The organism is Pseudomonas veronii (assembly GCF_001439695.1).
Classification (GTDB): Bacteria; Pseudomonadota; Gammaproteobacteria; order Pseudomonadales; family Pseudomonadaceae; genus Aquipseudomonas; species Aquipseudomonas veronii.
In genome coordinates this window covers 1-56064 of sequence record NZ_JYLL01000016.1, presented here as the reverse complement: position 1 = coordinate 56064, position 56064 = coordinate 1, and the positions used below count along the sequence as shown (strand labels likewise).

The following is a 56064-nucleotide window of genomic DNA, read 5'->3' as shown; positions in this document are numbered from 1 at the left end:
CGCCGCTGATCGCGATCAACCACCACACACACAGCAACGCAAACACCGCGCCGCGCACGGAGCGGGAGACCTTGGGCATCAGCAAGGGCAGCGCCAGCAATGGCAGGGTGAAGGTCTGGAATTGACCGTAGAAGCGCTTGTTGGAAAACCCGGACAGCAACGCGTCCGGATCAAGAACCCGCGCGCCACTGGCGAAGGCGAGCGCGCCGGCATACAGGTATTGGATCGACTTGATCAGGCACAGCAGCACCACCATCAGGATCAGCACGCGGTCCAACGGCTCACCTGCATGACGGCGCAGCAGGGCAACCGCGACGGCGATCGCCCCACAGCTGATGAACAGCGCGACCTCGGTGAAGGCCCAGAGCGGCTGATGGGCCAGTGCCGATGACACCAGGCCCAGCCCAACGATCAGCACCAGGCCCAGGGCCGTCGGCCGGTCCACCAGACGCTCGACGGGAACGACCGTCAACCCATACACCACCGCGCCCAGGCCCATGGCCACCTGCATTGCGCGTTGCCAGTCATGCCCGCTGAACGGTGCGCAGATACCCAGCGCGAGCAAGCACGCTGCAATCACCAGGAACGTCTTGTCGCGCTGCTGCGGGGATAACGACATCGGCCACCTTTACGTCCGTGCGCAGGGTTTGGCAGTCATGCCCCGTCGGCGCCACACCCTTTGGCGGCGTACTTGGCCTCTGCCGTCGTGGCGCATTTCCAGCCGGCGGTGGCGCTGCGCGTCAGGGTAATGGTCTTGCCCAGTACCGGTGCCGGGGCGTCGAGGATTTCGCAACTGATGGAACCGGCGCCGGTGGCGACATCCCCTGCCACATCGATCTTGCAATTGGCGGTCGGGCTGGTGCCACCGATCAATGCCACGGTTGGTACTGTGCCTTGGTTGAATACATCCTCGTAGCCGGCTTTCAACGCGGTGATTTCAGCCAGCCCGGCCGTGAACTTGGCCTTGGCCTGATGCGTGGTGTACATGGGCAAGCCAATGGTGGCCAAAATGCCGATGATTGCCACGACGATCAATAACTCGATCAAAGTAAAACCTTTCTGACGCATCACATTCCTCTCCAGAACAGAACCCATGACAAGGCGCGTCCTGCGCCCCGTATCGTGCAGCCGCGCCAGTGTACTCACCCGCGAGCGGCCAATCGCGTCCAAGACGCACAATCTGACATTTTATCGTTGAACGCCGAGCAATCCGAATCCGTCACCTGGCTACGCTATAAAGATTCGACGACCTGTGTGCGGAACAGAGACATGACCAACGCTGCCACGACATACGCCTGGGAAGGCATCAACCGCCAGGGACGCAGGGTGTCCGGGCAAACCGTCGGCCACGACCTCGCGCGGGTCAAGGCACAACTGCGCCAGCAAGGGATTTGCCCTGGCCGCGTGCGCAAACAATCCGCCGGCCTGCCAAGCCTCGCTGCGCCGATCAAACCGGCGGACATTGCCCTGTTCACCCGCCAACTGGCGACACTGCTGAAGGCCGGCATTGCGTTGCTGCAAGCCTTCGACGTGATCAGCGAAGGCTTCGACAACCGTCACATGTACAGGCTGGTAAAAGGCCTGAAACAGGAGATCGGCGCCGGGAATACCCTGGCGTCGGCCCTGCGCAAACAGCCGCGCTACTTCGATGACCTGTACTGCAACCTGGTGGCGGCGGGTGAGCAGGCCGGCGCCCTGGAAACCCTTCTGGAGCGGGTGGCGGATCACCTGGAAAAGAGCGAACGGCTCAAGGCCCGGATCAAGAAGGCCATGACCTACCCCATCGCGGTCATCGTGGTCGCCAGCCTTGTCAGCAGTCTCTTGCTGATCCATGTGGTGCCGCAATTCCAGAACCTGTTCGCCAGCGTGGACAGCGAGTTGCCCGGTTTTACTCTGTACGTGATTGCCTTGTCCGAGTTCCTGCAACAAGCCTGGTGGATGCTGGCGCTCAGCCTGGGCGCGGGAGGTCTGGGGTTGCGCCGGGCCTATCGCGTATCGCCCGGTTTTCGTCATTGGCTGGATGCCAGTTTGTTGAAAGCGCCCCTGGCAGGCACACTGCTGAAAAAGTCGGCGGTCGCCCGCTACGCGCGCACGCTTTCGACTACGTTCGCGGCCGGAGTGCCTTTGGTGCAGGCCCTGGATTCAGTGGCCGCCGCTGCCGGCAACCAGCTATTCAAACAGGCTATCGAACATATGCGTCACGATGTATCCACAGGCATGCCGCTGAATCGGGCCATGGCCGCCAGCGGCCTGTTCCCTGGCATGGCGATCCAGATGACGGCGATTGGTGAAGAATCCGGCACCCTGGAGCACATGCTGGAAAAAGTCGCGAGCCACTATGCGTCGGACGTCGACACGCTGGTCGACCAGCTCACCAGCCTGATGGAACCGCTGATCATGGTGGTGCTCGGCGGGATTGTCGGCGCTTTGGTAATCGCCCTGTACCTGCCGGTCTTCCAACTCGGTACGGCATTTTGAGCCTGCTGTTGAGCCAGCAGCCGTGGGCCTTTGTCGCCATGGCAATGGTGCTGGGCTTGATCGTGGGCAGTTTCCTCAACGTGCTGGTGTGGCGCCTGCCGAAAATGCTTGAACGGGAATGGCGCGCACAGGCCCATGAAGTGCTCGGTTTGCCCGGCGACCCCTTCGGGCCGAGATACAACCTGATGCAGCCCAATTCCTGCTGCCCACACTGCAATCAGCCGATTCGGCCGTGGGAAAACATCCCGCTGCTCAGCTACCTGATGCTCCGGGGCCGCTGTGCCCATTGCCGCGAAGCGATCAGTACGCGTTATCCCTTGACCGAACTGGCGTGCGGGTTGATCTCGGCCGTGGTGGCCTGGCATTTCGGCTTTGGCTGGCAAGCGGGCGCAGTGATGCTGTTGAGCTGGGGCTTGTTGGCGATGAGCCTGATCGACGTCGACCACCAACTGCTGCCCGATGTGCTGGTCCTGCCGCTATTGTGGCTGGGGCTGATGCTTAACAGCGTCGAGCTGCTGGTGCCCCTGCCCGATGCACTGTGGGGTGCAGTGATCGGCTACATGAGCCTGTGGACGGTGTTCTGGCTGTTCAAGCTGGCCACCGGCAAGGACGGCATGGGCTACGGCGACTTCAAGTTGTTGGCGCTGCTCGGCGCCTGGGGTGGCTGGCAAATCCTGCCGATGACGCTGCTGATGTCATCGCTGGTGGGCGTGTGCGGCGGGCTGATCCTGCTGCGTCGGAGCAAGATCCAGGCGGCCACGCCGATGCCGTTTGGTCCCTATCTGGCAATTGCCGGCTGGATTGCCGTGCTCTGGGGTGGTCAAATAACCGACTTCTATTTGCAGTCTGTCGGTTTCAAATGACCACTCCTGTTGCAACACCCTGGATTCTTGGCCTTACGGGCGGCATCGGCAGCGGCAAGAGCGCCGCGGCCCAGCACTTCAGCGACCTCGGCGTAGACCTGGTAGACGCCGATCACGCCGCGCGCTGGGTGGTCGAACCCGGCCGGCCGGCGCTCGCCAGCATTGTCGAACACTTCGGTGCCGGCGTGCTGCAGCCCGACGGCCAGCTGGACCGCGCCGCATTGCGCAAGTTGATCTTTGAAGTGCCGCAAGAACGCCGCTGGCTGGAAGCCTTGCTGCACCCGTTGATTGGCGAAGAGATTCGCAACCACCTGGCGCGTGCGCGCTCGCCTTACGCGATCCTGGTGTCGCCGCTGCTGATCGAATCCGGCCAGCACAGCATGACCCAACGCATCCTGGTGATCGACGTGCCGCAATCCCTGCAGATTCAGCGTACCCTGCAGCGCGACGGCATCAGCGAACAACAGGTGCAGGCGATACTCAAGGCCCAGTCCAGCCGCGAAGACCGCCTGAGCCATGCCGATGACGTGCTGGTCAATGACCGCGACCTCGCCTGGTTGCACAGCGAGGTCGAACGACTGCACCACTTTTACCTTACTTTGCGTGGAGGCCGATCATGAGCCAACCCTTGACCGTCGAATGCCCAACCTGCGGCGCACCCGTGGAATGGAAAGCGACCAACCTCAACCGGCCGTTCTGCTCGGACCGTTGCAAGCTCATCGACCTGGGTGCCTGGGCCGCTGAGGAACATAAGATCCCCGTGGCGCCGGACGCCGAAGACGAGCTGTTTTCCGAAGACCTGCCACCGCGCCATTAAGGCCGCATAAAGGCATATTCCTGCTGGTCGTCGAGGTTCTCTGCCAGGTATTGCAACTCGTCGGCCAGGTCTTCGAAACTGCGCACGCCCTTGCTCTGCTGCACCACCGCGCTGAGCATCGCGCGCAAGGTCAAGCCTGGATCAAAGCCGATTTCTTGTGCCGCGTCCTGGCTTCTGCGCAACTCCTGACGTGCCCATTCATACACACTCATGATCCGTGCTCCCATCTTGCTCAGGAAAAGTTTCGCAAAGCATGGGCCCGCCACGCTGGGCGCGATTTGATCTGAGTCAAGTCTGCGAATTGTCGTCTTTCCAGGGCGCCGAGAGGTAGCGCGTGCGGTTGAATGTCTCCAGCCATTCCGGGCAAAACACCACCAGGGCGCTGATGACCATGCCGTTGATGAAGGCCTCGGGGAAGATGATCAACCACAGGTAACCGACAAAATCCTCCAGCCATTCCGGCATCGCGAAACGCCCGTCGAACCACAACACCCCCAGCCCGGCCAACAGGCAGAGCAACGCCGACAAAGCGGCGGCAAAAAAGCCGGAACAGAAGATGTAGACGAACGGGTTACGCGGTTGTGCCCGCTCGACAAGCACCGCGCAGGTTTCAGTGACCAGCACCGGCAGCACGACCAGCAGCAGGCCGTTGAGGCCCACGGCCGCCAGGTCCTGGCGACCCAGCAACAGCAAGCCCAACTGCGCGGCGAAACCGCCGACGATTGCCAGCGGCCAGTCGAGCAGCAGGGTCACGGCCGTCATGCCGATAAAGTGGTAGGAGACCCCGGTATCGAAGTCCCGCCTCACCAACCACAACATGAATAACGCGAACACGGTACCGAACAGCAAATGCTGGCGCCGCCGGTCAGCGAACAGCTCGACCCACGGCGAACGCATGATCGCCCACAACAGCACCGGCGCGTACAACAGCCAGCCGATGCCGAGGGTTCCCGGCGCCAGCACCGCGGCACTGATCACGGTTTCACCTGCTCCAGGGCCTCGCGCAGTTCAGCCGCAGAGCCGTACTCGTGGCGCGCTGTCAGCTTGCCGTTATTCAGTTGCAGCCACAGCACCTTATCCACAGGCGCGGGATAACGCGGAGCGATGCGTGCGTCCCGGTCCAGCATGACCCGGTAGTTGTAGGACTGCATGGCCGGCACCGCGAACAGCTTGGCGACCAGCCGAGGCATGCGCTGGATATCCGCGACAAACACCCCATGCCGTGCTTCGAGATAGCCTTTGGGCTGGCCTTGCAGGGCGGCGTCCACCAGCTTGGCGGCATCCATGCTGCGGGCCACCAACAGGACCTGTGCCTGGTCATCCAGGGTGTAGGCCTGATCGAACTGATCCAGCAGCGTCCAGGGCGCCACGCGCTCACCCACTTCAACCGCCTGGGCCCACACGGGCAACAGGCTCAACAACAGCACGGCGAAAAACTTCACTGCACACCTCATGCTTGGGAAAAAACCGAGTCGACAGTCTACACCGGGCTTTAGCGCACAGACTTTCTACGGCCTAAATGGATGTGGGAAAACGGTAGCAGTCACTACATGTTCAATGATGACGGCCCGAACCTCTGCACTCCCAGTGATATCTGGCATGGAAAACTCGATCAGCGCATTCCGATACAACGACAACGCAGGCGGCAAGAGGACACACTCGCCGCCTTTAGTCGCGCTTCCTACGCATCGCCAACTAAGCACTGAACCGCTTGATCCAATCCAGGCTCTCAACCGTGAGGCCGGTAGGCCGGTATTCACAGCCGATCCATCCCTGATAACCGCATTGCTCTAGTGCTGCGAACAAGGCGCAGACGTCCATGTTCCCCGTCCCCGGCTGGTGACGACCCGGACAGTCGGCGATTTGCACATGAACGGTTCGCTCGTAAAAACGAGCCAGGACATCAGCCGCGTCTCCTGTCAGGAGCTGGGCGTGGTACAGATCAAGAATCAGCCCGACACTCGGGAAAGTCTCCAGAACTTGCTGCGCCTTGCTGAAGTCGGACATGTAATAGCCCGGCATTTCCTGCACGCAGATGACTTCGATCAGTGGACGCAAACCCTGGTCTTCAAGGTATTTCACCGCGTATTCCAGGTTTCCGCCGTACACGAGCGCGGCGTCATCCTGAGTGGTAACGCCCGACATGATGTGGACGTCCGAACACGCCAGCGCCTTTGCATAGCTGGCGGCCTGGAGCAAGCCGCTGCGAAAATCATCTTCCTTGCCATGCAACGCCGCGATGCCCTTGGTCACGCCGGTCGGCGCAGCAAATTGAATCAACGACAGGTTGTGTTGCGCCAAATGATCTGCAAGCAGGCTCGCGTCGAACTCATAAGGCGACGGGAATTCAACCGCGCAAAAACCAGCGGCGGCGGCGGCTTCGATGCGTTGCAGGAATGGCAATTCATTGAATTGAAAGCCAAGGTGAGCGTTGAATTTAAGCATAGGGCAGGTATCCGTCCTGGAAAGGAGCTTCAAAAAGGTTGTTCAACAAGTGCCTGCGCCTTTGGCGCAGACACTCGGCGCTGCTTGGTATGGTATTTTCCCACCCCAGTTCGATTGGGGGGCCGGCCCCGATAGGAACAGACTGACGCCGACCATTCGAGAGAGAGCCTGTGATCAAGAAAGACCTTGCCTTGCAGTTGGCGCCGCAGGTCATCGACATGGTTCGCGCCCGGTCGATGCGGGCCGGTGAGCCCTTGCGCGAGCAGACGTTCGCGCAAGCGCTGGGTGTTTCGCGCTCGCCTATCCGACGAGTGTTTGCCTTGCTTGCCGAGTGGAATCTTGCGACCCAAGAGCCCAATCGCGGCTACTTTCTGAAACAAGACGCCGGGGAGATCCAGGCATCCGCATTCCCTCTCGCCAGCGACCCTTTCGAAGACTTTTATCTTCGCGTAGTCGACGAAATTTTGGCTGGCGAAATACCTAGCCACTTTTTCGAAGCTCAGCTGTTGCGGCGTTACGAAGTGCCCCGAGGGCAATTGCTCAAGGTGTTGAACAGACTGGCTGGCGAAGCCATGGTGGAACGCAAACCGGGGCAAGGATGGGAGCTCAAAGACTTCGTGCATAACACGAAGGCTCACATCCAGAGCTACCGCTTCCGCATGGCTATCGAGCCGGCCGCCCTGCTCGAACCCGGCTATCAGGTAAACCAAGCCGCGTTTGCCAGTGCCAGGCAGCAGCAACAGGCCCTGATTGATGGGGGGATCAACACGCTGTCCCGCGTCCAACTGTTCCAGATCGGCGCTCAGTTTCACGAACTGATCGTGCAGTGCTCGGGGAATGTCTTTTTCATTGATGCCCTGCGCCAGCAGAACCAGCTCCGGCGTTTCATGGGCTACAAAGCGAATATCGATCGCAGTCGCCTTGTGACGCAATGCCAGGAGCACATCCATTTGCTCAACCTCATCGAGTCCGGTCGCCGCGAAGAAGCCGCGCAGTTTCTCTGGAGGCACCTGGACGAAGTGGGCCGGCTCAAAACTCATCAGGGCATCCTGCCAAAAAATGATGGGATCTAGAGAGCACCGCTGGCATCGATGAACCGCGCGCGCTCTGAAATTCGCACATCAGCTTAGCATGATTGTTCCCTGCGATAACAAAATACAAAATGGCGAACGACAGACTTTATTTTTTCGCGACGGAGTATGTTTTTAAGATCACATTTGGGCGCTAAGCTGCACGCATGGATGACTCAGATTATTTGCGCCTGCTCACCGTGGCAGCCGAACAAGCCAATGCGTTCCTTTCCAATGCCCGTAAATGGGAGCGTGAGCGTTGGGTCTGCCAGCGCCTGCTGCAAGGCTTGAACGTGCCGTACCGCGCCGAAGAGTTTCATGCCGCCGGGCAAGAACCGCCGGACGTGCTGTTTCGTGACGCCAGTTTCGAAGTGTTTTTCGTGCTGGACGAAGGACGCCGTCTGAACGATGAATGGCGCGACGAATTGCTGCGTCGACGCAGTGCGTTTTCCCTCAGCCAACTGGTCAGGCGCGAAGCCAAGCCGCGGCGGATTCCGGCCCATGAATTCCTGCTGCGCCTGGCGCCGACCCTGCGTAAAAAAGCGCACAACTACAAAGAACGCGGGATGGACCTGGGCGAGCTGGATATCGTCGCCTTCGCCAGCCTCAAGCGCGAGGTGCTGGACCTCAACAGTCATTTCCCACCGCCCACCGAATACTTGCGCCAGGGCTGGCGCTCGCTGTCGCTGGTGGGGCCGACGTTTGCCCGGGTACTGTTCGCCCACCCGGACGCGCCGGATTTCTTGCGCAACAATCTGGGGCGCAGCATCGTGTTCGACGTGGGCATCAGCCTGTGACGCGAGCACAGGCTACGCTTATGGCGATACCGCCAACCCCCTGACTGTAACGTGGCGCCCTTTTGCAACGTCTACCTGACGAGGCCTTATATGACCAGCCGCCTGAACCCCGACGACCAACAGCATGTCGAAGAGTACCTGCAACTCTCCCAGAACCGAGTCGAGCGCAAGCCTTTCCGGCCGTGGCTGCTCCTTGGTGTGGTGCTGGTGGTGGTGATCGGGCTCGGCCTGCTGAGCCGCCTTTTGAGTTACCTGACGCTATGAGCTGCCTGGCGCTCGCGGGGGTAACCGCTCCGATTTCTTTTAGCCTTGCGAGATATCCCCATGACCCATCGTATTATTATCGTCGGCGGCGGCGCCGGCGGCCTGGAGTTGGCTACCCGCCTGGGTAAGACTCTGGGCAAGCGCGGCACCGCCAGCATCACGCTGGTGGACACCAACCTGACCCATATCTGGAAACCGCTGCTGCACGAAGTGGCCGCCGGCTCGCTGAACTCTTCGGAAGACGAACTCAATTATGTCGCCCAGGCCAAATGGAACCACTTCGAGTTCCAACTGGGGCGCATGAGCGGGCTCGACCGTGAACAGAAGAAAATCCAACTGGCCGCGACCCTCGACGAAGAAGGCCGCGAACTGGTGCCTGCGCGCGTACTGGGCTACGACAGCCTGGTGATTGCGGTCGGCAGTACCACCAACGACTTCGGCACCGAAGGCGCGGCGCAACACTGCCTGTTCCTCGACACGCGCAAACAGGCGGAGCGCTTCCATCAGCAGTTGCTCAACCACTACCTGCGCGCCCATGCCGGGCAAACCGACGTGGTGGAAAAGATCAGCGTGGCCATCGTCGGCGCTGGCGCCACCGGGGTTGAACTGGCGGCCGAACTGCATAACGCCGCCCATGAACTGGCAGCCTACGGGCTGGACCGGATCAAACCGGAAAACATGCACATCACCCTGATCGAAGCCGGCCCACGGGTCCTGCCTGCCCTACCGGAGCGGATCGGCGGGCCGGTGCATAAAACCCTGGAGAAGCTCGGCGTGACGGTGCTGACCAACTCGGCGGTCAGCGAAGTGACGGCCGACGCGCTGATCACCAGCAGCGGCCAAGTGATTCCGGCCAGCCTGAAAGTGTGGGCCGCCGGCATCCGTGCGCCCGCCTTCCTCAAGGACATCGACGGCCTGGAAACCAACCGCATCAATCAACTGCAGGTGCTGCCGACACTGCAAACCACCCGCGACGAAAACATCTTCGCCTTCGGTGACTGCGCCGCCTGCCCGCAACCCGGCACCGACCGCAACGTACCGCCACGCGCCCAGGCCGCGCACCAGCAGGCTTCATTGTTGGCCAAATCGTTGAAGCTGCGGATCGAAGGCAAGGACCTGCCATCGTACAAGTACACCGACTATGGCTCGCTGATCTCGCTGTCGCGCTTCTCGGCGGTGGGTAACCTGATGGGCAACCTCACAGGCAGTGTGATGTTGGAAGGCTGGTTGGCGCGGATGTTCTATGTGTCGCTGTACCGCATGCACCAGATGGCGCTGTATGGGGTCTTCCGCACGGCGATGCTGATGCTGGGCAGCCGGATTGGGCGCGGAACTGAGCCACGTCTCAAACTTCACTAAACACGCGATCAATGTGGGAGGGGGCTTGCTCCCTCCCACATTGGTGTTGTGTTGGATTTGGGATAATTTCAGGCAAAAAAAATCCCCGTATCTTTCGATACGAGGATTTTTAATATGGTCGGGGTAAGGGGATTCGAACTCCTGACATCCTGCTCCCAAAGCAGGCGCGCTACCGGACTGCGCTATACCCCGGTAAAACAAAGGCGACCTCTCAGCCGCCTTCTTCGATCAGAGCTTTTGGCCGCTGATCTTAAGATCTGATTCCAGCGCTAACTGGTCTCAAAAATGGTGGGTCGTGTGGGATTCGAACCTACGACCAATTGGTTAAAAGACAATTGGTTTTAGTGCTTCATAGCCCAGGATCGTGTTCGCTACACATAGCTGTTTCCGTGGCCTCGCAGCCTCTAATGAACCCACATTAGAGGCTCCAAACCATGAAAATCTCTGCGGTCGTTTCGACCAAAGGCGGCGTAGGCAAAACTACCATCGAGGCCAACCTCGGCGCTTTTTGTGCGGATGCAGGCCTGCGCGTGCTCATGATCGACCTAGATCCTGCACAGCCTTCGCTCTCCTCGTATTACCAATTGGTCGATGAAGCTCAAGGAGGCATCTACGACCTGCTGGCATTCAATATCACCGAATCAGCCAAGATCATATCCAGCACCACGATACCAAACCTGTCGCTTGTCATTTCCAACGACATCAACAACCAACTGAACAGCCTGATCCTGCAAGCACCTGACGGACGGTTGCGACTCGCCAACCTGATGCCGGGCTTCAAAGATCATTTCGACCTGGTACTGATTGACACCCAAGGCGCCAGGTCGGCAATGCTCGAAATGGTGGTCCTAGCCTCTGATTTGGTCATATCCCCACTTCCGCCCAATATGCTCGCTGCACGGGAGTTCAGCCGGGGATCCATGCAGATGCTGGACGGCCTGCGCGCCTATGGGCGCCTGGGCATGAAAATCCCTCCTGTGCGGATCGTCGTCAACAATCTCGACCAAACCACCGACGCGCAAATGATCGAGCAGTCGGTACGGGAAATTTTCCAGGACAATGACGAAATCAACGTTCTGGAATGCGTCGTCCCCTCCGCAGTGGTGTTTCGTAACAGTTCATCCCTGGGCGTCCCAGTACACCGCTTGGAATACAGACAGCCTTCCAACCGCATATCCCCTGCAGCCCTTGTCGTGATCCGCCAATTGGCCATTGAGCTTTTTCCAGAATGGCGTGACCGCTTCGAGGCCATGACCGAGGAAAAGGTAGCTAACTTGGTGAGGGAGGGTCGTTGAAATGGCGAAGCCCTCCATTACCGACGCCCGCAGTATTACTGCAAACCTCATCCTAGAGGTTGGCAAGTACTACAGCGCTCAGCAATTGCGCAGCTTGCAAGCCAAGCTCAGTGGAACCGCACGAGAAATCCGAGCCCTGACAAGCGGTTACCAATTACCCGGTCGGATTGGCGCTCAGTTGAGCGTTGACCAGCTTCAGCTTTTGCAGGACGCCGCGAAGCTTATCGAGTCAGTGAACTCGAACATTAAGCACGCGAAGGAAAAGCGCGGCCGCGACGAAAACCAAGCCAAACGCCGTCAGCAAAGTCGATATGCCGAAGCCAAACGCCTGGTAGCTGAAACATATTTAGAACCCTTTGCTCCTGAGCCAACGGCTTTGGACCCTCTTCTAGATATTCTTAAAACAGCGCTGACGCTTAATCGAGCAGACGTTTTCAGGAATGGTTATTCCCCTAGGGAGTTCAATCTCAGGCTCCGTGATTACCTGTCGCCTGCCAGAACTCGAAAGCTCATTGGCTGGACCAGCCCAAGTGCTTTTTGGATAAGCACGGTTCTCTCTCTTCGTAATGACGTTGTGCAAGCTGTTGAGCAAGAGATTGCTTACGACGATGGGTCAAGTGTTCAAGACCGCCTTGATGCCCTGAAACAGAAGGTTGCGGACTGCCTTGCCCGGACTCACCTCTCTGCTGATGAGGAAGAAACACTTCGCCTGTGGTCAGAGGCGCTCTCCCCCCGCCTCCAACAGGAAGGGGGTGAATGATGGACAAGCAAAAAGTCCTCAGCAAGGTCGCCAAACTCATGGCGCTGGCCAAGTCACAAGGCGCTGCCCCAAACGAAGTGGAAATTGCACTTCGTCAAGCTCGCCATTTGATGAATCAGTACAACTTGGAACACACCGAAGTCGCTGCCCATACAATCGAAGAATCCATTGTGGGTACCAAAACCCGTCGGGCACCGCAGGATTGGCTGCACAACCTGGCCTCAATCTGTTCCCAAGCCTTCGATTGCAGCCACTTGGCGTATTTCAATCCGCTACTTGGCTGGTCCTTCAAGTTCTTGGGGAAAGGTATTTCACCCGATCTGGCAGCTCACACCTATTCAACGCTGCATCACCAGCTTGTCGCAGCCCGACGAGCTCATGTTGCCCAGCAGAAGCGCTGCCAACTGAAAACCAAACGTCACCGCGGCCAACTGTTTGCCGAGGGCTGGCTCAATGCCGTCGCCTCTAAGGTGAACCAGTTTGCAGGTGGGATAGACGAAAACACTGCGCTGGAGATCCAAGCCTACCTGGAATGGCATCATCCAAAACTAACGCTAGCCATTATCAAGCCCATCGAAGCCAAAGGTCATGACACCCGCTCTTTGCAAGCGGGATGGGACCAGGGCAAGCATGCCAGGCTGCATCGTGGTGTCGGACAGCAGTCACAAGGAGCCCTTGGGCATGGAGGGAGCCAATGAGAACTCATTCGCTTTCACCTTTGGCCATGGCGGCGCTGGAACAAGCCAGATCCCAACTTGGGCTTGCCCCGGTTCACAAACACCATGTTTGGAGTGAGGCAGAAGAGCGCTCGCTCATTGCCCGCTATCCCAATGAACCGACTCAGGTCCTAGCCGCCGAATTGGGGCTCAGCGTCTATCAGGTCTATGCCAAAGCCAAACGGCTGGGCTTGAGCAAAAGCGCCGAGTTTCTTCGCAGTAGTCTCTGTGGCCGGCTTGACGGCAAGTTGGGCGCAGAATTCCGCTTTCCCAAGGGATCCGTCCCATGGAATAAGGGCCTTAAGGGGCTCCCCTCCTCTGGCCGTATGACTCAGACGCAGTTTAAGGCCGGCAATAAACCGGGGAACTGGCTGCCTATTGGCAGCCTGCGCACAACTCCTGACGGTTATCAGCAGAAGAAAATCACCGATACCGGTTACCCACCCGTTGACTGGAAAGCCGTGCATGTACTGCTTTGGGAGGAGCATCACGGACCAGTCCCTATAAACATGTGCGTGTGCTTCAAGGACGGCAACAAGGCCCATATAGCCCTGAATAACCTGGAGTTGCTGACGAGAGCAGAACGTATGCGTCGGAACACCATTCATCGGTATCCGGAAGAGCTGAAATCCGCAATACGCGCTATCGGCAAACTCAAACGCACCATCCGGGAGGTTGAACATGAAGAACAAGATTGAAGATCTACGTAATCACCTGTTCGTCGCGATCGAGAGCCTCCTGGACCCAGAAAGACCAATGGAAATCGAACGGGCCAAAGCGGTTGCCGAGGTTGCTCAGGTCATGATCAATTCAGCGAAGGTTGAAGTCGACATGGTCAAAGCCCTGGGGGCACGCAACGGGAGTGGTTTTCTTCAGATAGGCCAGGAGTCTGGGAAATGAATCACCTTGACCTCTCACCTCCCTACTCCGTAGAGGCTGAACAAGGTGTGTTAGGTGGGCTACTGCTCGACAACAACACCTGGGATCTCGTCGCAGACAAACTGGATGCCTCTGATTTTTTCCGACACGACCATCGGTTGCTGTTCCGGACAATGGCAAGCCTTGCTGACAAGTCCATTCCGTTCGACATCGTCACCGTCCACAACGCGTTGGAGGAGCCAGACGAAGCCGGAGGGCTGAGCTATCTGGGCGAGCTGGCCAAAAACACGCCGTCTGTAGCCAACATCGAGCATTACGCATCCATCGTGCGTAATCGCTCTCGGCTCAGACAGCTCATGTCCCTTGGATACCAATGCTCTCGCGAGGCGACAGACCCGTTGGCAAGTGCGGAGGATGTTCAAGAATCAATTGAACAGCAACTGTTCGCTCTGGGTGAAGGCAAGAGCGCAACGGAATTCGTCAATATCAACCAATGCCTGACGAACGTCGTCGAACAAATAGACGAACATTTCAACGGCAATATCACCGTGACCGGCCTGCCTTCAGGCCTGGAGGACCTGGACGAGCTGACGTCGGGTTTTCAAGAAGCCGACCTGATCATCCTCGGCGCGCGCCCGTCTATGGGGAAGACCTCTCTGGCCTTGAACTTCATAGATACGGCTCTGCAGGCAAAGCTTGATCGTACAGTTCAGGTTTTCAGCATGGAAATGCCGGCCAAAGCACTGATGTATCGATTGATGGGCATCCTAGGCCATATCGATCTGGGCAGGCTATTGAAGGGCAAGCTCGATGATGATGATTGGCCGAAGCTGACTGCAGCGGTTTCTCGTATTAATGGCTATGGAGAGCGGCTGGTCATCGACGACTCATCAGCGCTCACGCCTGCAGTAATCAGAGCTAAATCTCGTCGAGCAGCTCGTCGCTTCGGACACCCGAGCTTGATCCTGATCGATTACCTGCAGCTCATGCGCTGCCCAGGTCAGGAAAACAGGGCCAACGAGATCAGCGCTATATCCCAGTCCCTCAAGGCCCTAGCGAAAGAGATGAATTGCCCGGTGGTTGCGCTTTCCCAGCTCAACCGAGAACTGGAGCGACGGCCAAATAAGCGTCCGATCAACGCAGACCTGCGTGATAGCGGTGCGATTGAACAGGACGCGGACCTGATTATGTTCGTCTACCGGGACGAGGTGTACCACCCTCAGAGCGAACACAAAGGCATTGCAGAAATCATTCTCGGCAAGGCGCGTAACGGCCCAACTGGGACCGTACGAACAGCCTTCATCGCCAATCAGACCCGGTTTGCCAACCTCAGTCCCAACGCCGGCTGGCAAGGGGCTCAACTATGAAAAAGCACACCTCAGCGATGAATACTCTCGTACGCATCACTCACTGGTGCCTTCAATGCGATAGCCACCACCCGAAACATCAAGTGAGTGGCGCTCCAGCCTTACCCGGCGGTGAAGTGGACGAGCTTATTTGCCCTACTTGCAATAGCTATGACATCGAGGAGCTTCAGGAGGTGTCGGATGCACAGTAGCGCCGAGCTATTTCCTAGTATCCATGCCGGTGCCGTGTTCGAAGCCTCTGCTGTGGCTCATGCCCATAAATCTGGGATCAACCCGGTGGAGCTCGACGCATTAGCTCAAGCGATCGGCCGCCTTGCTCGTGACCACAGCACCGTGGTCCCAATGAGCATGCGTGAGGATCTGTTGGAGTTTGAGAAGCTCGGCTACGTCGAGCTGACCAACACGCCCAGCGCAACAATTACCGTTGAACTGCTCTGTGCGGGCGCCTTGCTATCCAGCTACTTCTGGTCGGTTTGGGTGCCCCGCTACCTCCAGTGCTGCTCGCTGAAAGTGGCCGTCATGTCTCACCTGCAACACCCCGCGGAAGTTCAGCACTGCAGCGTGGTGTTCCGCGTGCCTGGAGCACGTGAGGCTACGCGTCACTTTTTGCATGAGCTCGGTACCAAGTTTCCTGGCGATCAGGCTGAAATCATCGCGATCCAGACCGGTAACGTTCTGGCAGACAGGGATGCAGAGCTATGACCACCAATCTCCTACGCGGAAAAAGCGAGAGCCTTCGTGTACTCGTGAAGTTTGCTGAAGCGAATGGCTGGACGGTGTCTCGCACTCAAGGTGGCCATATCAAGTTCACGAAATCTGGCCTTGGATCGATTTACACCTCATCAACCGCAAGCGATTACCGCTCAGGCCTCAACGCCAAAGCCCGTATTCGTCGTGCTGATCGAGCTCAAACCCTACACTCGCAGGAGGCAATCTAATGCCTATCCGTCATTGCATCGTCCACCTGATCGACAAAAAACCCGATGGCACACCTGCTGTTCTCCAGGCACGCGATTCGGAGCTATCCGAATCGGTCGCCATCGAGAACATGCTTGCCGACCTCAACGAGAGCTATAACGCCAAACAAGGCAAGGCCTGGGGTTTCTTCCATGCCGAGTCCGGCGCGCACCCGTTTAGCGGCTGGTTAAAGCAGTACTTTGAAGGTGACCAGGACTTCACCGCCTTCAGCCACACGGCGGTCGAGCATCTGCAAAAGCTGATGGAAGAGTCCAACCTCTCCACCGGTGGCCACGTACTGTTTGCCCATTACCAGCAAGGCATGACCGACTACCTAACTGTCGCCCTGCTCCACCACAGTGAAGGCGTGGTGGTTACTGACGATCTGGACGTCACTCCTTCACGCCACCTGGACGTTGGCCAGTTGCACCTGGCAGCGCGTATCAACTTGTCCGAGTGGCAGAACAACAAGCAATCCAAGCAGTACATCTCGTACATCAAAGGCAAAAACGGTAAGAAGATCTCGGGGTATTTCAGCGACTTCATTGGCTGCATGGAAGGCGTCGACGGCCCGGGCGAAACCCGCGCCCTCCTCAAGGCGTTCAGCGACTTCGTTGAAAACGAAGACCTGCCAGACGAATCGGCCCGCGAGAAAACCAAGGCCCTGGTGGACTACGCCACCAGCCAGGCCAAGCTCGGTGAACCCATGGGCCTGGAGGAACTGTCAGGCTTGATCGATGAAGATCGCCCCAAGGCGTTCTACGACCATATCCGCAATAAGGACTACGGCCTGTCGCCGGAAATCCCCCTGGATAAACGCACTCTCAACCAATTCCGTCGGTTCACCGGCCGTGCCGAAGGCTTGTCCATCAGTTTTGAAGCGCATCTGCTAGGGGACAAGATCGAGTACGACGAGGCGTCCAATTCATTAGTCATCAAGGGGTTACCTACCCAACTCACTGATCAGTTGAAACGTCGCTGAACACACTTTCTACCCTAGGCATCGGAGCCCACCATGAGTAACAAACCACAGCGTCTGCATGAAGAAAAATTCGTTATTCGCCTGCCCGACGGGATGCGCGAACGCATCGCGTTGGAAGCACGTGAAAACGCCAGGTCGATGAACTCAGAAATTGTTTATCGGCTGGAGACAACTGCCGAACTTGAAGCTGCTCTGGATCGTGCTTTGAAAATCATTGACCAGCTTTTGGCGGCAAGCCCGGCTTATGAGCAGCCAGGAGCCAGAGTATGAAAGCGTCTTTGGCCCAAACCATGAAAGATAAGCTGTTGCTGCCGGCGTTTGAATCGAAGTCGCCGGTGGCAGCGCGAATGAGCGACCCCATCGTCGATACCCCCATGCTGTTGACTCTCGACGAAACGCTGCCGTATGACGAAAACCCAAGGACGACTCGTAACCCGAAGTACGATGAAATTAAAGAGTCGATACGAAATCGGGGACTCGATACGCCACCTCCCGTCACTCGTAAACCTGGGGAAGATAAGTACCGGATCCGCAACGGCGGCAACACTCGCCTGGCAATTTTAAACGAGTTGTATCGTGAGACCGGCGACGAGAAGTACTTCAAGTTTCACTGCCTATTTCGACCCTGGGACGCCGTTCGGGGCGAAATCATCTCGCTCACCGGCCACTTGGCTGAAAACGACCTCCAAGGCCAGCTCCTGTTCATTGAGCGGGCTATTGGGGTCGACAAAGCGAGAGCGCTGTATGAAACAGAGGCAGGGGAGTCTATCTCATTACGTGAGCTTTCACGGCGGCTGTCAGCGGATGGCTACCCGGTCTCCGCGTCTCACTTGAGTCGTATGCACGACACCATTCGGTACTTACTGCCAGCAATTCCAGGCGCGCTGTACTCTGGACTGGGAGTAGACAGAATCATAAAGCTTCTGTCTTTGCGCAAAACAGCTCTTCAGTGCTGGGATCGCAATTATCAAGAGCAGGAGCAGCACCTTGATTTCGATACGCTTTTCCAAGATGTACTGTCCCAGTTTGAGGGCGACGCTGAAGAATTTCTATTCCAGCGATTTCAGGACGAACTGATAGATCACCTTAAAAAGCCGCTGAACCTCGGCTACGAGCAAATACTGTTGGAAATCACTCAGAACCAGGACCAATTGCGCCGGTCTACGCCGGTTCTTGAGCTGCCACAGTACCCTGCATCGCAATTTGAGGGGGGGACTCAACTTAACGTTTCGAACAATGGCATTGAGGCTAATCAGAACCCTCTACAACTACCCCCTACTACTTCGGGGGGCAGCACACATAAGACGACGCCCTCCAAAGAGAGTCCTTCACCTCAAGGGGTGCAACAGCAACTGGCCCCAACTCCGCAGGAGCAAATGAGCCCACAAGAGCGCCAAGCACGTATCGATGGGCACGTTGCGAGCCCTGTGAAGACTTCTCCCAGAGTCGACAAGATGAAACGGGAGCTCGCTGCGCTTGACGGTGAGGTCTTGCCCGACTTCGCCTCCAATGCCTTGGTGGCCATCCCTGTTCAAGCTGGCGGACTCAATCCCATTTCTGACCTTTGGTACATCGAACGCGAAATAGACAATACCGCGACCCTGCGTCAGCACATCGCTCAATTGGCTCGCGAAATAGCCAGCTCGGTCAAAGCCCCAGGTCAATTTATCGATATCGATGGTGGCGTCGGGTTCAGCTACCGACACCCCGAAGCGGAAGTCGAAATTACTGCCACAGCCCAACATACCTTGACGCTGCTCCAGTCTTTGAGCGGCTCGATGGCCATCGTACTGAAAATGATTCAGCAGCAACCCAAGCTTCAAATCGACGCGTTGGCTGACTTTGAGTTCGCAGCCGGACTGGGCCAGATCTTACTGGGCCAGCCTCACACAAAAGATCAGCCCCCTGAAAGTGAATGCCGTCTCAGCGACGGCGCTCTAGTGAAGCTGTTCCGCATTATTCGTCTCGCAAGACGTTTGATTGACCTGGAAATCCAGTCAGTCGCCAACAACGGTCCGAATTCAGCCAGTTAACACACGGACTCTACAAGGGGGAGTCGTCATGTCCAAGACACCAATAAATGAAGCAATCCTGTCACAGGTGCTTCATCACATGCGTAATGGCCAACTTCGGCGCTGCATCGAAATGGGCCTGGAGCCAGAGATATTGGCTCAGCTCCAACAACCTTCAGTACTGAGCTTGCTGCTTAACACTCCCGTGTCTTGGTGCAACGTCACCATTGATGGGGACATGGTAAAAAAACTACTGTCAGGCGCGCAGCGTTCTGATGAAGAAGTGCGCATGATTGAACGTGCGCTGCGACTTGGCGCGACCACTCAAATGCTGCAACAGTTCTTCGGGCTGTCTCCGCAGGATGTGGCCCTTCAACGCCTAATGATCGGCGTGACGGCACGTCGTGGCCGTTGGCGCGAATTCAGTGAGGAGATGGACGCTCAGCTTTGGTACCGATGGACGCACCTAATGCAAGAGCATCAGGTAGAGCTTGGCGACAGTCTCGCGTTGCTGGACATCGCCATGTTGGTCGCCGAGGAACTCAATGCTCCACAGGATACTAGCCCAGATGAGACCCACGAAAACCTCAGCCTGGCCATCATCTGGCATCGCATTCAGTCCTGGATAAAGGAAGGGCTTTACCCTCCTGCAAACCCTGGCCTTCCGAGAAGGCTACAGCTTGTGTCTTCTCAACGACTTGCACAGCCTGCAGCGACATCGGTGGAAGGTGACTCTGTATTATGAGGTTGTCTCGGCTTCCCTTGTCGACGCTTTTAGACTCGGCCTCGGGTCACCTTGAAGCTCATTTGCTTCAGAAAAAAGAGTCGGCGCCTCCGGGGATTGAAGGGTCTTCCCCCTACTCCGGAATTATTTTCAGCGGGAACCCACACGAAACGGTTCCTCGCCGATTGCTTTTGGATGATCGCTTAACCCCGCTTGAAAGAAACACCTGGCAGGTATTTCGCCTACTGATCAATGACGACGGCCTTACGGCGTTCCCTACCTATGACCAACTGCGGCCATATTTGGGTATGCAACCCGGTAGGCCTGCCTCGCGTGAAACTGTATCAAAAGCATTAGTGACCTTACGTCTCACCCGTTGGCTTAGCCTGGGGCGACGGGTGCGCAATGATCTGAGTGGACAAGTGCAAGGCAACGTCTACCTGCTTCACGACGAACCGGTCACACCGGCCGAAGCTATAGAGTTCGACAAGGACTACTTGCAGCTACTCGCGCAGTCAATGCAGCACCAGACCAAGGTGATTCGCGAAGTGGCAGAAATTGCCTGGAAGGAATTTGCAGCTGATCCTGATGTTGGCCAACGCTTACCTAGCAGGCTGGACATCATCGAATCCCGCATGAATAGCCAGGCCTGGACCAAAGCGCAGGCTCCAGTCGTTCTTAAAGCGACTGAGTTCGGAATCCGAACTCAGCAAAATATAGCTCTATCTCCACTGAGTTCGGATACCGAACTCAGTGAAAAAGGCGAAGAGCGAATCGCTTTGGAGCAGAGTTCGGATGCCGAACTCAGCCGTAAATCACTGAGTTCGGACTTAGTTCGGCATCCGAACTCATATAGTACGTATACAGATACACACAAAGATGTTTGTAAAAGCTCTGTACATGTACCGCCCACACCAAACGACATCGCTGCCGATTTGCTCGGTGCACTGCATCGACTACCGGTCGAGCAAAAACAGAACGCGGTCCTGGCGCTGCAAAAGGTTCCAGCAGAGTTGAAAACCGCGCTCATCAAACAATGGGTCCACCGCTGTGACTCGGGAGGGGTCCGAAACCCGCTTGGATACTTAATGACGCTCGTCGGCATGGCCGTTCGCGGCGATTTCAACAGCCAATGGAACCCTGACGACAAGGCAAAAGCGAGCCCCGAGCGTCAAGACGCTTCAGCCCCGCCAGAGGGCGCAGAGCAGCCGACGAAGACGCTAACGCAGACGCGTAGCCCTGAGTCGATACAAACCGCAAAACACACACTCAGCGGAATGCTGCATCTGCTGAAGCCTAATCGGGGTACACATCCATGATGTCAGGTGGACAACCAGAATATCGTGGTAACGCGGCCCAGAGCGAAGCGGTCGTGACCGGAATCTGTGCCAGCTACACAGCAAGTGTTGCGGCCCGCAACACCCTGACAGGAACCGAAATACGCCGCGGCCGCCACGCAAGTGACTCGGCCCAAATCACTTGCCCAGGATCCGGCATTCGTGCCAGCGACACGGCAAGTGTTGTGGCCCACAACACCCTGACAGCATCCGGCACCGGAGGTGGCCGCCATATAAGTGGTGCGGCCCGCACCACCTTGGCAGGATCCGGCATCCGTGCCGGCGACATGGCAAGTGTTGTGGCCCACAACACCCTGACAGCATCCGGCACCGGAGGTGGCCGCCATATAAGTGGTGCGGCCCGCACCACCTTGGCAGGATCCGGCATCCGTGCCGGCGACACGGCAAGTGTTGTGGCCCACAACACCCTGACAGCATCCGGCACCGGAGGTGGCAGCCATATAAGTGGTGCGGCCCGCACCACCTTGGCAGGATCCGGCATCCGTGCCGGCGACATGGCAAGTGTTGTGGCCCACAACACCCTGACAGCATCCGGCACCGGAGGTGGCCGCCACGCAAGGGATTCGGTCCGCACCGGCGAGTTTCAGCTCTTCCTATATAGAAGCCTCAACAAATCCCCTTCCATCGGGCTACGTATTTAATGCTGCGTCTCCTATAGCCAAATTGCAGCATGGGTACGTCAATCCTCTTCCCAAGGAAACACTGCACCATGGCTGATAACTTCCGGCTCAACATCGGTTCACTGCGCAGCGATGTGAAGCTCACCCTTCACACTCACCACGCCGCTCGTATATGGATGGGGCGCCCTAAAAATGACCTCAAAGCCGGCATCATTGGTCTGTCAGGGTTCTGCACTGTCGTCAATCGAATGTCTCGAGGCGCCCAACAGGATGATCCCTACTCTGACTGGTGGATGATCCTCCTCGAGGAAAAGATCAACGATTCCAAGGAAGCGTTAAAGACCATCGAAGATCGCCTGGACACAGCCATGGCCTCTCTTCCACCGGCCATCAGCATTAGCGAAAACCTCTCGATCCAGCCTGTCAGCCTCCCGCTGTACATCTCCAATCCCCTGGGATTTCAGGCTGTGTACCTGCTGACGAACTACGACGAAATTGTCAGACGCATTCTGTTGGCCCAGCACGTTGGCCTTGTCGGGCGCCACGATATGGAAACCTGGATCGACGAAGGCGCAGCGGTACTGCGGAGACTGTTTGGTCTGGCCCAGATCTATAAGTACTCAGGCGCTGCCCGCGACGACTTCGCTGCAAACAATGCCAAGGCTGAAGCAGCCCGCAAAATGTACGAGCGGTACGGTGAGCTGCCACAAGACATCCTGGAAGGCACCCGCCGTTCGAATTTCGCGCCACCGATCATCCGCGGTCAGCAGCAAACCGAGACGGATGATCATCTCGATGACCCCGTTGAGGGTTAAAGAGCATGGGCCAGATTCCCTCCAATGATGGGTCGCTGCAACAGACCGCCTTCCGGCCACTGCAACAGGAAGCCTTCCAGCGACTGCAACAGGCTGCCTCACTAAAGGGCCTTTTAAAGCCTTTTAAAGGTAAGGGGGAGCTGACCCAATTTGCCGATCTTTGCCGAGCTCAAGAATCGGACTTAAAAGCTCTTGCCCAGGAAGTGCTGAGCCAGGCCCGCCGATATCCATTCACCCTAGTTCCAGTGCGGTTGACTGAGCAGAACACCCAAGCCGGCACCCAGTTTTTGAGATGGCAGCAGGTGACAGATCGGCGGATGGGCGTAGGGGTTTGGGCAGAAATGATGGGCTCACCCAGAACACCGGAATCCATGCTGCAGGATCTTTACGTGATGGAGCTGCAGCGCATCACCTTGAATATGCAAATGAGTTTGCTGCACTCGATCACCAAACAGGCCGCCGAGTGCGCAGAAAAAATGGGCCAGGCAGAGGCCGTGTATACCGCTCGCCTGCAGCAGCTCAACAACCCAACGCAACACCAATAACCTCGGAGAATACTCATGGGCACGCCCGTACAAGGCTGGGAAGGCAATATCGGTTCTGCACCGGAATTCAAAGAATTCCCCAACGGCAATAAAGACCCACGTCGACTCATGCGAGCCAACGTTTACTTCGACAATTCGATTCCGGATGGCAAAGGCGGCTACGAAGATCGTGGCGGTTTTTGGGCGAATGTGGAGTGGTGGCACAAGGACGCCGAGCATTATTCGCAACTGTTCCAGAAAGGTATGCGAGTGCTGGTTTCCGGTCGCGCCGTTATGGACCGTTGGAAGAACGACGATGGCGAATTCGAAGCTTTGAAAATCCAGGCCAGCCGGGTCGGCATGCTGCCACACCGCGTGACCATGGTGAATCTGGCGCCTTCGCAAAACCAGAATTCGCAACAGTCCAACAGACCCGAATCGCGGCCGCAGCCAGCTCCAGGCCCGGATGAATATCCAGATACCGATCCACCGCAATTCTGAAAACAGGGGCTTAATTTTTCGGCCCATTCGTGTAGCTGTCGGTGTTGGGGGAAACAGCTCATCGTTTCCCCCGACCTCATTAGAGAACCACTACAAATTAGGACGTGCCGATGGATGAAGTTTTGAGGGACCCAACAGGGTACGTTGTCATTGGCGCAGAGCACCCAGCTTTAGGCCGTGTTTACTGGGCTTACTTTGATGAAAGCGAGGTGAATGCTCCGGACTACTACGGGCTCACCCTGGACATAAACCGAGCATCATGGGCTCCAGTTGGGTGGCGAACGGGAGAGTATCTGATGGGGGGCCGTGGAGAGACAGACCTTGATACCTGGCAAGCCCGCCGATTTATCAACACCTTGCTCGATGAATACCGCTTAGATACTGAATACCGCGTCGACTTTGACGACGACGACGAAATGACTGAACACTTATACGGCAAGCTGGAACAACTACGTGTTCAAAGCGGACAATCCACTCAGGACTTCATCGCGTGGATCAGAGTTGCGAACTGGACGGACGAGCCAGCTTCGAATTGACATCAAACCGCCAATTGGTTGGCAAAAAATCGCGCCATTCGTTAACTTTCAGGTTGAGTCACACTTCCATTCGGCTATCTCAAGCACAGAAGTTTAAAACTTCCGTTTTTGATGCAAAAAAATGCGCTATTCGTGATGTTACTGTCTGATAGATCTGTTCTTCGGGGACCGATAGCCAATGGCGCAATCTCGAACTTCTTTGAAACCAGCAGATAGGCGGCAATTCAATAACCCCCATACTGCCGTTCAAATAGCCGGTGCTGACGCCGCCCGAAAAGGGCTACGGGTGTATGACTGCCCTTACCACCATCCTGCGATGCGCGCGTCGTGGCTAAAGGGCTTTGCCCAGGAACAGCAGCTGACGCTGGACCTCTAGCCGCTAAAAGCCTCCCGTTGTGCATTGACCATTTCCCATTGAAGCCTTACCTGCCATGACGTGACAGTCCCGCTCTGCATAATTGAGAAGGGGCACACCGTGAAGCTATTGATCATCGAGGCACCTGGGAAGCTGAAAAAGCTTCAGCCAATGATGAAGAAACTGCGCCCAGGCGAACACTGGTTGGTTGTCGCCAGTGGTGGGCACATACGTGACTTGCCCGCCAGAGGGCAGGACGACAGCATGATCACCACAGGCGTCCGCAAAAATTACACACCGGTGTACGAGATCCTGGATAAGAGCGCCAAGGCCGTGCGGACCATCAAGGCCGCAGCTAAACAGGCCGATGAAATCTACCTCGCAACCGATCCGGATCGCGAAGGTGAAAGCATCAGCTGGCACATCCAGCAGGTACTGGCGGTCAAATCCTACAAACGCATCACCTTCAATGAAATCACCCTGAAGCGTGTCGCAGAGGCTCTAGCCAATCCTCGCCAAATCGATTTGAACAGAGTCGCGTCACAAGAATGCCGGCGTGTACTTGATCGTTTGGTGGGTTACCTGGTGACTCAGGAGCTACGCCGACTGATGGGCAAGCCCACCTCTGCAGGCCGCGTGCAATCGCCTGCCGTATACCTGGTGGTTTTGCGCGAGCGCGAGATCCGCAACTTTCAGGTAATCAACCACTTCGGTGTGCGTCTGAACTTTGTGGATATGAATCAGGGCACCACCTGGTATGCAGACTGGCAACCGGTACCGGATTTCGCGAGCAAAGACTTTCCTTACGTTCAAGATGCCAACCTGGCCCGACTCGTCGCCGGCACACGTAATGTCGTCGTCGAGTCCTGTGAAGACCGCAAGGCCGAGCGCCACCCACCCGCGCCCTTCATCTCTTCCACCCTTCAACAAGCAGCCAGCAACGCCTTGAAATGGGACCCGGACAAGACCATGCAAGTCGCCCAGCGATTGTATGAACAAGGCGTGATCACCTACCACAGGACGGATAATCCCAACGTACCAGACGAGGCCATGGAGGATATTAGAACCGTAGCTAGATCTATCGGATTGAAGACCGTCGACGAGCGACGTACATTCAAGGCCGCCGAAGGCGCGCAGGAAGGCCACCCCGCTATTACCCCGACGCATTGGGCTGATACAAAAGCTGGTGAGAACGACGAGGAACTCGCCCTGTACAAGTTGATTTGGGTCCGGGCGCTGGCCAGCCAGATCGAAGCGGCGGTATTCGACGTGCGTGCTGTAAAACTGCTCGCGGTTGGCCCAAATGGTAAGGCTTTGCGATTCAATGCAACTGGTGAAACCCTTTTTCATCCTGGGTGGCGGAAACTGCTCAAGGGCGATGACACAGACGATGAGGAAGATGGAGCAGCGAGCAACCCAGTTCCTGCACTCACACCAAAACAGATCATCTCTGTGCACAACGGAGAACTGCTGAAGAAGAAAACTCAGCCGCCATCCCGCTACACCAAGGCCAGTCTAATCAAAGAAATGGAGCGCCGCGGTATTGGTCGTCCCAGCACGTTCGCCTCGATCTTGAAGAACATCACCAGCAAAGGAATGATTGAGGAAAAAAGCCGCAAGCTGGTACCGGCGCCGCTGGGGGAGGAAACAATCGCGAAGCTGGAAGGGTTCTACAGTTTCGTGGAGCTCGATTTTACGAGGGAGCTGGAGCGGGATTTGGACAAAGTCGCCCAGGGCCAAGACACCTATGGAGCTGTCGTTGCGCGTCTGCATAGACGCCTGGAAGAGGAACTGTCTCAGCAACGTGGAATGCCGAGTGTGCCGATGGCGTCCGCTCCACGCCCAGCCACAGCAGGTGGCGCTTTCAACTGTCCCAAGTGCAATCAACCCCTCGCAAGGCGACAAAAAAAAGGGGGCGGTGGCTATGACTTTTGGGGTTGCACAGGCTTCAAATCGAATGGATGCAAGGTGAGTTTTCCAAACTTGAATGGCAAACCAGATCTCAATAAACCCAGAGGGGTGTGACTTCTGCCATTGCCGATATAAATCACCGACAACGCCGTTACGCATTAACCCTAGAAGCCCACCATTCCTATACCTGACAGTCCTCTGCGAAATTGCAGAGGAGGTCATGGGTGAGCGTACAGAAGAGACAATCGGTGGTGGGGCTGCGCATCTTAGCGCCGAAGCTGGAGAAGTTCTCAGACCGGCAAATTGAAGTCGCCCAGACCTGGGCTTTACAATTTAACGTACCGCCCTCCCAGCTGACCTCCTTCATCGATACCTATCTGAGTTCCACTGTCCATACTCGTTGCTGGTGCGTAGCCCTGCCCTCTACAGATGATCAAACACGGCGGCTCCTGGCCAGAATCGGCGATCACCTCCAGTACTTCGATGGTCATCAGGTTAAGGCCTGCAAAATCTTCAGCAAGGACCGCGTGCATAAGAGAAAACCCACCGCAATGGTGGCCCAGCAGCTACTGCTCAGGTTTGAAAAACGCTGGTATGCAGACGTCCTACTGACCTCCTTCTGCAAGTCTGCTGGAGAGAGGGCGAAAGCCCTTTCGATTGAAGATCTAGGAAGCTTTAATCGCCGCGGCTTCGATTGGACGGCGAGCAACAATCGGTACTTCAATCCCCGCACCCGATTTTACCTGAAGCAGATTGGCAGCACGCTGAAGCAGTTTTGCCAGTGTCTGGACCAAGAGCTTTTATTCGCCATTCGTTCAGCGCAATGTCCCTCACCCAAGCTCTATAACTGGCTGGCTCAAGGTGACCGAAAACGCCGCCTTCAGGCCCTAAAAGCCCAGCCAGTACTGATTCCACTTCTGGTACTAGCAGATCAATGGCCGTGGCCGTGGGATGGGCAGCAGCAGGTATACATGAACTGCCCATGGGATGAACTTCAGGCGTGGCGCCCATACTGGAGTGAGGACCGTTATTTGATTTCCGCTGAAGAGTGCCTGGTAGGTCGCATAGCCGACGCGGGCCTCCCCCTTTCCGACACACTGGCTTGGCTGCTACAGGCGCCGCGCGCTGCAGTGCGCTACCTGGGTCAACAGCGGGTATTCGATACCGGCAGTGCATTGACCCGTATCAGCCGCGAGGGGCCACAAGGACCCTGGCATCGACTGCTGCTGGGAGCCTCACTGGGCAATCGCCGTCCTCTTAAAAAAGCGCACTGGATCACTCTCTTCGCGCTGCTGGATAAAATCCCGTATCAACTGCTGGATCAAACGCAGGACTGGAACAGGCTGCTGTCAGGGTGTCCAACTGATTGGTCGGACGACAATTGGTCCAAAATCGCCGACGACTTTCGAGACCTGAACGAGCTCTTTAACAACGTTGATGAGAGCGACGGACCAGCTTCTGGTGAAGCACTGCAGAAACTCAAAAGCTTCATTGCTACTGCTTCCTATCACCAGATCGCCAGCTTGGTGAATGGCTTTCACCTCGCGTTGATAGACATCCGTGAGGCTTTAGATGCAGTAGATCCACAAACAAGAACAGACTCTTTAACGCCCTGGAAGCCGCTGCTTTATTCAACCAGCACACCCCTCGTGAGTCCAAATGGGCTGCAAATTATCGAACTGAAGTGCCCCGCCGATCTTGATGCGGAACATCGAGCGCTGGGCCATTGCATTGATGGTTACGACTACAGTGCTTATCGGGGCATCTGCCGTCTTTTTTCGGTTCGCGAAAACGGGAAATCGTTGGCCTCTGCAGAAATCCAAATGGATGAAAGTGCCTGGGGCGAAACGTTAGCAAAATTGACTCCCAAACACCTGGTGACGATACAACTGAGAGGGCTCCGCAATCGCACACCTAAGTCGGGCTCCAGGGTTGACCGGGCCTATCAATGGTTTTGGGCAAAGATCAAATCGGGTGAGCTCGCCATTAACCTGGAATGGCCCGACCAAACACTATCCATGTCGCGCTATACAAATCGAAACCGGAAAAAAATGCATGCCCAGGCCTGTGCGGAATGGATCAACCAACGATTGAGCAGGACATGAGTCGTCCACGTCTGATGAACCGCCGGCAGGACCTGGTCGAAAAAGTCATTTTTGACGGCTATGACTTCGGGGTCTTAATGCAATACGTTGAGGGTGCGAACCGGCTGTTTCTCGAACGTAATGGTTTCTATATTCGGCGTGCCGAGCATCCTCAACATCGCTATTGGCGATTACCAAAAGGCAAGTTGCTGGATGACCTGGATGTGCTCTTCCACCGTTTGATGGAGTTGTCCGAGGACCGTTTCAATGAAAGTTGGGAGACGTTTTCACATAAAATCACAGCCGCACAAAACGACCCAGATCGGCAGGCATTCACGTGGGGGCTGACCTTTCGGATAGCTCCACTCGTTCAGGGCGGGATCCTGCTGTCAGGTGACTACCATCCTGGCGCGGTCGCCGTTTCAAGGCGCATGCACGGCGTGTTTCTCGGGCATTCCAAGTCCTGGCGCATTGACGCTGGTGCGGAAGTGGTGCGAAGCAACTTGATCCTGGAGCTTGGATTGTCGGAGGATCAGTTCGAAATCCTCGACACCGTGCAAGAGCTGCTGACCGACGGATCCGTTGTTCCAGCTGATGAAATCACCCGCATCAGTCTTGGTGGACCGCCACAAGAGCGCGCAGCAAAAGCGGCTGACGATAGCACCTCAACCGATGTGTATTTAGCCGCGGTGCCCTCAATCGAGCGCACCGGGTCCACTACCGAACAGATTAACCAGGCATTGGCTGGTTATTCTTTACTGGACCATCAACCGGCAGGCATCCGGCACTTGCTACAGCGCACAAGCGCCTTGCTTGCGGATGACATGGGGCTTGGTAAAACTCGCCAAGCAATCATTGCCGCTGCAATCCGAGCAGCTAATAGACCCATCTTGGTTATCACCCTGTCGACGTTGATCATCAACTGGCAACGCGAAATCCAGATGGTGTATCCCAAGGCCACTATCGGCCAACAGGTCTTTGATCCCTCTTCGCAATGGATTATCACCAACTACGAACGCCTTGGCGATTTTGTTCTGCATGCAGGACACTTTGAAGTGATGATCATCGACGAGGCGCACCGCCTGAAAGAGCCGACCGCCGCGTGGACACGTCACGGCTTCGACATTGCCGCCAAGATACCCAACCGTTACCTGCTGACGGGTACGCCAGTCCTCAACCGAGAATCTGAGCTGCACACGCTGCTACGGCTATCCGGCCACCCCGTTGGGAAACTGCCCTTGAAAGAATTCTGCGAACAGTTCGCCGGCAGTCAGGATTTCCGCATGAATCTGCGGGGCGCAATCGGCGATTGGATGCTCCGTCGACGCAAGGATGTCTTGCCCGGTCTCAAGGGCAAACAGCGCCAAACTTTACCCATCGAACTCACTGCTGAAGAGCGCAAGCAATACGATCAAATTCGGCTCGAAGACAGGCCTAGCCTCGCCAGGTTGGGATCACTGCGTCAGTTGCTTGAGCAGGTAAAGATTCGTGTCGTAATGGATCTGCTGTGCGAACTGGACGCGGAGGACAAAGTAATCTTGTTCTGTGAGTTCAAGGATACGGTAGGAACACTTCGCACTCGGTGCAAGCAAGCTGAGTACGGGTGCGTCACGGTTGTCGGCAGTGACTCTGTAGGCAAACGGCAGAAGGCGATCGATCAATTCCAAAGTGATCCAGAAACCCGCGTCTTTGCCGCCACTACCTCCGCTGCCGGCACCGGCAACAACCTCACTGCGGCCAACTATGTGATGTTCCTGGGCCTCCCCTGGACGCCTGGACTGCAGGACCAGGCTGAGGACAGGGCCTACCGCAATGGGCAATTGCGCATGGTCGTGGTGAAAATCCCGCTGGTGGAAAACACAATCGACCAGATGCTTTGGCAAATGCTGCAGGATAAGCGTCAGTTGGCAAGTGACCTCATTGAGCCCGACGCGGCCGGCAACGCGAGACAAGCATTGGCGACCAATTTGTAGATCTGCGGTATATCACTGCTTCTTAGTGGCTGAGACCTTGTAAACGTACTTGGAACCATTACTTTTGTTTTCTGGAATCTAATAGGCCTCCCCATCGGCAACAATAGTTTCGTTCGATATCTGCAAACTTCCGAAAGTGGCAAATCTATTTCGATTTTACCCACTTTGCTCGTATTCATTTCGAGGAGTCGAACATAATTGACTTTGTTACGTATTAGAATCTTCCCATCGCTCATAATGGCCGTCGAGACCCATTCAGAAGAGACTGATCTCACTGAAAGGCACGGACAGTTTTGGCGGACTCGTTGAATCCAGCGCGATACGCCAATATCCAACATCATGCCAAGCGCCATGCTTGAATCCTACTTCTGGATACGTACCGATGTGAGCGAAGCCTAGTGCTTCATGCAGCCCCACGCTGCCATCGTTTGGCAGCGCGATCCCGGCAAAGGCTGCGTGAAACCCTTGCCTTTTCAATGTCGGCAGCAACACGCCATACAGTGCCCGGCCGACCCCGCTACGGTGCGCTTCTGGCGATATATAAACGGTGACGTCGACCGACCAGCGATAGGCCTCACGAGCCCGGTGCTGACTGGCATATGCATAGCCGATGAGCTGGCCGTCTCGCTCCGCTACCAGATACGGGTAAGTCGGCAAAGTCGACCCAATCCGCTTGGCCATCTCTTCGACTGTGGGCGGCTCAAGCTCAAACGAAATCGCCGTATGCTCAACCATCGGTGCGTAAATTGCCTGGATGGCTTGAGCGTCCGAAATCTGCGCAATCCTTACTGTGGTGTTGCTCATCCTCTATCCCCTTGGTCGCTCAAATCGATCTTTGATTGACTCGTTTCGAGAGTGCTTCGGCGCTTTCCTTGCGCTCCGAATAGCGGTCTACCAAATACGTTTCCCGGCCCCGAACCATCAGCGTGAACTTCATCAGTTCCTCCATCACGTCCACAACACGGTCGTAGTAGGCGGATGGCTTCATACGCCCTGCGTCGTCGAACTCCAGAAAGGCTTTGGGTACTGACGACTGGTTTGGGATGGTGATCATCCGCATCCAGCGCCCGAGGATCCTAAGCTGGTTTACCGTGTTGAAGGACTGTGATCCACCGCAGACCTGCATGACGGCCAACGTCTTGCCCTGGCTGGGGCGGACAGCGCCCAACGTGAGAGGTATCCAGTCTATTTGGGCTTTGAATACAGCAGACATTGCACCGTGACGCTCTGGCGAACACCACACCTGTCCCTCTGACCACAGAACCAGATCCCGCAGCTCTTTAACCTTTGGATGGTCTTCCGGAGCGTCATCAGGGAGAGGCAGACCCGAGGGATCAAAGATGACGGTCTCGGCTCCCATTAGGGTCAGGATGCGCGCGGCCTCTTGGGTCAGCAGCCTGCTGAAAGAGCGCTCACGGGTTGAGCCATACAGCAACAAGATGCGTGGTTTGTGAGTCGGTTGCTCGTTGCCTTGCAGGCGATCCAGTGTGACGAAGTCGATTAGCGACTGATCCAGATTAGGTAGATCCAGGCTGCTTTCCGAGGAAAATTCGTCCATTACAGTTCACCTATTTGATCTAGCTCGCGCTTCAGTTCCTGCGGTGTGAGCGCCGAATGATCCAAGCTGAAGAATGCCTCGAAACGCTTTTTAATCTGGACGACGGTCGCGTCAAATGCGGCTTGGATGTCGCTGTCTGTGCCTTCTACATCGGAAGGGTCGGCGAGGCCCCAGTGGCTTTTGACAGCAGGCCCGAAATAGACCGGGCAGGGTTCGCCTCCAGCCTTATCACACACGGTGATCACCACATCCGGTGGTGAGTCCGAAAACACCTCTGAGCCTTTGCTGTAGAGATCTGTGGTGTCGATACCAAGCGCTTGCAACGTACTCACGGCGCGTGGATTCAGTTGTCCGCTTGGGAAGCTGCCCGAACTGACGGCGTTAAAACCGCTCGGGGCCAGGTGGTTGAACAACCCCTCCGAGAGAACGCTCCGGCAGCTGTTTGCCGTACACATAAATAGCACTTTCATGGGTTTCTCCTAGACAGGGATGCTCAGCCGCGACGCCAGTGCCACCAGCGTTACCAGCAAGATAGGGAGGGTGAGGATGCTGCCGACTTTGAAGTAGTAACCCCAGGTGATGCGGATATTTTTCTGCGCTAGCACATGCAGCCACAGCAACGTGGCCAGGCTTCCGATGGGCGTGATCTTGGGGCCAAGATCGCAACCGATGACGTTGGCGTAGATCATGGCCTCACGTACCAGTCCTGTAGCGTCGCTGCCCTGAATGGACAGAGCGCCGATAAGCACACTCGGCATGTTGTTCATGATCGAGGACAACAGCGCAGCGGTGATACCGGTGCCCAAGGTAGCGGCCCATAGGCCATGCTCGGCAAATATGTTCAGCAGCCCCGAGAGCGAGTCGGTTAGGCCAGCATTACGCAGGCCATAGACCACCAGATACATGCCCAGCGAAAACACGACAATTTGCCAGGGCGCGTCCTTGATGACCCTTCTCGTGGAGATGATTTGGCCTTTACCTGCGATGACCAGCAGGATCATTGCACACGCAGCAGCAACAGCGCTGATGGGGATACCTAACGGCTCCAGTGCGAACAGACCAACCAGCAGCAGGCCAAGTACCCACCAGCCAGCAATGAAGGTCGCCCGATCTCGAATCACCGACTCCGGGGCCTCAAGCTGATCCGCGTCGTACTGGGCGGGAATGTCCTTGCGATAGAACATCCAGAGCATGAACAGTGTCGCGGCCACGGCCACTAGGTTCACTGGCCACATGACAGAAGCGTATTCACCGAAACCCACGCCAAAAAAGTCTGCCGAAACGATGTTCACCAGGTTGGACACCACCATCGGCAGACTGGCGGTATCAGCGATGAAGCCTGCGGCCATCACGAATGCCAAGGTGGATGCCGGGCTGAAGCGAAGCGCCGTCAGCATCGCGATGACGATTGGGGTCAGAATCAGTGCGGCTCCATCATTGGCGAACAGTGCCGAAACGGCTGCACCGAGCAGGATCATCAGCGCAAACAGACGTCCGCCTTTGCCCCGACCCCAGCGAGCGACATGAAGCGCCGCCCATTTGAAGAATCCCGCTTCATCGAGCAACAAACTGATGATGATCACAGCAATGAAGGTCGCGGTAGCGTTCCAGACGATGTGCCACACAACCGGCACATCCCCTAGACTTACGGCGCCAGTCAGTAGTGCCAGAACGGCACCCGCTGCCGCGCTCCAGCCGACACCTAACCCCTTGGGTTGCCAGATAACAAAGACGAGCGTAACTACGAAAATCGATGCTGCGATGAGCATGAGTATGTTCCAGATCAGGATGTCAGCAGCAGGAGGCTTGGCGCACGGGTCTGTCTTCCATGGAAGCCAGCCGTCCTTGATGGTCGTTAACCCAGGACTGGTGTGCCTGCGTAGTGACGTTCAGAACATCCAGTGCCCACTGTTCAAGCTCGGGATGCAGCCGGTAGTAAACCCACTGACCCTGCCTCCGATCTGCGAGTAACCCGCAAGCACGCAGTTGGGCAAGATGCCTGGAGACCTTCGACTGGTTATCGTCCAGTGCCCAGATTAACTCGCACACGCACAACTCACCCTCAGCCGAAAGCATGAGCATGATCCGGGCGCGAGTTTCATCACCCAAGCACTTGAAGAATGTGTGTGGTGTAAGGCTCATAAGCAATCGCTCTGCATATGTGGATAATCGAATATGCAGATTTAACCACGTTCAGCCTGCTTGCACAAATGCCTGTGGCGGGAGTTAACGATGGGGATCAATGCTCACCGGTCGACCACAGGGTAACGACCAGGAGGGATTAACAATCGCCTCAGCACGCGGACGGAGATTTGATGTTCGAATGGATGTTCGCTGAACGCGATTTTGGATTCATTACTCTAGGCGTAATGGCAGGATAGCTGGTCAGGTCGAATGCAATTGAGTGGTCAGCGTGAATGCAAATGAATGCTCAGCGTGAATGGAAATGGGTGATCAGATACTAGGTAATTTTCCACCTCGGTCGCGTCATCTTTGTATAGCCTATAAATACCTATAGACGTAGTTTTCTATTTCCTACTGCGCAGCTGGTACCAGCCTGTCACCGTTCCCCTATCATTACAGGGGGCCTCTCGGCACATGATCAGGCACGTCACCACGCTCTCGCTTCTAGCGTTAATCGCCAGTTGCACGACCCAAACGGCGCAGACACCCAAGCCCGCTTTCGACAGCAGTCGCAATCCGGACATGTTGACGCCAGACCTCTATCCTGGCGGCGCCGTTCCTGAAAAAGAACCAGTAGTGCGCTATGGCCGCTACACCCTCGTCAGCACGCTGCCAGATTCTGGCCAACGTGACCTGATGGCTCAGATTATCGACATCAGCATTCCAGCCAACATGCACCCAAATGTGCATGAGGCCATGCAGTACGTGGTGGACCGTTCAGGTTATACGCTTTGCTCGGCAGACTCTGGCCACGTCAACATCCTTTACACCCGACCACTCCCAGCAGCCCAATATAAACTTGGCCCTATGACCCTGCGTAACACCCTGCAGGTGCTCGCAGGTCCGGCCTGGCAGGTGAAGGTCGACGAGGTCAACCGTCAGGTGTGCTACGTCCTGCGCCCTGGCTACCAGCTCCCGGACTCTCCACGTCCTGCATCAACTCAGATTGCTCAACTCAACACATCGACAGCTGCACAGCCTATCGCAGCGAAGAGCAATAACAATGATGCGGGCAGCCAAGTAGTAGTCGCCGCCGTTCCCCAAACAGCGCCTTTCACAACAACGGCATCAGCCGCTACCCCTGTGGCGAACGCTGCACCAGCCAAAACCGTGGCCCCTCCTACGGTGATTACCAAGGATGGCTCTACAAAACAAACGTCTGCCTTGCCGACTCAGAGTCCGGCCTCGACTTCGTCCAGCAACCCAGATGCCAAGGCCGCTTCAACTCCGAAACTGGTCACCGCGCCGTCCGCAGTTTCTGCAGCGCCAAAGCCGGTTGCGACGGACATTGCAGCGCCGAAGCCGCTGGCCCAGACATGGACGGCTTCAACTGGCTCAACCCTTCGTCAAACCGTCGAAGGCTGGGCTGAAAAAGCGGGCTGGAAACTGATGTGGCAGGTCGATGATTTGGATTACTCAATTGACGCTCCACTTCGATTTGAGGGCAGTTTCCAAGAAGCCATTGGGTCGATTTTCCCTCTCTACGACTCGGCTCCACGGTCCTTTCTGGTCGATGTGGTCGACAGTAACTCCTCACAGCGGCTGATTTTTATTACAGAGAGGAACAAATGATGACTGCTCGTCTCTGGATCAAAAGCACAGCCTTGTCACTTATCGTCGCACTGGTGAGTTCCTGTTCGCTGCAGCGTGTGAATGAATCGGCCAGCCGAGCTGAAAATGACGCTGCGACAGCCTCTCAATACAGCCGATTTCTGAGAAATCAGCAGCAAGAGTCCGCGCGCGCTACGGTGGTGTTCAGCGACAAACCATGGGTGTCCAAAAAACCGCTGGTCGCCAAGCGTGGTTTACCGCTGACCATGGATTGCGACATCACCTATCGCCCCTCATATAACGTTGGGATCGCTGAGATCGCGCAGTACATCACTAGTGAATGTGGTGTACCGGTCATCGTAGCCCCTGACGCAATCGACCCAAGTGTCCTTTCCAGTTCGACGCAGGGCAACTCAGGACCTGCAGTTCCACCTGGTTTGGGCTCTGCCGACAACCTGACCAACTTCATGCCCGCCGGCGTCATCGGCAATGTTCCGAGCAACGCCCGCTCAATGAATTCGATTGGGCTGACTGCACCCAACACATTCCCCATTAAGTACAGCGGCAAGCTGTCAGGGTTGTTGAATCAAGCGACCTCCCAGTTGGGCTTAGCGTGGAATTATTCCTCCGATGATCGAAGCGTGCATGTCACTTACTTCGACACCAAGACGTTCGACGTCTGGGCATTTGGTGATGACCAGGTCATTGAAAGCACAGTGAAGTCGGGCTTGCTGACCGCTACAGGCAGCGGGAGCAGTTCCGGTGGTGGTGGCGGCGGATCTTCGTCGACAGGTGCATCGGGTGAATCAGGCAGCAACCAGAGCACCACCGTTACCATCAAGACCTCGCTGATCGGAGACATTGAAAAAAACGTCAAGGCGATGCTGAGCCAACAGCCCCAAGGTCGGATGTTCCTCTCGCGTTCCACTGGCACCCTGACGGTAAGTGATCGACCAGAAGTACTCTCAAACGTTGCTAAATACCTGAATTCGATCAACAGCAGTATCACCCGTCAGGTGTTGTTCAACGTCAAAGTTTTCGAGGTAACTCTCACCGACACAGACCAGACCGGCCTGGACTGGACGGCTGTCTATACGTCCTTGAGCAACAAATGGGGCTTTTCGCTGAAGAATGCCACCACCGGCATAAGCACGGGCGCGGTGTCGGGCTCGTTGAGTATTTTGGACACGTCGAAGTCTCCTTGGGCTGGCTCCAACTTAATCATCAAAGCACTTTCCGAACAGGGCCGAATCTCGAACGTTCGCTCGCCGTCGGTCACCACGCTGAATCTGCAGCCGGCACCCATCCAGATCGGCAACGTAAAGAGCTATGTCGCATCAAGCTCGACAACCACTACGGCTTCCGTTGGATCGTCTACTTCGCTCACCCCCGCGACTATCACCAGCGGCTTCAACATGATGTTGCTCCCTCGAATCATCGACCAGGACAACATGTTGCTGATGATCACCCTGAGCATGAGTAGCAAACCGACCTTCACCACTTTTACGAGCAACGGCTCCAGTGTCCAGACAGCGGATTACGACACCAAGAATCTGTCGCCCAAGGTCAAATTGCGCAGCGGTCAAACCCTCGTACTGACTGGTTTTGAGGAGAACAGCGAAAACGCAACCAAGTCTGGCGTAGGGGATCCTGGATTCTTCGGTTTGGGCGGCAGCCGTGTCCGCACCACAGGGCACAGCGTACTCGTAGTGCTGATTACTCCTGTTGTTGATAGCGACACAGGCAGCCCCAGCGCGGTGATTTCACCTGCTGCCAACGAGCCTTGGGGCTCTTGCCCTACCCCACTGCTGCATTGCACAGGTTCCAAGGGGTAAGCCATGGTTGCGGAAACCTCAAAAAATGCACGCTCTGCTCGAGTCCAGGTACTCCAGTATCGTGGAAAATCATTTGTCACCGGTCTGCGCTGGCATCCGCTGGGTAGTGTCACCGGGCACATGAAGGAAGCGCGCCAGTACGGTCGTGAGCACCACCTCGACATTGTCGCCATTAGAAGAACACCAGCCATTATTCAGGCAGGTTTTGTAGCGCGCAGCGAGGAGGTCATCAAAGGGATGTACTCGCTCGCGGCCACCCTGGCTGGACAGCTGGGGGACTCATGGATCGCGGCCTGGAAAACTGAAAGCGAGATTGACCAATATGCCCTCGTTGCTGTGTATCAAGGTGGCGTGATCTCTGGCTGCGACATGATCGGCACTGGTGCTGAGGTCCGCCGCCGAGTCGCGCAACAACGCAGTCGTGGGATCAACTTCGACAACGAGTACCTGCCCCCAGAGTTCGATATGGGCGGTCAACCACTGGACGTGGCAGAGCTGCTTCAGCCGTCGCATCTAAAACGCGAGTACCGGCTACGGCCACTCGTCTTTGGGCTATCCAAACCAGAACTTGTACAGCTGGCGGTTCTTGGCGTGCTGATCGCTGCCGGCATCATCGGATGGGCTCAATGGCAGAACCATCAGGACCAGATAGCCAAAGAGGCGGCTTTCCAGGCTGAACAGCAACGCCTGGCAGAGTTGGCCAGACTGCAAAAAGAATCCGGTATGGAACAGACGCCCCAAGCGCTTGAACACCCTTGGGCCAAACGTCCATCTGTTGCAGATTTCCTGGAGGGTTGCAGCAACGTCATTTATCAGTTGCCTCTGTCCATTCAGGGATGGCAGTTCACGAGTGCCGTCTGCGACGGCGCACAGGTTTTGTCCTCCTATAAGCGCTCGGGCAATAGCACGGCCGACAAACTGATACAGGCGACGCAGGGCCACTTTTCTGATCGGCCGGCCTTCTTTGACGAGGGCAACTCGGCCACGTTGAAATTCGACATCTCTCTACCCGCAGCCGGTGATGAGCCTCTAAAAGACGCCATCGTGATGTTGGCGAACCTGTCGTCTTGGCTGCACAGCTTCACTCAAACCCCAGTGCTGAAAGAAGTGCCGGTCGTTGTGCCCATTCAACCAGCGATACCGGGCCAACCTGCGCCACCGCCGCCCCCACCGCCTCAATGGAAGCAATTCGAGCTGAGCTATGCCACTGGCATTACGCCGCTGGACTCATTATCCGGCGCACCCAGTCAGGGCTTACGGCTGCGCGAAATCACAACCAAATATGAGACCGGCCACCTTGTCTGGTCAGTAATAGGTGACCTATATGCGAAATAAAGCGCTGTGCTTTTTGTGCTCCATCCTTGCGTTAGGGGCACCATCGAGCTGGGCAGATGAGAACACCCTATCTGGGGTGAACGTCGGCGAGCTGGCCCAGATTCAAAGCCAGACGATCTTGTTGAATGCCAAAGCCGAGAAGGCCAAGGCCGAAAGATCGATCAAGGGCGAAGACCAAAGTGCGACGACGCAGCCGTCAACTGTGTTTTTTTCTCAAGGAAACCTCACACAGCCGGCTGCAGCCTCGGCGCACAGCAGTGATACACAGTCTGACTTGCCTGTCGTGAAAGCGGTATTCGGCTCAGCAAAACGGCTGCGTGCGACTCTGCTCTACAGCAGCGGATTTGAAGTAGACGCAGATGCCTCATCTCGGGAGTTACCCGGTGGCTATCGCATGGCCATCCTCTCCGTCGAAAACGTGACCCTCGAGCGTGGCGGTAAGCACTACCCCCTCGGCTTTTCCAGTACGCCCCCGGCCAGCTTGAGCAACGTTAACAATTCAGCCCCCAGCATTACCCCATCAGCACCTATGCCGCCTGGGCTGATCCCTGGCCAACGTTGATTGAGAAGTTCGATGACGATCCTGACTGAAAAACCAGATGTCATAGAGCCTGACAGTGATGAGTCTGCTGCAGTCCTACTGACGTCGCACCAAATACTGCTGACGGCCCCTGGTGGACCGTTTGAGCTGAAACCCGAGCTGCGTCAACTATGTGCGTTGACCAGCGATGGGATTTTGTATGTGTCAGCCCAACACCAAACGGATGCCTATGTCATGGCATTCGAGGACCAGCTGGAACACGAAAATCACCACTTTGAGGTCAAGGTCTGCTCGATGAGCACAATCAAGGCACTCTACCGCGCCAATGATGATGCAAATGGTAAAGCACTATCGGCGACTGAGACGAAGCGCCAGGCCCAGGTGGTGCAGCTTTTAGGAGAAGCCCACCGGCGCAATGCCAGCGACGTCCACTTTGTCGTAGGTCACGATATCACTCGAATCTTCTTTCGCATCCACGGGCTCTTGTGGGAGGCAGAACAGCACCAGAGCCAGGTGGGCATGGAGCTCTGCTCGTCCCTCTACAACAGCATGTGCGATGTCGCGAAAGACCACTACCAGCCGCAGGTGAGCCAGGACGCCAGGGTAAAACGCGCCTATGTCGACCAACTCGGTTTGTTCGGTGCCCGAGTCGCCACTCGGCCGCTCGTAGATGGCCCTCTGATGGTTTTGCGTCTGCTGTATGACGACAAAACCAAAATGACGCTTAGTGATCTCGGTTTCCTGACGCAGCAAATTGATGCATTCAGCCGCATCCGCAGCTTGCCTTATGGGGTGAACCTGATCACTGGACCCACCGGTTCCGGCAAATCGAAGTCGCTGCAGGTAAACCTGAACCTCTTGCACGAAGAGTGCGGTGGAACAAAACACATTCTGACGATGGAAGATCCACCTGAATATCCACTTCTCGCCAATCAGTCACCGCTGGGCGCCGGTGAAACCTGGAATGACGGGATCACCAATTCCATGCGACTCGACCCTGACATTCTCATGTATGGGGAGATCCGGGACCTTGCATCAGCACAAGCGGCTTTCCGCGGCGGTATGACTGGTCACCTGGTGCTGACGACACTGCACACCAACAACGCTGTAGCAGCTCTTCAACGACTGATCGACATGGGTGTAGACCGACACCTGGTTACTGATCCTGCACTGATGACAAGCGTGGTCAATCAATCCCTCTTGCCCGTGCTGTGTTCCCACTGCCGCGTCCCCGCACGCGAGCATCTCGGGCAGCTCAACAGTGCGCTGGTGCAGCACTTGCGCGATTTGGAAGCGATTGATGAGACCTACCTCAAAGGACCGGGATGCCCGCATTGCAAAGGCTTGGGCATCACCGGTCGCACGGTGGTTGCGGAAACTTTGCTCACCGACCTTGAATTCATGCGCGTTTTCAATGGGCAGGGTGCAAGTGCGGCACGTCGCCACTGGGTCAAGGAAATGGGCGGTATTACCAAGACCGCACACACGATCATCAAACTGAAACAAGGATTAGTAGACCCCCGCCACGCCGAAATGACGGTGGGGCCGTTGGACTTTGACCGGCAAATCCTGGAGCTCGCTCATGCTGAGTGACGTCAGAGCGATGCTGAATCGTTGGGCAGAGACCTTCTATGCCAAGCAGTTTGGCAAAAACGAAAGAATCCAGTTCTACGAGAGCCTGATGGGCATCCTTGAGGATGGTGTGTCGCTTGAAGACGCACTGCACACGGTGGCCAGAGCATTCAGCGATAACGGGCAGAAGCTCCATCCAGTGTCCCTTGCCTGCAGGGATATCGCGCAATCGGTAAAAGGTGGGAAATCGCTGAGCATTTCCTGCGAAGGCTGGGTTCCCTATGACGAGAACTCTTTGATCGCTTCCGGGGAAGACACCGGCAACCTGGTGCAGGCATTTCGGGACTGCGTGAGGATCATCGAAGTACGTCAGCGGATCAGCAAACTCGTAGCGTCCGCCACCGTTTTCCCCTCCATGGTGTGGAGCGTCATGGCGGCGTTGCTGTATGTGATTGCAGTGTGGATGGTGCCCTCCATGACACGACGCTCCAACCCCGAGGCGTGGACCGGCGTGCCGGCCTTCCTCTATGCCCTATCGAATTTCGTGACCCACTACGGGCTAGTGACGCTGATAGCTGTAATCGTCTTTATCCTCATATCGATCATCACTCTACCCGTGTTTTGCGGCCTTCAGATTACGGCCGCCAGCCCTTCGTGGAAGCTGCAGTTGAACAAGCTGCTCCAGGTCCTGCGAGTCCGAGCAGAGAGGCTCCCGCCTTGGTCAGTCTACAAGGCGCTCCACGGATCGATCTTTCTGCTCAACATGGCTGTGATGCTGCGCTCCGGCATCAACCAACTAGATGCGCTGACCTCTCTTCAACGCAATGCCTCTCCATGGTTGAAAGAGCGCCTGAGCGCCATTCATTACGGAGTGAGCGCCGGCAAAAACTTCGGTACCGCATTGAAGCTTGCGGGTCATCAATTCCCAGACCCCATGGCGATGCATTTTCTGGAAGTGCTCGCCACCCGCAAAGGCTTCGCTGAGTCGATGGAACGGTTTTCCAACCGGTGGCTGGAGCAAACGCTTCAGCGCGTCGAAGCCATCGCCAAATCTCTTATCGGCATGTCCTCCATGGCCATGGGGGTCATGATGATTCTGGTAGTGGTCGGGATCTTCCAGTTGGCCGGCAATGTGACTGCAACGCTTTAAATCAAACCTAAATGAGGTACTGGAAATGCCAACAAACACTCAAAACAACCAACGCGGATTTCTCTCCCTGGACGGGATGTTCTGGTTGATGCTGATCGCGGTGGCACTTGGTTTCATCGTGTTCATGGGCTACAGAACGTTCGGCAGCTCGGACGTCACCATTGAACAGAGCAATCTCGGCACGTTGCTGAGCAATACCAAACGACTGAAAAGCACCACGGGCTACGCCACGGCAGGCACCAACTTGGCGCCTTCTTTGATCAACCTCGAGGCAACTGGCGGCATGAGCATCAACGGTAATGCCCTGTCCAACCGCTGGAACGGCGCAGTGACCGTAATGAGCAACGGCATGACCTTCACCATCACAGAATCCAACCTTCCGAAAAATGCCTGCATCACCCTTGCCTCGAACATGGCCAAGGACAAACAGACAACGACGGCGATCAATGGCGGCACTGCAATTGCCGGCGAAATCACTGCGGTGGCAGCTGCGACCAGCTGCTCCTCGGACGCCAATACCATCGCTTGGACTTCGTACTAAGGAACTCAGTGTGAGCGTGATCTCTGATGCTGAATTCGTCGACCTGTACCTCGGCGATGGATTTGCCGACGCCAAAGGTCTCCCTGGGCAGGCACGAAGGGTTGAAGCGCCCGCCGAATGGCGGGCAGACCTTGAGCGCTTACGGGCGCAGTGCGAGGAAAAGCACAAGGCAACCCAGGATCCAGAGTTCGCCCTAATTGAAGATGGCGTCGTCCTTCGTGTAACCCAGTTGCTGGATTTGAATGGCAAGCCTGTGTTTGTCGTAAGCAAATCCTCAGTCCAGATCCGTCCATTGGACATGCTGGGTCTGCCCGACTATCTGCAGGACGCGCTGATGAGCGACACGGTACGCGGCCTGATATTTATTTGTGGGGAAATGGGCACAGGGAAAACCTCAAGTGCTGCATCACTGGTGAAAGCACGTCTCGAGGCCTGGGGAGGCATTTGTGTGGCTGTAGAGGATCCTCCAGAACCATTTTTGAATGGCAGGCATGGGAGTGGGCGCTGCATTCAAGTTCCGGTCTCTCGCCGGATGGGGGGATACGAGGAAGCTTTGATCCTAGCGCTGCGCACAAGAGCCGATTTCCTGTTCGTGGGAGAAATTCGCGACAGCTCGACAGCAGCACAAGTAATTCAAGCCTCGATCAATGGCCATCTCATTATCAGCACAGGTCATGCCGGCAGCGTTACTCAAGGCATTGAACGTATATCAGCCCTGGCTCAGCCGTTACTCAATAACGCCCGAGAGCTGCTCTCCAAGGGGTTGGTGGCTGTTCTTCACCAGTCCTTATCAAGTGGCAACGAAGGAAGTCGTCGATTAACCCTGCAGAGCCTGCTTTTCACAGGCGATGACGGACCGGGCATCCGAGAGAAAGTCCATGCAGGAAAGATCACGATGCTCGATCACGACATCGCTCACCAATCATCAAGGAGTCTCTGGAATGACCAGTAGGATCAAGCAGCGGGGGTTCTTGAGCTTGGACATGGCGATCGGATTGGCCGTTTTCTCCGTTGTCGTCACTTTGGCGATCGCATGGCAAATCAAGCAGATGGATTCTCAGGACTATCGAATTGCGGCTGATCAACAGAGAACCATTTCAGAGGCATTGGCCAAATATCTGAAGGATAACTACAGCGTGGTGCTGGCCAACGCGGCAGCAACCGTACCGGTGCAAATAACCGTTCCGATGCTCGTCAACACCAACTACCTTCCTGCAGGTTATAGCCCCACTAACGCCTTTGGGCAGACCATTGTCGGCCTCGCCCGGAAACCCAACGCCAATCAACTGGAAGTGATTGTGGTTACTACAGGTGGGCAGACGATTCCTGAAATGGGTATTCGAACCATCGCTGAAAATCTCGGAGGACCTGGTGGGTTCATCTCTTCTGCCAATCCGAACATCGTCCAGGGCGTGCGGGGTGGATGGCAGGTAGCACTAAGTAACTATGCTATAGCTCCTGGCCCAGGACATACAGCTAGCGCACTTTTTCTTATGGATGGAGCGTTGGCTAATGACTATCTATATCGAAACGCAGTGCCCAATCATCCAGAATTCAACACGATGAATACTGATATCACGATGGGCAACCACAATATTAACAACGCAGGAAGTATCACAGCGTCAGGCAACATAACAGCTAACGCCGACATTACAGCTCGAAACGTTATCGCCACAGCCAATGTTAATGCCGCTACTGCAACCATTACCGGTGATACCAGCACAGGTGGTTGGTTCAGAACACGTGGTGACACAGGCTGGTACAGCGAAAAATGGGGAGGCGGGATTTATCAAAATAGCCCCAACTGGGTCCAAGTTTATAACGACAAAAACTTTTCAACCGGAGGTGAACTATGGGGTGGAAAGATAACCTCGACGGGCAAGATAACGGCCTATGATCGCATTCAGACAAATGAATATTTGTCCCTGGGAGGCATAGCTACCGAGGGGCAACAGTGCAGTGACCGAACCCTTCTTGCAAAAAGCGCCGCGGGAATAACGTTGTCCTGCGAACAAGGCTTATGGAAAAGACCAGGTGGGTGGGAATTCCAGCTGATCCAGGGCACCTGCCAGGCGCCTGCCAGAGGAAGTGTGACCTGCTCCCTTGGCGACACTACATGGAAGTCATGCTCTTTAACTGGCGCTTTTGGCATCGGGGATAGTGAGACTGGGTACATCTTCAGAAATGCAAGTGGATGGTTTCTCTCCACATCTCGACTTTCCTGGCCAGGTCTTTTCTATTGGAGCTGCTTCAAATAAAGCATCCATTTATAAAATTTCAAAAACGTTTTATAGTATGTTTATGGGGATTATTGCAGTGCAGACGCTTGAGAATAACGTTGAGTATAGTGCTGGAGAATTACAGACCTGGCTAAGCACCCGAAGCAGGATATGCTCAACTGTGCTATGGCGTCGCGCACTAGAAGAAAAAGAGGCATTCGAGGTCGGCGAGTTCACTTACAAGTTACAACCAACGGCCTCTGGTCGTTATTTAGTAAAAAAGATCGCCACTATGGAATTAATCAATCCACAACGCAAACCAATGAGCATCAAGCGAGCCGCAAAGTGGACTGTCATTGCGCTTGGCCTAGTAGGAATTTGCTTAACATTGATTATCCTCACGAAATAGTTTTGTTATTGACGCGTAGGTGGTAACAACCACCATTTTGTGGATGGAGCTCATATCATGACAATGCAATGGCTCGTTTTGATGATTGTGCTCATTGCCTCCAGCATTTTCATGGAGAACCAACATCAGGACCAACGTACATCCGACTACGCTACCCTCGACTCACTGGGTCGCGGCTTTCTGGTGTACCGATCTGCCGCTACCGAATATGCCCAGGCCAACCCGGGCTTCAGCGGAGTACCGAGCGATTCTGCGCTCAACCTACCTGGGTGGTTTGTGAAACCTGTGGGCGTAGGTTCTTACATCTCATCAGGAACGGCCTATACTTATTTTGATGGGGTTGCACCGTCAGGCTTGCCTTCTGTGCTGGTAGACCTGACAAAGACAACTACCGTTGGTTTAAAGCGTTCAGGAATGCTGATTTCACAGATAACTGGGGCGACCGGTATAGCAATTCCGTCCCCTGTTCCCGAAGGTGCGGTCGTCGCAGTCAATTAGTCTGAGTCGACCGACTTTGAAAGGCGCCGGGTTGCATAAGCTCCGGCCTATCAACATAATGATCACAACAACGTTTCCACCCCGTTGGCTACTGGCGGTCATCAGTAGCGCCCGGTGATGCGGCTTGCCTCATCACCAACCCCAAAGCACGCATAGCTCCGGGAAGGGCGTGCGGACCTGGTTCAGAGCTCTCCCTGTGTCTCCCTGTTCAAGCCAGACACGCAGCCGTCTAACTCGTGAATTGCGAGTTCAAAGGCACATAGGGCTCTGTTGAGGTTCGAAGCACCGTAGTCTAAGGGCCACACTGGTGTTGTGGCCCACACTTTTTAAAGCTCACACAATAGGTAGCCTGATCATCTTGCAAAGGATGATCAGGCTACCTATTGGTAGCTGCTTTTCCTTGCCGGTGGCCCGCCGGCGAAACGCAGGGCTCCCTTTGTGCGCGGATGCGTGCCTTATGCTAGCTGGCCTCAGCCACGATAATCGGCCAGGTGTTGGAAGTAAGACGTTCAGATCACAGCCCAGGGATCAACAACGCCTTCATCCCGCACAGGTGGTATTTTTTTCTGAAAGACGCTACTTACTACATCCGAGAGTGACTGTTGACCCAGCTACTCTCGGTAGCTTCTCCTGTCGACCTGAACCTTCTTTGCCCTCCGCGAAATATCCCTCTCCGCTTGACACATCACCATCCCCCCTTCGATGATATGGACGTGCTTTGCTGACGTCGTCAGCATCATGCCCAGGCAGTCAGGATCTTGAAGACTGCGACACGATGTTCGTGTCAGATCCGCCCAAGACCGCTGAGCTTCTGGTAGCGCGGTCGGTCGACAATCGTCGATGGAAGCACCTTATGCAACTCACCTCGCGGGGAATCACTTCCCCAACGGGGTCAGTGGGTTCTCCGCATTCAACCTGCAGGAGAATCACCATGTCCAAACTTGCTTATGGCTTCGGTTTCGCGCTTGGCACCATCACGCGACAGTTTCTGCGTGCGGTAAAGAAAACCAGCGCTGCGCCCACAGCTATCCATACCAAAGCAGCTCCGTTGCTTCCACCGCCCTGCGTACCTGAGCGTCTCGTACGTGAGATGGATCATGTACCGGCAATAACTCGTAAAGGTGTCGACCTGAACCTTTGGTACGCGGCTAACACTCGAGTGGTCGAAAAGCCAGCTCGGAAACCGCGTAAGAAGCCAGCTGCACGCTCGTTGGTGCCAGCAACTTGCTAAGTCTGCGTCCTTCGCCTCTGTAGGGAGCCTTCCCAAAGGGAAGGTTTCCTCAGAGTTTTCACGGTAGGGGCTTGACAAGCGACAATCGTATTTCCATGATCTGCACATGTATCGCTGACGTCGTCAGCAACATGCCCAAGTAGTCTGGATCCGCAAGACTACGATGCGGTTTTCTGCATTGATCCACTCCCAAGATCGCCATAGCTTCCGGTAGCGCGATCAGTCGACTTAGTCGATGGAAGCACCTTTCCCACCCATGACGGGCCTACCCCGTCAGGGCAGGCCTCTCACTTTTGGAGGTCTGATGAAAACTGAACTGGCTCTCTACCAGGCGTTGATTTCGATTAACGTCCCGGAACAGAAGGCAAATGCTGTTATTGAAGCTTTGGAGACCGACATGCTTTCACGTTTGGCTACCAAGGCAGATTTAACTGCTCTTGCTGCAGAGTTCAAATCTGAGATTTCACAGCTTGAAGTCAAGCTCACCATTCGCATGGGCGTCATGTTGTCTGCAGCTGTCGGTGTAATGATTGCTGCAATGAAGCTGATGCATTAAACAACCTTAAGCTCCACCCACCCTCGCGGGGAATACTTTCCCCCTAGGGCGAAGTGTTTCTCCGCTTTCTGTTATTTCGAAACTGGAGAATCACCATGAGCACTAATCAATCCAACGAAGCAAAATTCTTCGACCTTCACACCACTGGTATCGGTTATCTCAACCGTATCCGTGAAGTGAAACCTCGCGGCAAAGGTAAGCCATTCATGGCAGTTACCGTTGCGGCTCTGCGCGGCTCGATGGATGATGCCGAGTATTCCTATATCGACTGCAACGTGGTCGGCGCTGAAGCTGAAAAGCTGATTCGTCGCAGCCAAGCAGCCGTTGAAGCCGGAAAGAAGGTCCTTGTGAGCTTCCGCATCGGTGATATCTGGACCGACGCATTTACCTACGAGAAAGGCGATAAAAAAGGTCAACCTGGAGCAAGCCTCAAGGGACGCCTGTTGTTTATCGGCTGGATCAAGGTGGATGGCCAAACCGTCTATGAAGCAAAGCCTCGTGAAGTAGAACCAGTTGTTGAAGACGGCGAAGCGGAACCTGAAGCACAGCTCGCAAGCGAAGAAGCATCCGAGCCAGTAGCAGAGGAACAATCCAAGCCAACGCCCGCTAAACAGCAGCGTACGGCATCTTGATTCACTTTGTTGAAAGGCACCCTTCGGGTGCCTTCATTATTATCAAAGTCCGCAGGGAACACCTCCCTTCCGGGCACGGTGATTCTCGTCCGTTGGAGACTCACCTTTATGAACACGTTATTTACGCAATCTCTCGATATACGCGTTGCTTATGCAAAAGCGGAAATCTATGGCGACGAGATTACCCAATATGAGGCTGAGATCGAGGCTCATATTCTGGGTGCCGACGCGTACCGCGCCGGCCAGCCGATCGTACCCGAGCTGTTCAAAACCGTTCCTGCGCTCAGTCGAGCTTGGGGCGAAGGAGTGAACGCGGCCATTAATGGTGGCGGTTGGTCACGCTTTACTGAAGAAGACCAGCAGCAGCTAATAACACCGGAACCATACATTGTGTCGGATTTTGCATACGGGAAACTTGCATTCGCCGAGTGCGGTATCGAGTACCCCCTCCAAATACTGAAGAGCGCTGCGGGCTATTACATTGGTACCGCTGATGAGTTTGAACCGGTATCAAGGGAGTCCGAAGAATACTACCGCAGCGAATATGCCGCGAAACAAGCTTTTGACCTCAACCTCTGGACACAACGCCACGTGTGCTGGTCCTGACATAACCAAAACATACCTAACCGGGAAACCACTTCCCGGACGGGCCGGGTGGTTTCTCACACCTGGAGATAAACATGCAAAGCACCACTAACCTCGTGTCGTCTGACCTGCTCAAGCTCCCGGTCGTTTTAACACCCCGGGCCTGGCAGGAAGCGGTGCATATTGAAAACCCTCAGGATGCAAGTGTTGTCAGTGAGCGACTGGGCGAAGTTGTCCTGGAGGCCTACCGAGAACTGCACTTGCAACCTGACAGCACACAGATCCATTTCGGCCTCTATCGTTTATTGCCTGCCGGCAATAGCACTGATCGAGTCTGGCTGGACCTAAAACTTGACCGTATAGAATCACCGCCAGGCGTTTTCTATCTGTACATCTCACTCAAGGAAGAAACTCATACTTCTTGCCCGTAATCCTTCGACAATCACAGCACTGCCCAAAGCCCGACACCTGTCGGGCTTTTTTCATTCGTAGCAGTGTGGAGCTGCCCATGATCAACATCCCCGGCCAACTGGCCATCCGTACCATCAGCGGCCGTAATGGCGAATTCAACGTCGGACGGCTTTCGACCTCTATCGGTGAGTTCGTGATCAAAGACGCACTCCTCGATCAGTACGATGAAGGCAAATACCGAGGCGACTTTCTGATAACGGAGATCCGTCCTTCGTATTACTCCACAGCAGGCCGCCTGATCGTTGAGATCCGTGCAAGGCTGGAAAGCATGAGCCTCGACGACGTCGACAATCTGACACCAGAAGACGCCGCCAGGCTCTCGCCAAACGAGCCTGACCCTATGGATGAAGAGTCTTCTTCCAACCTCTCCAAGCCTGTGCAGCGTAATAATCCGCCCGCCCTACCGGCCACCAATAAACAGGTATCAAAAGAGGATGCCCCGTTCGGGATGACCCCGACCGGCGCAACCAACGACCTCGAGGCAGATGCCGAGTTGTTCGGCACAATCTGGCCTCTAAGCTATACAGTCAGGCTGGACACAACTGTTGATCGTCAGCAACTACGCCAACAGTGCAGTCGGCTCTCGGAGCTCGGCTATTTACACAACTTCAAACTGCAGGTATGGAATATCTCCAATACCTAACGATGCCGGCGATACGCCAAGCCAATCGGCACATTCATGAGAGGCTCCCTCCTGGGCGCTCCTCGACTCAACAGGAGCAGCACATGAATCTAATCTTCAATAACCTGACCCAACAAATCCTTGAAAACATCGAAGATCAGCTCGCCAATAACGAGGTATCGACGAATGAGGAGCTTTGGGACTTCTTCGTAGAGGAGCTCGAAATGACGGCAGAACAAGCCGATGGCGCCGTTGCCCTTCGCCCCAAATACCTGGGGCAAATCTTTCTCACTGGGCACAGCCCACTATTTCAAAACGAGACGGTCTAGTTTGGCGCGGGGAGTCAGATCGATCTGGAGGGCATCACCATCAGGCTTTGTGTTAACGACAGAAAAGCCCTCCCAAAAAGGAAGAAAAGTATAATATCGCACATAAGAACGCCGGTTTGTTAGATGTGTTTGCTCGCACGAACATCATCAATCAAATCGGCGTTCTTGTTTCTGTGTTGCCCGGAATTCCTTGAAGGTAAGCGTCCGGTAAACACGCCTTCCTGACGCCAACGCCTTAATAGTTGAGATCGGTAGTAGACCACGCCGCACGCTTGCGACGCTTTAGCTGGCGCTGAGATTGAGCGGATGCTTGAACAACGTGACGTGGCCTAGGCCGCGATACAGGACAGGTTAGGAAATTCGCGGCCTCATCCAGACGCTGAGTTAGGCACGCGTCTGCAGTGCCCTGTTTACGTAAAGAGATGAGTTTAGCGACTAGATCAATTAGGCGAAATTCTAGCAAAGAATCCCGCCTAATCCGGTAGTCAGGCCGTCCTAGCGCGATTTGTGGCAACAATTTGCTCATCTGTAAACTGACTGCCGGGAACCATAAATTTTGCGATAAGTGCGTCTCGGTTTTGAGGTGCCCGTACCTTGTCTGCCGCCTCCAGCGCCATCTTCAGCTCCGGCAATGTTAGCTCGGTGCAGTAGGCTGGTGTTCCTGGTTGCTGACGCCACGAATCTTCAAGGCTACCAGCGGCAAGCGCGATAAAGCCCGTATCCTCAACGAGATCCTGCGCGACGGCCTCTGCATGAGTGTCATCCCCTGCTACATGTAAGCCAATGCGTGTCGAAGATCCAGTTGGTTGCCGATTGTCGGCAAGAGTCGCTGCAAGGACGGCGTTCCAAGCCTTAATGACCGGGCGGCTAAACTGCTCGCTTACCCAAACGTTCACGGGCTTGCCGTCGTCAACTTCTATGATTGCCCCGTCGCGTCCCGGATAGTAATTGGACGTGTCAATGACAACGACTTTCTCGGGGACATTCTTTAACGTCTGTTTGAGATCTGGATATTTTGGGAAGGGTATCGAGAGGATCACAACGCCTACCTCGGACACTGCCTCTTCCTTGGTCACAGCGTGTGCGCCGATTTCACTGACCAGGTTTTGAAGGCTTTCGGGGCCTTTCGAATTTGCCAGCTTAACTTCATGGCCGCACGCGACGAGCTTGCGGGCAAGGGTAGCCCCAATATTGCCGGCGCCGCTAACTCCGATTTTCACTTCAATAACCTCCTCACCCACAACCAATATTCAAGTTGCTACCTGGCTAGGTGTGCGAATGAATCAAGCGTGTCGCAAAGCCGCTGCGATCTGGGGTGAGCACGCATGTCGCTTGACTCAGGTAAATACGACTCTTCAAGAATGAAAGGTTACGCTGTCGGTAATCGGCACACGATGCCAGCGTCTAGCGGCATCCAAATTACCGCCATTCGCCCCTTTTGGGTCGGTAGCGACGACCACTTTCGACAATCGGTGTTAATGGTTAAGCCTCAGTCCGTTCCGCATCTCAACGGTGTCATCGACCTAACCCCTCACATCGAACGGCACTCTCGAGCTCCGTATCGCCGAGCATCATTTCAAAACCCGCGGTTTCTTCCTTACGAGATAGTTCAGTGATTAAGGAATCAGAATTTGCGATGAAAATATTGACCGCGGCCGGCGTTAAAAAACTAGGTAATTATGTTACTCAGCAGCGTTGCGAGGAGTTTGAGGTAATTTCGTGTCTGTGCTTAGCGACACCGCTACGTAGCGTAAATTTTTAGCTAGCCGTATTATTTTTGACGACGGATAACGAGATAGCTACAGCAGAATTACAATTCTGACACAATCCCAGCGGAACCTTCTTTTTTTGAGCCGTGTCAAAGTAGGCTGTTGACTAGCACCGTATCGCCGGCTAGAGGAGACGCAGGTCTGCAAAAAATCGCATACCAACAACATACTTTCATCCTAAACTACAATTAGTTTAAATGAGTTTTATTAGCCGTTCTGAAAGGTAGGATCCATATTTGTGTTTTTGTTTGTAGCGATGAGAATCTAGATTGAAGCCAACCACTACATTAGGCAAGGAGAAGCATGTGGGATCCAATCACGCTCATGGCGGTGCCGCTCTACGTGAAGGACACCAGAAAAAACTACTCATGGCGCTTGCCCTGACTGGTATTTTTATGATTGCGGAGGTTATCGGAGCATGCGTTACCGGCAGCCTAGCCCTGCTGTCTGATGCATCACATATGCTCACAGATACTGCTGCTCTGGCAATTTCACTGATTGCTCTCCAAATAGCCAAGCGGCCAGCGGACCAGAAACGGACTTTTGGATATGCTCGCATAGAGATCCTAGCCTCAACGTTCAATGCCTTATTACTCTTTATGGTCGCTGCCTACATTTTGTACGAGGCGTATCAGCGCTTGCTAGTACCGTCGGAGATTGCTACCGGTGCGATGATGTGGATCGCAATTGGGGGTCTTTTTGTGAACCTGATATCGATGCGTCTGCTCTCCTCTGCCAGCAGTGAAAGTCTGAATCTCAAGGGAGCCTATCTTGAAGTCTGGAGCGACATGCTTGGTTCATTGGGCGTGATCATAGCGGCACTTGTCATCCGATTTACAGGTTGGAGCTGGGTCGATACGATTGTCGCCGTAGCAATCGGTATATGGGTGTTTCCACGTACTTGGCAGTTGTTGCGCGAAAGCTTGGGGGGTACTTATGGAAGGGGTACCCGACAATCTCAATATTGCGGAAATAGAGTCCCTGATACTTGGAGTAGATGGGGTCATGGAGGTCCATGATCTGCATGTTTGGGCTCTAAGTAGTGGCCGCAATATCCTGACGTCGCACGTAGTCGTGCGAGATTCATTAAATCGAGATGTTATTCTCGCATCAGTCATTGACGCGGTGAGTAAATCGTTCGAAATTCATCACTGCACGATTCAAATGGAGCAAGCAGCCTTTCATGATAATGCTCCGAAGCCTTCACACTAGTCGTTTTTTTGATGACGCTAATTGTTGTATTTGCAGGCAGAAGCCCTAAGAAAAATCGACTTAAGATGCGTTCCCCAAGACTATACGCGCTTTTAAATATGCATTACTGCCACCTCTAAATTTAACGACTAATCGAGTTGACCGGCGGCCAATATTAAAGGAGCCTTCAGGCAGATTCGCCTGCTACGCGCACTGAAGGCATCCGCCAGCTTTGGCCTTAAAAACCTTACCATTGACAGATTCTCGATTATTCCAAACAATCAATTTATCATAACTATCAATAATATTGCGCAAAAATTACAAATTTGCAAAGCTTACGCGCATTTAGCCAATTCGCGCTAGGATCAGTTATTATTGAGTTAATGTAATGCGCATGAAAATAAATAATGAAATTAAACACCAAGCACACAGCAGTACTACCAATCAGCGTATAACCACACTGGCGGCCGATTGGACTATTATTTTACTCACATCCTGAGATAAGTTATGCGCGTTCTAGTTGTGGAAGACGAAACCAAAAACGTAGAATACCTTCAGCAGGGCCTTTCTGAAAGCGGGTACATCGTAAATATAGCAAACAATGGTGTTGATGCCGCTCACTTATTCAATACTAATATTTATTCGTTTCTGCTTCTCGATGTGAACCTCCCTGACATCAATGGCTTGGACCTTTTGGAAGTCATTAGAGAAACCAGCCGGGTCCGCGTCATTATGCTGACTGCCTGGGGACGAACCAACGACAAGCTCAAGGGTTTGGACGGTGGCGCAGATGACTACCTCGTCAAGCCCTTCGAGTTTCCCGAGCTGCTTGCTCGCATGCGCTCGCTGCAAAGACGTGGCGACGAGCTTTTTGAGAAAAACGCGCTGAGAATTTCGGATGTAGAGCTCGACTCTGTGCGCCATCGGGTGTTCCGTGGATCTACACGCATAGACCTCAACACCAAGAAATTTGCTCTCCTGCACCTTCTCATTAGTCGAGCTGGCAAAGCACTTACACGCTCTCAGAGCATCTGGCTGATATGGGACATGAACTTTGACTGCGATAATAACGTTATTGACGTCTCTATCCGGCGATTACGCTCGAAGATCGATGATCCATTTGAGACCAAGCTCATACATAAACTTCGAGGCATAGGGTACGTTCTGGAGGAGCGCGCATGAGGCCGTTCAGTCTGGCTGTGAAGCTGGGATTCAAAGTCGGTTTGATGAGCGCAGCGCTGCTCCTCCTTTTCGCCACCTTTGGGTATGTGATGGTGAGCCAAGCTCTCGAGAGAAACTCCCGAATGGACCTCGAAGTGAAAATGGCGGGTATGACTCACAACCTATCCGCTATCACTAGTATCGCTGATGTCAATCCAGACGCGCACCAGCTAGTTGACTTGGTCATGGGGCACAATAATCTGTACGTCAGCATCTTTGAGTCAGGACAAACGCAAACTCCACTGCTCTCAATAGGTTCGAAGGCAGTCAACCTGGAAGTGCACAAGTTCAAGCCAACCGAGCAGGTTAAACAGCACGAGTGGCGTGACTCCACGGGTCGCCCGCTACTTAGCGCTTCGCGAGTAATGAATCTAGGCGATGGAACCGAAGTTAGTGTGTTCATGACCATGGACCAGTCAGCCAACCAAGCCCTGCTCGATGCATTGCTAACCTGGGCGCTGATGGTCTCGCCTCTTATTCTCTTGCTGATCTTGGCCATTGGATGGTGGACTGTGCGCAGAGGACTACTGCCTCTGACCAAGTTCTTGAGGATTGCCTCGAAAATTTCCACCGAGAGCCTTGATCATCGCCTACCAACGAAGGGGATGCCGGCAGAACTGAAGAAGCTCGGCGATGGAATCAATATCATGCTGATGCGTCTAGATGATGGGGTTCAGCAGCTATCGCAGTTCTCGGACGATCTTGCTCACGAACTGCGTGCACCTTTGTCCAATCTCATGGGTAAGGCTCAGGTTGCGCTGACCCGGGAAAGGTCTCTTCCTGAGTACCGAGAAGTCTTGGAGTCGTGCACGGAAGAGTTGGACCGCATGAGTCGAATGGTTTCCGACATGCTATTTCTAGCCCAGGTCAGCCACCCCGCGTCAATGGTAGAATTCGAAAATGTCTGTTTGCTCGACGAAATTCAGCGGGTCTGCGACCTCTTCAGCATTACGGCCGAAGAAGGCGAAATACAACTCCAGCTCACAGGAAATGGCGTGGTGCGTGGCAATCAGATAATGATTCAACGAGCCATCTCGAACCTTGTCTCGAACGCGATTCGCTACTGCCCAAGAGGCCGGACGGTTTACGTGAAAGTTCAACGCGGTGCTAACGGAACTACCTTGAGTGTTGGTAACCCGGGGCGCGGAATCGCCAAGGAACACCAGGTGCATTTGTTCGAGCGGTTCTACCGTGTAGACAAAAGCCGAGCACGAAATGAAGGTGGTACGGGTCTGGGCCTAGCTATAGTACAGTCAATTATGGGATTGCATCAGGGTTCTGCGAGCGTAGAAGTGACTGATCAGAATTTTACCTGGTTTCACCTCAACTTTCCCGACACCCAAATGAAGCAAACGCAAATGGGCGCAGCCTAGGTCCCGTATATGGAGGGGGCCGATTTTAGAAGAGCTCTCTTTTTTACTTGAAAGCTTTAATGCCTGAGGGCTGCCGTATTGTTTTGGTCTTTAGCTCGACGTCTAGAGGGGAAGGCAGCCCTACCCGAAAATATGGCGAGCAGCCACATATAACGCGACCGGGCGGCCCGGCTGGAACGAGCGCGGCAGCCATTTTTGCCCGTAAAACAATTCGTGCTGATACCCCACC

Annotated in this window: 61 protein-coding genes, 1 tRNA gene and 1 pseudogene (1 of these 63 only partly in view); 50 read left to right on the top strand and 13 right to left on the bottom strand. The window is 55.2% G+C overall.

The window, feature by feature from the left end; genetic code table 11:
* Together TU80_RS19310 and TU80_RS19305 are read right to left on the bottom strand one after the other, a co-directional pair.
* Positions 1-619: the 5' portion of an O-antigen ligase family protein gene (locus TU80_RS19310; protein ID WP_057005140.1), read on the bottom strand. 791 nt of this gene lie to the left of the window's left edge; 619 of the gene's 1410 nt are visible here — the first part of the coding sequence; its start codon is at positions 617-619; the stop codon falls past the left edge of the window.
* 35 nt (positions 620-654) lie between these two features.
* Complete coding sequence (locus TU80_RS19305; protein WP_017845468.1) at positions 655-1068, bottom strand: pilin; 414 nt, start codon at positions 1066-1068, stop codon at positions 655-657.
* Between the two features lie 201 nt (positions 1069-1269).
* On the opposite strand from TU80_RS19305, the gene TU80_RS19300 reads away from it, so the two are divergent.
* The 4 genes from TU80_RS19300 to yacG are packed head-to-tail and all read left to right on the top strand — an operon-like array spanning position 1270 to position 4158.
* On the top strand, positions 1270-2478 hold the full coding sequence (locus TU80_RS19300; protein WP_057005139.1) for a type II secretion system F family protein: 1209 nt from the start codon (positions 1270-1272) through the stop codon (positions 2476-2478).
* Positions 2475-3341 carry a prepilin peptidase gene (locus TU80_RS19295; RefSeq protein WP_057005138.1) on the top strand — a complete coding sequence of 289 codons (867 nt, stop codon included), beginning with the start codon at positions 2475-2477 and terminating at the stop codon, positions 3339-3341. The genes TU80_RS19300 and TU80_RS19295 overlap by 4 nt, the downstream gene beginning before the upstream one ends.
* Positions 3338-3961: a dephospho-CoA kinase gene (gene coaE, locus TU80_RS19290; protein ID WP_017845471.1), complete on the top strand. Its 624-nt coding sequence runs from the start codon at positions 3338-3340 to the stop codon at positions 3959-3961. Before TU80_RS19295 ends, coaE begins: the two co-directional genes overlap by 4 nt.
* A complete protein-coding gene (gene yacG / locus TU80_RS19285) occupies positions 3958-4158 on the top strand; it encodes a DNA gyrase inhibitor YacG (protein WP_017845472.1) in 201 nt (66 codons plus the stop codon). The genes coaE and yacG overlap by 4 nt, the downstream gene beginning before the upstream one ends.
* Here yacG and TU80_RS19280 read toward each other — a convergent pair.
* The 4 genes from TU80_RS19280 to TU80_RS19265 form a co-directional block, all read right to left on the bottom strand.
* Positions 4155-4370 carry a hypothetical protein gene (locus TU80_RS19280; protein ID WP_003171680.1) on the bottom strand — a complete coding sequence of 72 codons (216 nt, stop codon included), beginning with the start codon at positions 4368-4370 and terminating at the stop codon, positions 4155-4157. The genes yacG and TU80_RS19280 overlap by 4 nt on opposite strands.
* 76 nt (positions 4371-4446) lie before the next feature.
* Positions 4447-5136, bottom strand: coding sequence for an energy-coupling factor ABC transporter permease (locus tag TU80_RS19275; RefSeq protein WP_046384732.1), 690 nt, complete (start codon positions 5134-5136; stop codon positions 4447-4449).
* The gene (locus TU80_RS19270) at positions 5133-5600 is read right to left on the bottom strand and encodes a hypothetical protein (RefSeq protein WP_057005137.1); all 468 of its coding nucleotides are present in this window, start codon (positions 5598-5600) and stop codon (positions 5133-5135) included. The genes TU80_RS19275 and TU80_RS19270 overlap by 4 nt, the downstream gene beginning before the upstream one ends.
* 253 nt (positions 5601-5853) lie before the next feature.
* The gene (locus TU80_RS19265; RefSeq protein ID WP_057005136.1) at positions 5854-6603 is read right to left on the bottom strand and encodes a hydroxypyruvate isomerase family protein; all 750 of its coding nucleotides are present in this window, start codon (positions 6601-6603) and stop codon (positions 5854-5856) included.
* Between the two features lie 170 nt (positions 6604-6773).
* Between TU80_RS19265 and TU80_RS19260 the strand changes: the two genes are divergently transcribed.
* From TU80_RS19260 to TU80_RS19245, 4 genes are all read left to right on the top strand, one after another.
* Positions 6774-7676 (top strand): GntR family transcriptional regulator, encoded by a 903-nt coding sequence (locus TU80_RS19260; protein ID WP_057005135.1) that lies wholly within the window; start codon positions 6774-6776, stop codon positions 7674-7676.
* A 164-nt stretch (positions 7677-7840) separates the two neighbouring features.
* Complete coding sequence (locus TU80_RS19255) at positions 7841-8470, top strand: DUF1780 domain-containing protein (protein WP_017845475.1); 630 nt, start codon at positions 7841-7843, stop codon at positions 8468-8470.
* A gap of 90 nt (positions 8471-8560) precedes the next feature.
* Entirely contained in the window at positions 8561-8734 is a 174-nt protein-coding gene (locus TU80_RS19250; protein ID WP_016976295.1) for a DUF3094 family protein, read from the top strand.
* A gap of 60 nt (positions 8735-8794) precedes the next feature.
* Positions 8795-10093: an NAD(P)/FAD-dependent oxidoreductase gene (locus tag TU80_RS19245; protein WP_017845476.1), complete on the top strand. Its 1299-nt coding sequence runs from the start codon at positions 8795-8797 to the stop codon at positions 10091-10093.
* Positions 10094-10208: 115 nt separating this feature from the next.
* On the opposite strand, the gene TU80_RS19240 is transcribed toward TU80_RS19245, so the two are convergent.
* Positions 10209-10285 (bottom strand) — tRNA-Pro (locus TU80_RS19240).
* A gap of 242 nt (positions 10286-10527) precedes the next feature.
* Between TU80_RS19240 and TU80_RS19235 the strand changes: the two genes are divergently transcribed.
* The 22 genes from TU80_RS19235 (at position 10528) to TU80_RS19145 (ending at position 30462) form a co-directional block, all read left to right on the top strand.
* Entirely contained in the window at positions 10528-11388 is an 861-nt protein-coding gene (locus TU80_RS19235; RefSeq protein WP_008437313.1) for a ParA family protein, read from the top strand.
* Between the two features lies 1 nt (position 11389).
* A complete protein-coding gene (locus TU80_RS19230; protein WP_008437314.1) occupies positions 11390-12148 on the top strand; it encodes a hypothetical protein in 759 nt (252 codons plus the stop codon).
* Positions 12145-12846: a DUF2786 domain-containing protein gene (locus TU80_RS19225; RefSeq protein WP_008437315.1), complete on the top strand. Its 702-nt coding sequence runs from the start codon at positions 12145-12147 to the stop codon at positions 12844-12846. The genes TU80_RS19230 and TU80_RS19225 overlap by 4 nt, the downstream gene beginning before the upstream one ends.
* A complete protein-coding gene (locus TU80_RS31815; protein ID WP_020301295.1) occupies positions 12843-13562 on the top strand; it encodes an HNH endonuclease signature motif containing protein in 720 nt (239 codons plus the stop codon). Before TU80_RS19225 ends, TU80_RS31815 begins: the two co-directional genes overlap by 4 nt.
* Entirely contained in the window at positions 13546-13764 is a 219-nt protein-coding gene (locus TU80_RS19215) for a hypothetical protein (RefSeq protein WP_008437317.1), read from the top strand. The genes TU80_RS31815 and TU80_RS19215 overlap by 17 nt, the downstream gene beginning before the upstream one ends.
* Entirely contained in the window at positions 13761-15110 is a 1350-nt protein-coding gene (dnaB, locus tag TU80_RS19210) for a replicative DNA helicase (RefSeq protein WP_008437319.1), read from the top strand. Before TU80_RS19215 ends, dnaB begins: the two co-directional genes overlap by 4 nt.
* Positions 15111-15290: 180 nt before the next feature.
* The gene (locus TU80_RS19205; RefSeq protein WP_008437321.1) at positions 15291-15812 is read left to right on the top strand and encodes a hypothetical protein; all 522 of its coding nucleotides are present in this window, start codon (positions 15291-15293) and stop codon (positions 15810-15812) included.
* A complete protein-coding gene (locus TU80_RS31810; protein ID WP_008437325.1) occupies positions 15809-16048 on the top strand; it encodes a type II toxin-antitoxin system HicA family toxin in 240 nt (79 codons plus the stop codon). The genes TU80_RS19205 and TU80_RS31810 overlap by 4 nt, the downstream gene beginning before the upstream one ends.
* Positions 16048-17049, top strand: a complete 1002-nt coding sequence (gene yejK / locus TU80_RS19200) for a nucleoid-associated protein YejK (protein ID WP_008437326.1) — start codon at positions 16048-16050, stop codon at positions 17047-17049. The genes TU80_RS31810 and yejK overlap by 1 nt, the downstream gene beginning before the upstream one ends.
* A 33-nt stretch (positions 17050-17082) precedes the next feature.
* On the top strand, positions 17083-17319 hold the full coding sequence (locus TU80_RS33730; protein WP_008437327.1) for an Arc family DNA-binding protein: 237 nt from the start codon (positions 17083-17085) through the stop codon (positions 17317-17319).
* Positions 17316-19082 (top strand): ParB family protein, encoded by a 1767-nt coding sequence (locus tag TU80_RS19190; protein ID WP_008437328.1) that lies wholly within the window; start codon positions 17316-17318, stop codon positions 19080-19082. The genes TU80_RS33730 and TU80_RS19190 overlap by 4 nt, the downstream gene beginning before the upstream one ends.
* 28 nt (positions 19083-19110) lie before the next feature.
* Positions 19111-19806, top strand: coding sequence for a DUF2857 domain-containing protein (locus tag TU80_RS19185; RefSeq protein WP_008437329.1), 696 nt, complete (start codon positions 19111-19113; stop codon positions 19804-19806).
* The gene (locus tag TU80_RS19180) at positions 19803-21104 is read left to right on the top strand and encodes an STY4528 family pathogenicity island replication protein (RefSeq protein ID WP_019816979.1); all 1302 of its coding nucleotides are present in this window, start codon (positions 19803-19805) and stop codon (positions 21102-21104) included. The genes TU80_RS19185 and TU80_RS19180 overlap by 4 nt, the downstream gene beginning before the upstream one ends.
* The gene (locus TU80_RS32735) at positions 21101-21784 is read left to right on the top strand and encodes a hypothetical protein (protein WP_125919920.1); all 684 of its coding nucleotides are present in this window, start codon (positions 21101-21103) and stop codon (positions 21782-21784) included. The genes TU80_RS19180 and TU80_RS32735 overlap by 4 nt, the downstream gene beginning before the upstream one ends.
* Positions 21785-21852: 68 nt before the next feature.
* Positions 21853-22578, top strand: coding sequence for a PFL_4669 family integrating conjugative element protein (locus tag TU80_RS19175; protein ID WP_008437331.1), 726 nt, complete (start codon positions 21853-21855; stop codon positions 22576-22578).
* Between the two features lie 5 nt (positions 22579-22583).
* Positions 22584-23123: a DUF3158 family protein gene (locus TU80_RS19170; protein WP_008437334.1), complete on the top strand. Its 540-nt coding sequence runs from the start codon at positions 22584-22586 to the stop codon at positions 23121-23123.
* A 15-nt stretch (positions 23124-23138) separates the two neighbouring features.
* Positions 23139-23603 carry a single-stranded DNA-binding protein gene (locus tag TU80_RS19165; protein WP_008437336.1) on the top strand — a complete coding sequence of 155 codons (465 nt, stop codon included), beginning with the start codon at positions 23139-23141 and terminating at the stop codon, positions 23601-23603.
* A gap of 110 nt (positions 23604-23713) precedes the next feature.
* On the top strand, positions 23714-24139 hold the full coding sequence (locus TU80_RS19160) for a hypothetical protein (protein ID WP_008437339.1): 426 nt from the start codon (positions 23714-23716) through the stop codon (positions 24137-24139).
* 178 nt (positions 24140-24317) lie between these two features.
* On the top strand, positions 24318-24515 hold the full coding sequence (locus TU80_RS31805) for a CrpP family ICE-associated protein (protein ID WP_073845721.1): 198 nt from the start codon (positions 24318-24320) through the stop codon (positions 24513-24515).
* 99 nt (positions 24516-24614) lie between these two features.
* Positions 24615-26519: a type I DNA topoisomerase gene (gene topA, locus TU80_RS19155; RefSeq protein WP_008437341.1), complete on the top strand. Its 1905-nt coding sequence runs from the start codon at positions 24615-24617 to the stop codon at positions 26517-26519.
* A gap of 110 nt (positions 26520-26629) precedes the next feature.
* Positions 26630-28510 (top strand): hypothetical protein, encoded by a 1881-nt coding sequence (locus TU80_RS19150; protein ID WP_019818088.1) that lies wholly within the window; start codon positions 26630-26632, stop codon positions 28508-28510.
* Positions 28507-30462, top strand: a complete 1956-nt coding sequence (locus TU80_RS19145) for a DEAD/DEAH box helicase (protein WP_024073377.1) — start codon at positions 28507-28509, stop codon at positions 30460-30462. The genes TU80_RS19150 and TU80_RS19145 overlap by 4 nt, the downstream gene beginning before the upstream one ends.
* 255 nt (positions 30463-30717) lie before the next feature.
* Here the strand turns inward: TU80_RS19145 and TU80_RS19140 are convergent, their stop codons facing one another.
* The 5 genes from TU80_RS19140 to TU80_RS19120 are packed head-to-tail and all read right to left on the bottom strand — an operon-like array spanning position 30718 to position 34162.
* Positions 30718-31266 carry an arsinothricin resistance N-acetyltransferase ArsN1 family B gene (locus tag TU80_RS19140; protein ID WP_008437347.1) on the bottom strand — a complete coding sequence of 183 codons (549 nt, stop codon included), beginning with the start codon at positions 31264-31266 and terminating at the stop codon, positions 30718-30720.
* 19 nt (positions 31267-31285) lie between these two features.
* The gene (gene arsH, locus TU80_RS19135) at positions 31286-32020 is read right to left on the bottom strand and encodes an arsenical resistance protein ArsH (RefSeq protein WP_008437348.1); all 735 of its coding nucleotides are present in this window, start codon (positions 32018-32020) and stop codon (positions 31286-31288) included.
* A complete protein-coding gene (locus tag TU80_RS19130; protein ID WP_008437349.1) occupies positions 32020-32490 on the bottom strand; it encodes an arsenate reductase ArsC in 471 nt (156 codons plus the stop codon). The genes arsH and TU80_RS19130 overlap by 1 nt, the downstream gene beginning before the upstream one ends.
* 9 nt (positions 32491-32499) lie before the next feature.
* Positions 32500-33789, bottom strand: a complete 1290-nt coding sequence (locus TU80_RS19125; protein WP_008437350.1) for an arsenic transporter — start codon at positions 33787-33789, stop codon at positions 32500-32502.
* A 22-nt stretch (positions 33790-33811) separates the two neighbouring features.
* Positions 33812-34162 carry a metalloregulator ArsR/SmtB family transcription factor gene (locus TU80_RS19120; RefSeq protein ID WP_008437351.1) on the bottom strand — a complete coding sequence of 117 codons (351 nt, stop codon included), beginning with the start codon at positions 34160-34162 and terminating at the stop codon, positions 33812-33814.
* Positions 34163-34618: 456 nt separating this feature from the next.
* On the opposite strand from TU80_RS19120, the gene pilL2 reads away from it, so the two are divergent.
* The 17 genes from pilL2 (at position 34619) to TU80_RS19040 (ending at position 50281) form a co-directional block, all read left to right on the top strand.
* Complete coding sequence (pilL2, locus tag TU80_RS19115) at positions 34619-35776, top strand: PFGI-1 class ICE element type IV pilus protein PilL2 (protein WP_019818090.1); 1158 nt, start codon at positions 34619-34621, stop codon at positions 35774-35776.
* The gene (gene pilN, locus TU80_RS19110) at positions 35776-37590 is read left to right on the top strand and encodes a PilN family type IVB pilus formation outer membrane protein (protein WP_019818091.1); all 1815 of its coding nucleotides are present in this window, start codon (positions 35776-35778) and stop codon (positions 37588-37590) included. The genes pilL2 and pilN overlap by 1 nt, the downstream gene beginning before the upstream one ends.
* Before the next feature lie 3 nt (positions 37591-37593).
* Positions 37594-38925, top strand: coding sequence for a type 4b pilus protein PilO2 (gene pilO2, locus TU80_RS19105; protein WP_024073376.1), 1332 nt, complete (start codon positions 37594-37596; stop codon positions 38923-38925).
* Positions 38915-39487, top strand: coding sequence for a type IV pilus biogenesis protein PilP (gene pilP, locus TU80_RS19100; RefSeq protein WP_057005134.1), 573 nt, complete (start codon positions 38915-38917; stop codon positions 39485-39487). The genes pilO2 and pilP overlap by 11 nt, the downstream gene beginning before the upstream one ends.
* 12 nt (positions 39488-39499) lie before the next feature.
* Positions 39500-41059, top strand: a complete 1560-nt coding sequence (locus tag TU80_RS19095) for a GspE/PulE family protein (RefSeq protein WP_019818093.1) — start codon at positions 39500-39502, stop codon at positions 41057-41059.
* Positions 41049-42188, top strand: a complete 1140-nt coding sequence (locus tag TU80_RS19090; RefSeq protein ID WP_019818094.1) for a type II secretion system F family protein — start codon at positions 41049-41051, stop codon at positions 42186-42188. The genes TU80_RS19095 and TU80_RS19090 overlap by 11 nt, the downstream gene beginning before the upstream one ends.
* 25 nt (positions 42189-42213) lie before the next feature.
* Positions 42214-42729 carry a type 4 pilus major pilin gene (locus TU80_RS19085; RefSeq protein WP_019818095.1) on the top strand — a complete coding sequence of 172 codons (516 nt, stop codon included), beginning with the start codon at positions 42214-42216 and terminating at the stop codon, positions 42727-42729.
* A 10-nt stretch (positions 42730-42739) separates the two neighbouring features.
* Positions 42740-43681 (top strand): ATPase, T2SS/T4P/T4SS family, encoded by a 942-nt coding sequence (locus TU80_RS19080; RefSeq protein WP_008437359.1) that lies wholly within the window; start codon positions 42740-42742, stop codon positions 43679-43681.
* A complete protein-coding gene (pilV, locus tag TU80_RS19075) occupies positions 43671-44987 on the top strand; it encodes a shufflon system plasmid conjugative transfer pilus tip adhesin PilV (protein WP_019818096.1) in 1317 nt (438 codons plus the stop codon). The genes TU80_RS19080 and pilV overlap by 11 nt, the downstream gene beginning before the upstream one ends.
* A complete protein-coding gene (locus tag TU80_RS32730) occupies positions 44920-45357 on the top strand; it encodes a hypothetical protein (RefSeq protein ID WP_124356003.1) in 438 nt (145 codons plus the stop codon). Before pilV ends, TU80_RS32730 begins: the two co-directional genes overlap by 68 nt.
* A 57-nt stretch (positions 45358-45414) precedes the next feature.
* A complete protein-coding gene (pilM, locus tag TU80_RS19070) occupies positions 45415-45855 on the top strand; it encodes a type IV pilus biogenesis protein PilM (RefSeq protein WP_019818097.1) in 441 nt (146 codons plus the stop codon).
* Between the two features lie 1535 nt (positions 45856-47390).
* Complete coding sequence (locus TU80_RS19065; RefSeq protein WP_008437363.1) at positions 47391-47642, top strand: hypothetical protein; 252 nt, start codon at positions 47391-47393, stop codon at positions 47640-47642.
* 95 nt (positions 47643-47737) lie between these two features.
* Positions 47738-48274: an STY4534 family ICE replication protein gene (locus TU80_RS19060; RefSeq protein WP_019818099.1), complete on the top strand. Its 537-nt coding sequence runs from the start codon at positions 47738-47740 to the stop codon at positions 48272-48274.
* A gap of 108 nt (positions 48275-48382) precedes the next feature.
* The gene (locus TU80_RS34020; RefSeq protein WP_019818100.1) at positions 48383-48880 is read left to right on the top strand and encodes a hypothetical protein; all 498 of its coding nucleotides are present in this window, start codon (positions 48383-48385) and stop codon (positions 48878-48880) included.
* A gap of 74 nt (positions 48881-48954) precedes the next feature.
* Positions 48955-49290: a hypothetical protein gene (locus TU80_RS19050; protein ID WP_019818101.1), complete on the top strand. Its 336-nt coding sequence runs from the start codon at positions 48955-48957 to the stop codon at positions 49288-49290.
* 77 nt (positions 49291-49367) lie between these two features.
* A complete protein-coding gene (locus tag TU80_RS19045; protein ID WP_019818102.1) occupies positions 49368-49973 on the top strand; it encodes a DUF3275 family protein in 606 nt (201 codons plus the stop codon).
* 83 nt (positions 49974-50056) lie between these two features.
* Entirely contained in the window at positions 50057-50281 is a 225-nt protein-coding gene (locus TU80_RS19040; protein ID WP_019818103.1) for a hypothetical protein, read from the top strand.
* A gap of 485 nt (positions 50282-50766) precedes the next feature.
* Here TU80_RS19040 and TU80_RS19035 read toward each other — a convergent pair whose 3' ends face one another.
* On the bottom strand, positions 50767-51507 hold the full coding sequence (locus TU80_RS19035; RefSeq protein ID WP_073845723.1) for an NADPH-dependent F420 reductase: 741 nt from the start codon (positions 51505-51507) through the stop codon (positions 50767-50769).
* A gap of 848 nt (positions 51508-52355) precedes the next feature.
* Between TU80_RS19035 and TU80_RS19030 the strand changes: the two are divergent.
* From TU80_RS19030 to TU80_RS19020, 3 genes and pseudogenes are all read left to right on the top strand, one after another.
* Positions 52356-53262, top strand: a pseudogene (locus tag TU80_RS19030) (cation diffusion facilitator family transporter).
* A gap of 486 nt (positions 53263-53748) precedes the next feature.
* Positions 53749-54423 (top strand): heavy metal response regulator transcription factor, encoded by a 675-nt coding sequence (locus TU80_RS19025; protein WP_019818106.1) that lies wholly within the window; start codon positions 53749-53751, stop codon positions 54421-54423.
* Entirely contained in the window at positions 54420-55835 is a 1416-nt protein-coding gene (locus tag TU80_RS19020; protein WP_019818107.1) for a heavy metal sensor histidine kinase, read from the top strand. Before TU80_RS19025 ends, TU80_RS19020 begins: the two co-directional genes overlap by 4 nt.
* The last annotated feature ends 229 nt before the right edge of the window (positions 55836-56064 follow it).

What these genes read in the sequence shown, in the direction of transcription:
- TU80_RS19305 (WP_017845468.1), bottom strand. Translation starts at nt 1,068, where the DNA reads ATGCGTCAGAAAGGTTTTACTTTGATCGAGTTATTGATCGTCGTGGCA.
- TU80_RS19300 (WP_057005139.1), top strand. Translation starts at nt 1,270, where the DNA reads ATGACCAACGCTGCCACGACATACGCCTGGGAAGGCATCAACCGCCAG.
- coaE (WP_017845471.1), top strand. Translation starts at nt 3,338, where the DNA reads ATGACCACTCCTGTTGCAACACCCTGGATTCTTGGCCTTACGGGCGGC.
- yacG (WP_017845472.1), top strand. Translation starts at nt 3,958, where the DNA reads ATGAGCCAACCCTTGACCGTCGAATGCCCAACCTGCGGCGCACCCGTG.
- TU80_RS19280 (WP_003171680.1), bottom strand. Translation starts at nt 4,370, where the DNA reads ATGAGTGTGTATGAATGGGCACGTCAGGAGTTGCGCAGAAGCCAGGAC.
- TU80_RS19265 (WP_057005136.1), bottom strand. Translation starts at nt 6,603, where the DNA reads ATGCTTAAATTCAACGCTCACCTTGGCTTTCAATTCAATGAATTGCCA.
- TU80_RS19255 (WP_017845475.1), top strand. Translation starts at nt 7,841, where the DNA reads ATGGATGACTCAGATTATTTGCGCCTGCTCACCGTGGCAGCCGAACAA.
- TU80_RS19250 (WP_016976295.1), top strand. Translation starts at nt 8,561, where the DNA reads ATGACCAGCCGCCTGAACCCCGACGACCAACAGCATGTCGAAGAGTAC.
- TU80_RS19245 (WP_017845476.1), top strand. Translation starts at nt 8,795, where the DNA reads ATGACCCATCGTATTATTATCGTCGGCGGCGGCGCCGGCGGCCTGGAG.
- TU80_RS19235 (WP_008437313.1), top strand. Translation starts at nt 10,528, where the DNA reads ATGAAAATCTCTGCGGTCGTTTCGACCAAAGGCGGCGTAGGCAAAACT.
- TU80_RS19230 (WP_008437314.1), top strand. Translation starts at nt 11,390, where the DNA reads ATGGCGAAGCCCTCCATTACCGACGCCCGCAGTATTACTGCAAACCTC.
- TU80_RS19225 (WP_008437315.1), top strand. Translation starts at nt 12,145, where the DNA reads ATGATGGACAAGCAAAAAGTCCTCAGCAAGGTCGCCAAACTCATGGCG.
- TU80_RS31815 (WP_020301295.1), top strand. Translation starts at nt 12,843, where the DNA reads ATGAGAACTCATTCGCTTTCACCTTTGGCCATGGCGGCGCTGGAACAA.
- TU80_RS19215 (WP_008437317.1), top strand. Translation starts at nt 13,546, where the DNA reads ATGAAGAACAAGATTGAAGATCTACGTAATCACCTGTTCGTCGCGATC.
- dnaB (WP_008437319.1), top strand. Translation starts at nt 13,761, where the DNA reads ATGAATCACCTTGACCTCTCACCTCCCTACTCCGTAGAGGCTGAACAA.
- TU80_RS19205 (WP_008437321.1), top strand. Translation starts at nt 15,291, where the DNA reads ATGCACAGTAGCGCCGAGCTATTTCCTAGTATCCATGCCGGTGCCGTG.
- TU80_RS31810 (WP_008437325.1), top strand. Translation starts at nt 15,809, where the DNA reads ATGACCACCAATCTCCTACGCGGAAAAAGCGAGAGCCTTCGTGTACTC.
- yejK (WP_008437326.1), top strand. Translation starts at nt 16,048, where the DNA reads ATGCCTATCCGTCATTGCATCGTCCACCTGATCGACAAAAAACCCGAT.
- TU80_RS33730 (WP_008437327.1), top strand. Translation starts at nt 17,083, where the DNA reads ATGAGTAACAAACCACAGCGTCTGCATGAAGAAAAATTCGTTATTCGC.
- TU80_RS19190 (WP_008437328.1), top strand. Translation starts at nt 17,316, where the DNA reads ATGAAAGCGTCTTTGGCCCAAACCATGAAAGATAAGCTGTTGCTGCCG.
- TU80_RS19185 (WP_008437329.1), top strand. Translation starts at nt 19,111, where the DNA reads ATGTCCAAGACACCAATAAATGAAGCAATCCTGTCACAGGTGCTTCAT.
- TU80_RS19180 (WP_019816979.1), top strand. Translation starts at nt 19,803, where the DNA reads ATGAGGTTGTCTCGGCTTCCCTTGTCGACGCTTTTAGACTCGGCCTCG.
- TU80_RS32735 (WP_125919920.1), top strand. Translation starts at nt 21,101, where the DNA reads ATGATGTCAGGTGGACAACCAGAATATCGTGGTAACGCGGCCCAGAGC.
- TU80_RS19175 (WP_008437331.1), top strand. Translation starts at nt 21,853, where the DNA reads ATGGCTGATAACTTCCGGCTCAACATCGGTTCACTGCGCAGCGATGTG.
- TU80_RS19170 (WP_008437334.1), top strand. Translation starts at nt 22,584, where the DNA reads ATGGGCCAGATTCCCTCCAATGATGGGTCGCTGCAACAGACCGCCTTC.
- TU80_RS19165 (WP_008437336.1), top strand. Translation starts at nt 23,139, where the DNA reads ATGGGCACGCCCGTACAAGGCTGGGAAGGCAATATCGGTTCTGCACCG.
- TU80_RS19160 (WP_008437339.1), top strand. Translation starts at nt 23,714, where the DNA reads ATGGATGAAGTTTTGAGGGACCCAACAGGGTACGTTGTCATTGGCGCA.
- TU80_RS31805 (WP_073845721.1), top strand. Translation starts at nt 24,318, where the DNA reads ATGGCGCAATCTCGAACTTCTTTGAAACCAGCAGATAGGCGGCAATTC.
- TU80_RS19145 (WP_024073377.1), top strand. Translation starts at nt 28,507, where the DNA reads ATGAGTCGTCCACGTCTGATGAACCGCCGGCAGGACCTGGTCGAAAAA.
- TU80_RS19140 (WP_008437347.1), bottom strand. Translation starts at nt 31,266, where the DNA reads ATGAGCAACACCACAGTAAGGATTGCGCAGATTTCGGACGCTCAAGCC.
- arsH (WP_008437348.1), bottom strand. Translation starts at nt 32,020, where the DNA reads ATGGACGAATTTTCCTCGGAAAGCAGCCTGGATCTACCTAATCTGGAT.
- TU80_RS19130 (WP_008437349.1), bottom strand. Translation starts at nt 32,490, where the DNA reads ATGAAAGTGCTATTTATGTGTACGGCAAACAGCTGCCGGAGCGTTCTC.
- TU80_RS19125 (WP_008437350.1), bottom strand. Translation starts at nt 33,789, where the DNA reads ATGCTCATCGCAGCATCGATTTTCGTAGTTACGCTCGTCTTTGTTATC.
- TU80_RS19120 (WP_008437351.1), bottom strand. Translation starts at nt 34,162, where the DNA reads ATGAGCCTTACACCACACACATTCTTCAAGTGCTTGGGTGATGAAACT.
- pilL2 (WP_019818090.1), top strand. Translation starts at nt 34,619, where the DNA reads ATGATCAGGCACGTCACCACGCTCTCGCTTCTAGCGTTAATCGCCAGT.
- pilN (WP_019818091.1), top strand. Translation starts at nt 35,776, where the DNA reads ATGACTGCTCGTCTCTGGATCAAAAGCACAGCCTTGTCACTTATCGTC.
- pilO2 (WP_024073376.1), top strand. Translation starts at nt 37,594, where the DNA reads ATGGTTGCGGAAACCTCAAAAAATGCACGCTCTGCTCGAGTCCAGGTA.
- pilP (WP_057005134.1), top strand. Translation starts at nt 38,915, where the DNA reads ATGCGAAATAAAGCGCTGTGCTTTTTGTGCTCCATCCTTGCGTTAGGG.
- TU80_RS19095 (WP_019818093.1), top strand. Translation starts at nt 39,500, where the DNA reads ATGACGATCCTGACTGAAAAACCAGATGTCATAGAGCCTGACAGTGAT.
- TU80_RS19090 (WP_019818094.1), top strand. Translation starts at nt 41,049, where the DNA reads ATGCTGAGTGACGTCAGAGCGATGCTGAATCGTTGGGCAGAGACCTTC.
- TU80_RS19085 (WP_019818095.1), top strand. Translation starts at nt 42,214, where the DNA reads ATGCCAACAAACACTCAAAACAACCAACGCGGATTTCTCTCCCTGGAC.
- pilV (WP_019818096.1), top strand. Translation starts at nt 43,671, where the DNA reads ATGACCAGTAGGATCAAGCAGCGGGGGTTCTTGAGCTTGGACATGGCG.
- pilM (WP_019818097.1), top strand. Translation starts at nt 45,415, where the DNA reads ATGACAATGCAATGGCTCGTTTTGATGATTGTGCTCATTGCCTCCAGC.
- TU80_RS19065 (WP_008437363.1), top strand. Translation starts at nt 47,391, where the DNA reads ATGAAAACTGAACTGGCTCTCTACCAGGCGTTGATTTCGATTAACGTC.
- TU80_RS19060 (WP_019818099.1), top strand. Translation starts at nt 47,738, where the DNA reads ATGAGCACTAATCAATCCAACGAAGCAAAATTCTTCGACCTTCACACC.
- TU80_RS34020 (WP_019818100.1), top strand. Translation starts at nt 48,383, where the DNA reads ATGAACACGTTATTTACGCAATCTCTCGATATACGCGTTGCTTATGCA.
- TU80_RS19050 (WP_019818101.1), top strand. Translation starts at nt 48,955, where the DNA reads ATGCAAAGCACCACTAACCTCGTGTCGTCTGACCTGCTCAAGCTCCCG.
- TU80_RS19045 (WP_019818102.1), top strand. Translation starts at nt 49,368, where the DNA reads ATGATCAACATCCCCGGCCAACTGGCCATCCGTACCATCAGCGGCCGT.
- TU80_RS19040 (WP_019818103.1), top strand. Translation starts at nt 50,057, where the DNA reads ATGAATCTAATCTTCAATAACCTGACCCAACAAATCCTTGAAAACATC.
- TU80_RS19025 (WP_019818106.1), top strand. Translation starts at nt 53,749, where the DNA reads ATGCGCGTTCTAGTTGTGGAAGACGAAACCAAAAACGTAGAATACCTT.
- TU80_RS19020 (WP_019818107.1), top strand. Translation starts at nt 54,420, where the DNA reads ATGAGGCCGTTCAGTCTGGCTGTGAAGCTGGGATTCAAAGTCGGTTTG.